Origin of the sequence: Arabiibacter massiliensis, assembly GCF_902386925.1 — a bacterium.
GTDB lineage: Bacteria > Actinomycetota > Coriobacteriia > Coriobacteriales > Eggerthellaceae > Arabiibacter > Arabiibacter massiliensis.
Genome location: NZ_LR698996.1, coordinates 2,232,575 through 2,290,245, shown reverse-complemented (window position 1 = coordinate 2,290,245; position 57,671 = coordinate 2,232,575). Strand labels below are relative to the sequence as shown.

General features: G+C 66.1%; 41 protein-coding genes and 4 tRNA genes (1 of these 45 cut by a window edge). 39 read left to right on the top strand and 6 right to left on the bottom strand.

Features of this window, described 5'->3' with window-relative positions:
* Positions 1 to 375: 375 nt before the first annotated feature.
* A complete protein-coding gene (locus tag FX134_RS09745) occupies positions 376 to 1,365 on the top strand; it encodes an ATP-binding protein (protein WP_080801069.1) in 990 nt (329 codons plus the stop codon).
* Positions 1,366 to 1,451: 86 nt separating this feature from the next.
* Entirely contained in the window at positions 1,452 to 2,921 is a 1,470-nt protein-coding gene (dnaA, locus tag FX134_RS09740) for a chromosomal replication initiator protein DnaA (RefSeq protein WP_080801066.1), read from the top strand.
* A gap of 12 nt (positions 2,922 to 2,933) precedes the next feature.
* Here the strand turns inward: dnaA and FX134_RS09735 are convergent, their stop codons facing one another.
* Positions 2,934 to 3,248 (bottom strand): hypothetical protein, encoded by a 315-nt coding sequence (locus tag FX134_RS09735; protein WP_143412173.1) that lies wholly within the window; start codon positions 3,246 to 3,248, stop codon positions 2,934 to 2,936.
* Between the two features lie 69 nt (positions 3,249 to 3,317).
* Here FX134_RS09735 and dnaN point away from each other — a divergent pair, with 69 nt between their 5' ends.
* From dnaN to FX134_RS09710, 5 genes are all read left to right on the top strand, one after another.
* Entirely contained in the window at positions 3,318 to 4,418 is a 1,101-nt protein-coding gene (dnaN, locus tag FX134_RS09730; RefSeq protein WP_080801063.1) for a DNA polymerase III subunit beta, read from the top strand.
* 24 nt (positions 4,419 to 4,442) lie between these two features.
* On the top strand, positions 4,443 to 5,594 hold the full coding sequence (gene recF, locus FX134_RS09725; RefSeq protein WP_080801061.1) for a DNA replication/repair protein RecF: 1,152 nt from the start codon (positions 4,443 to 4,445) through the stop codon (positions 5,592 to 5,594).
* A gap of 251 nt (positions 5,595 to 5,845) precedes the next feature.
* On the top strand, positions 5,846 to 7,789 hold the full coding sequence (gene gyrB, locus FX134_RS09720) for a DNA topoisomerase (ATP-hydrolyzing) subunit B (protein ID WP_080801058.1): 1,944 nt from the start codon (positions 5,846 to 5,848) through the stop codon (positions 7,787 to 7,789).
* Positions 7,790 to 7,962: 173 nt separating this feature from the next.
* Positions 7,963 to 10,542: a DNA gyrase subunit A gene (gene gyrA, locus FX134_RS09715; RefSeq protein ID WP_456061865.1), complete on the top strand. Its 2,580-nt coding sequence runs from the start codon at positions 7,963 to 7,965 to the stop codon at positions 10,540 to 10,542.
* A 351-nt stretch (positions 10,543 to 10,893) separates the two neighbouring features.
* Positions 10,894 to 12,465 carry an MATE family efflux transporter gene (locus FX134_RS09710; protein ID WP_080801051.1) on the top strand — a complete coding sequence of 524 codons (1,572 nt, stop codon included), beginning with the start codon at positions 10,894 to 10,896 and terminating at the stop codon, positions 12,463 to 12,465.
* 4 nt (positions 12,466 to 12,469) lie between these two features.
* Here the strand turns inward: FX134_RS09710 and FX134_RS09705 are convergent, their stop codons facing one another.
* Positions 12,470 to 12,982, bottom strand: coding sequence for a bifunctional nuclease family protein (locus tag FX134_RS09705; protein ID WP_080801047.1), 513 nt, complete (start codon positions 12,980 to 12,982; stop codon positions 12,470 to 12,472).
* Positions 12,983 to 13,124: 142 nt separating this feature from the next.
* Complete coding sequence (locus tag FX134_RS09700; protein ID WP_080801044.1) at positions 13,125 to 14,003, bottom strand: LysR family transcriptional regulator; 879 nt, start codon at positions 14,001 to 14,003, stop codon at positions 13,125 to 13,127.
* A gap of 198 nt (positions 14,004 to 14,201) precedes the next feature.
* Between FX134_RS09700 and FX134_RS09695 the strand changes: the two genes are divergently transcribed.
* From FX134_RS09695 to FX134_RS09630, 14 genes are all read left to right on the top strand, one after another.
* Positions 14,202 to 14,278: transfer RNA gene (locus FX134_RS09695), tRNA-Ile, on the top strand.
* A gap of 87 nt (positions 14,279 to 14,365) precedes the next feature.
* Positions 14,366 to 14,441, top strand: a tRNA-Ala gene (locus FX134_RS09690).
* Between the two features lie 421 nt (positions 14,442 to 14,862).
* Positions 14,863 to 16,338, top strand: coding sequence for a LuxR family transcriptional regulator (locus FX134_RS09685; protein ID WP_080801041.1), 1,476 nt, complete (start codon positions 14,863 to 14,865; stop codon positions 16,336 to 16,338).
* A gap of 181 nt (positions 16,339 to 16,519) precedes the next feature.
* Positions 16,520 to 16,960: a hypothetical protein gene (locus tag FX134_RS09680; protein ID WP_172623446.1), complete on the top strand. Its 441-nt coding sequence runs from the start codon at positions 16,520 to 16,522 to the stop codon at positions 16,958 to 16,960.
* A gap of 60 nt (positions 16,961 to 17,020) precedes the next feature.
* Positions 17,021 to 18,595: an FAD-dependent oxidoreductase gene (locus tag FX134_RS09675; RefSeq protein WP_080801034.1), complete on the top strand. Its 1,575-nt coding sequence runs from the start codon at positions 17,021 to 17,023 to the stop codon at positions 18,593 to 18,595.
* A 273-nt stretch (positions 18,596 to 18,868) separates the two neighbouring features.
* Complete coding sequence (locus tag FX134_RS09670; protein ID WP_080801031.1) at positions 18,869 to 19,444, top strand: J domain-containing protein; 576 nt, start codon at positions 18,869 to 18,871, stop codon at positions 19,442 to 19,444.
* A gap of 60 nt (positions 19,445 to 19,504) precedes the next feature.
* Entirely contained in the window at positions 19,505 to 21,316 is a 1,812-nt protein-coding gene (typA, locus tag FX134_RS09665; protein ID WP_080801029.1) for a translational GTPase TypA, read from the top strand.
* A 269-nt stretch (positions 21,317 to 21,585) separates the two neighbouring features.
* The gene (locus FX134_RS09660; protein WP_080801027.1) at positions 21,586 to 22,824 is read left to right on the top strand and encodes a peptidylprolyl isomerase; all 1,239 of its coding nucleotides are present in this window, start codon (positions 21,586 to 21,588) and stop codon (positions 22,822 to 22,824) included.
* Between the two features lie 82 nt (positions 22,825 to 22,906).
* Positions 22,907 to 23,761 (top strand): ABC transporter ATP-binding protein, encoded by an 855-nt coding sequence (locus FX134_RS09655; protein WP_080801025.1) that lies wholly within the window; start codon positions 22,907 to 22,909, stop codon positions 23,759 to 23,761.
* Between the two features lie 42 nt (positions 23,762 to 23,803).
* A tRNA-Ser gene (locus tag FX134_RS09650) sits at positions 23,804 to 23,894 on the top strand.
* 36 nt (positions 23,895 to 23,930) lie between these two features.
* Positions 23,931 to 24,023: transfer RNA gene (locus FX134_RS09645), tRNA-Ser, on the top strand.
* 912 nt (positions 24,024 to 24,935) lie between these two features.
* Positions 24,936 to 26,039, top strand: coding sequence for a class II glutamine amidotransferase (locus FX134_RS09640; protein WP_080801023.1), 1,104 nt, complete (start codon positions 24,936 to 24,938; stop codon positions 26,037 to 26,039).
* A 3-nt stretch (positions 26,040 to 26,042) separates the two neighbouring features.
* On the top strand, positions 26,043 to 27,548 hold the full coding sequence (locus FX134_RS09635; RefSeq protein ID WP_080801021.1) for a glutamate synthase-related protein: 1,506 nt from the start codon (positions 26,043 to 26,045) through the stop codon (positions 27,546 to 27,548).
* A 10-nt stretch (positions 27,549 to 27,558) separates the two neighbouring features.
* Positions 27,559 to 28,287, top strand: coding sequence for a GltB/FmdC/FwdC-like GXGXG domain-containing protein (locus FX134_RS09630; protein ID WP_232050898.1), 729 nt, complete (start codon positions 27,559 to 27,561; stop codon positions 28,285 to 28,287).
* A gap of 159 nt (positions 28,288 to 28,446) precedes the next feature.
* Here the strand turns inward: FX134_RS09630 and FX134_RS09625 are convergent, their stop codons facing one another.
* On the bottom strand, positions 28,447 to 30,021 hold the full coding sequence (locus FX134_RS09625) for a CTP synthase (protein WP_080801016.1): 1,575 nt from the start codon (positions 30,019 to 30,021) through the stop codon (positions 28,447 to 28,449).
* Between the two features lie 437 nt (positions 30,022 to 30,458).
* Between FX134_RS09625 and FX134_RS09620 the strand changes: the two genes are divergently transcribed.
* Complete coding sequence (locus tag FX134_RS09620) at positions 30,459 to 32,549, top strand: glutamine synthetase III family protein (RefSeq protein WP_080801014.1); 2,091 nt, start codon at positions 30,459 to 30,461, stop codon at positions 32,547 to 32,549.
* Positions 32,550 to 32,651: 102 nt separating this feature from the next.
* Here the strand turns inward: FX134_RS09620 and FX134_RS09615 are convergent, their stop codons facing one another.
* On the bottom strand, positions 32,652 to 33,812 hold the full coding sequence (locus FX134_RS09615) for an LL-diaminopimelate aminotransferase (protein WP_080801011.1): 1,161 nt from the start codon (positions 33,810 to 33,812) through the stop codon (positions 32,652 to 32,654).
* Positions 33,813 to 33,834: 22 nt separating this feature from the next.
* Positions 33,835 to 34,719, bottom strand: coding sequence for a diaminopimelate epimerase (dapF, locus tag FX134_RS09610; protein WP_080801008.1), 885 nt, complete (start codon positions 34,717 to 34,719; stop codon positions 33,835 to 33,837).
* Positions 34,720 to 34,969: 250 nt separating this feature from the next.
* On the opposite strand from dapF, the gene FX134_RS09605 reads away from it, so the two are divergent.
* The 17 genes from FX134_RS09605 to FX134_RS09525 form a co-directional block, all read left to right on the top strand.
* Entirely contained in the window at positions 34,970 to 35,440 is a 471-nt protein-coding gene (locus FX134_RS09605; protein ID WP_080801004.1) for a MarR family winged helix-turn-helix transcriptional regulator, read from the top strand.
* A gap of 189 nt (positions 35,441 to 35,629) precedes the next feature.
* Positions 35,630 to 36,151, top strand: coding sequence for a hypothetical protein (locus FX134_RS09600; protein WP_080801001.1), 522 nt, complete (start codon positions 35,630 to 35,632; stop codon positions 36,149 to 36,151).
* Between the two features lie 595 nt (positions 36,152 to 36,746).
* On the top strand, positions 36,747 to 37,040 hold the full coding sequence (gene rpsF / locus FX134_RS09595; RefSeq protein ID WP_080800998.1) for a 30S ribosomal protein S6: 294 nt from the start codon (positions 36,747 to 36,749) through the stop codon (positions 37,038 to 37,040).
* 57 nt (positions 37,041 to 37,097) lie between these two features.
* Positions 37,098 to 37,559 (top strand): single-stranded DNA-binding protein, encoded by a 462-nt coding sequence (locus FX134_RS09590; protein ID WP_080800996.1) that lies wholly within the window; start codon positions 37,098 to 37,100, stop codon positions 37,557 to 37,559.
* 22 nt (positions 37,560 to 37,581) lie between these two features.
* Positions 37,582 to 37,842, top strand: a complete 261-nt coding sequence (gene rpsR / locus FX134_RS09585; protein WP_080800993.1) for a 30S ribosomal protein S18 — start codon at positions 37,582 to 37,584, stop codon at positions 37,840 to 37,842.
* 15 nt (positions 37,843 to 37,857) lie between these two features.
* Positions 37,858 to 38,400: a 50S ribosomal protein L9 gene (rplI, locus tag FX134_RS09580; protein ID WP_080800990.1), complete on the top strand. Its 543-nt coding sequence runs from the start codon at positions 37,858 to 37,860 to the stop codon at positions 38,398 to 38,400.
* A gap of 169 nt (positions 38,401 to 38,569) precedes the next feature.
* Entirely contained in the window at positions 38,570 to 39,985 is a 1,416-nt protein-coding gene (dnaB, locus tag FX134_RS09575; protein WP_080800987.1) for a replicative DNA helicase, read from the top strand.
* 36 nt (positions 39,986 to 40,021) lie between these two features.
* Entirely contained in the window at positions 40,022 to 41,308 is a 1,287-nt protein-coding gene (locus tag FX134_RS09570; protein ID WP_080800983.1) for a metallophosphoesterase family protein, read from the top strand.
* Complete coding sequence (locus tag FX134_RS09565; RefSeq protein WP_080800981.1) at positions 41,305 to 43,488, top strand: ATP-binding protein; 2,184 nt, start codon at positions 41,305 to 41,307, stop codon at positions 43,486 to 43,488. Before FX134_RS09570 ends, FX134_RS09565 begins: the two co-directional genes overlap by 4 nt.
* A 144-nt stretch (positions 43,489 to 43,632) precedes the next feature.
* Complete coding sequence (locus FX134_RS09560) at positions 43,633 to 44,949, top strand: adenylosuccinate synthase (protein WP_080800979.1); 1,317 nt, start codon at positions 43,633 to 43,635, stop codon at positions 44,947 to 44,949.
* A gap of 112 nt (positions 44,950 to 45,061) precedes the next feature.
* Positions 45,062 to 46,354 (top strand): phosphoribosylamine--glycine ligase, encoded by a 1,293-nt coding sequence (gene purD, locus FX134_RS09555; RefSeq protein ID WP_080800976.1) that lies wholly within the window; start codon positions 45,062 to 45,064, stop codon positions 46,352 to 46,354.
* The gene (locus FX134_RS09550) at positions 46,354 to 47,688 is read left to right on the top strand and encodes a coproporphyrinogen III oxidase family protein (RefSeq protein ID WP_080800972.1); all 1,335 of its coding nucleotides are present in this window, start codon (positions 46,354 to 46,356) and stop codon (positions 47,686 to 47,688) included. Before purD ends, FX134_RS09550 begins: the two co-directional genes overlap by 1 nt.
* Before the next feature lie 123 nt (positions 47,689 to 47,811).
* Positions 47,812 to 49,545, top strand: coding sequence for a type II secretion system protein (locus FX134_RS09545; RefSeq protein ID WP_080800969.1), 1,734 nt, complete (start codon positions 47,812 to 47,814; stop codon positions 49,543 to 49,545).
* A gap of 13 nt (positions 49,546 to 49,558) precedes the next feature.
* Positions 49,559 to 56,497 carry an autotransporter outer membrane beta-barrel domain-containing protein gene (locus tag FX134_RS09540; RefSeq protein ID WP_080800966.1) on the top strand — a complete coding sequence of 2,313 codons (6,939 nt, stop codon included), beginning with the start codon at positions 49,559 to 49,561 and terminating at the stop codon, positions 56,495 to 56,497.
* Positions 56,498 to 56,510: 13 nt separating this feature from the next.
* On the top strand, positions 56,511 to 57,155 hold the full coding sequence (locus tag FX134_RS09535) for a hypothetical protein (RefSeq protein WP_143412172.1): 645 nt from the start codon (positions 56,511 to 56,513) through the stop codon (positions 57,153 to 57,155).
* Positions 57,152 to 57,523 (top strand): hypothetical protein, encoded by a 372-nt coding sequence (locus FX134_RS09530; protein WP_080800961.1) that lies wholly within the window; start codon positions 57,152 to 57,154, stop codon positions 57,521 to 57,523. The genes FX134_RS09535 and FX134_RS09530 overlap by 4 nt, the downstream gene beginning before the upstream one ends.
* Before the next feature lies 1 nt (position 57,524).
* Positions 57,525 to 57,671, top strand: partial view of a PulJ/GspJ family protein gene (locus FX134_RS09525; RefSeq protein ID WP_080800959.1) — the start only. Its footprint extends 429 nt past the window's final position; the window shows 147 of its 576 coding nt (coding positions 1-147); it begins with the start codon at positions 57,525 to 57,527; its stop codon lies beyond the right edge, outside the window.

Below are 57,671 nucleotides of genomic sequence, written 5' to 3'. Positions count from 1 at the left end.
AACGTGACCTCGGCGCAAAACGTCAGCACCCCGCCATCGCGGGGACACCAAAACGACACCTCGGCTGAAAGGGCGCCGACAGGCCCCGAATCCCTTCCGAACGCCTCGACTATCAACATTCGGCCAGAGTTTTACACCAACGTCCGTACGCCCTTTCCTGCATCTTCCTGAAAGTTTTCCCCAATTTCTGAATAAATTGGGGAAAACGATGAAAACCCCCGGTCGCATGAAGGGAACGTTTTCAGTGAAACGGAAAGCACGATTCTGAAAACCTTGAATTCCCCAGGTGGATGGATTCAGGAAGGGAAAACCGCTACAATGCGCTTGAATATCTTTGAAAAACGCTGAATACCGATTCTGAAAAACGGAATACCATTGGACAACCAGATCGAACAAGCAGACCATTCGAGCGAATCCGCTGATGGAGGCACGGGAGGCGACGCCTACGCCCTCGTGAACGCCGTCGCGCGCATCGCTCTCTACGACGACCTCCGCAGCGCGCCGCGCGTCACGGAGATCCAGCCCGCGCCCACCGCCGAGTTCATCGAGAGCCTCGCCTCCAAAGTGTACGAGCAGGCGCGCTCCTCGGGGGGCACCGTCCCCTACACCGTCATACGCGAGGTGTCGGAGAACTTCATCCACGCGCGGTTCGCCGAGGTGATCGTGTCCATCCTGGACAACGGCAATACCATCCGCTTCGCCGACCAGGGCCCGGGCATCCCCCAGAAGGAGAAAGCCCAGCTCCCCGGCTTCACCTCGGCCATCGAGCCGATGAAGCGCTACATACGCGGCGTGGGCTCGGGCCTTCCCATCGTGAAGGAGTACCTCGACTTCTCGCACGGCACCATCACGATAGAGGATAATCTGGGAACGGGATCGGTGGTCACGATCAGCCTGATCCCGGGCGCCGCCGGCGGGCGGGCGGCCGCGCCGCAGGAGGAGCCCCCGCAACCGCAGGCGCCGCAGATGCAGCCGTACCCGCAGCCCTACCAGCCTCAGCCGCTTCCCCAGGCGGGGGCCTACCAACCGGCGCAGCCGATGCCCCAGGGCTACCCGTACCCCGCGCCGCCCCAGCCCGCGCCGTACCCGGGGGCCTACCCGCAGCCCGCCTACCCTCAGCCGGCGCAGCCCCCCGCGATCGCCCCGCTCGTGCCGCCGCTCACCAAACGGGAGCGCGAATTCCTCCCGATCTTCCTCAGCGAGGGGGCCCTCGGGGTGACCGACCTGGTGAACATCACGGGGTCTCCCCAGTCGAGCACCCATTCCGCGCTGACGAAGCTCGAGCAGGCGGGGCTCATCGAGAAGACGGTCGGTCAGAAGCGCATCCTGACCCAACTCGGATATCAGGTGGCAAACTCGCTTTGATGGTTGTACAATCGAGGCCCGACGGACGGCTCGCGCGAGAAGGCGGCATGCGGCGGCTCGCGCTCGCCCGGTAAAGGAAACGGCATATGGACAGCGAAACGCTCGAGCAGACCTGGAGCAACGTGTGCGCCCAGGTCAAAAGCTACAACAACATAGACCCCACCCAGATCAGCGCGTTCTTCTCGCGCCTGCATCCTCAGGCCATGAGCGAGGGCTTCCTCATGCTCACAGCCGACAACGACTTCATTAAGACGTGGATCGAGCGCAATTACGTGGAGTTCATCAAGCGCGCGCTGCTCGACTTGTACCAGGTGCCGTTCACCGTCGTCGTCGAGGTGGACATCACCGCCGCGTCCGCTCCCGCGAAGCCCGCGGCCGTCCCGGCGCCCGCGCCCCAGCCGCCCCAGCCTCCCAGCCCCACGATCATCGCGCCCGAACCCCCTGATCAGCCCGGACCGAAGGGCGAGCCCGAGGAGTCCGCGCCCTTCGCGGGAGCGGACGGCGTCGGCTCCACGTACACGTTCGAGAACTTCGTCATCGGCGACTCCAACCGCATGGCCTACTCCATGGCCGTGGCCGTGGCCGAGATGCCGGGCAAGGCCCACCTAAACCCGCTGTTCCTCTACGGCAAGTCGGGCCTGGGCAAGACGCACCTGATGCGCGCCATCCAGAACTACGTCACCGAGACCATGCCCGCCCTCTCGGTGGTCTACGTGGACTCCGCCGAGCTGCTCTCGGACTACATGGACGCCAGCGCCGCCCACGACAAGGAGAAATCGAGCTACAAGAACTTCAAGACGCGCTACGAGGACGCCGACGTGCTCCTCATCGACGACGTCCAGTACCTGCAGGGCAAGAAGCAGACGCTCGACATCGTGTTCCAGATATTCAACAGGCTCACGGAGCAGGGGCGCCAGGTGGTGCTCTCCGCCGACCGCGCGCCCAAGAACATCGACATCGACGAGCGCTATATGAGCCGCTTCAACTCGGGCGCCACCTTCGACATCCAGCCGCCCGAGGTGGAGACGAAGCTCGGCATCGTGAAGAGCTTCGTGGACGAGTACCGCGAGGCCGAGGGCTCTCCGGGGTTCAGCATCCCCGACGACATCCAGATGTACATCGCGGAGAGCTCGAGCTCCAATATCCGCGAGCTGAAGAGCGCCGTCACGAAGGTGATCTACCAGATGACGTTCTTCAAGCAGCCGAACCTGAGCCTCGACGACGTGCGCGCGCTTCTGGAGAACCACTTCTCCGGCGGCCCGTCGAAGCGCCTGACCATCGCCGACATCCAAAAGGAGGTCGAGACGTTCTACAAGGTGAGCCACGCCGACCTCGTGGGCAAGAAGCGCAACCGCAACATCATCTACGCGCGCCAGATAGCCATCTACCTGTGCCGGCAGATGCTCGACCTACCGTTCAACGACATCGGCAAGAAGTTCAACCGCGACCACTCCACCGTCATGTACTCGGTCACCAACGTCGAGGAGAAGATGAAGGAGAACCGCGAGCTGCGCGAGGAGCTCGAGACCCTACGTCAGATCATCCGCGAGATCTGACCCGCCGCGGCCCTAACTCGCGTTCGGCGGAAACATGACTGAAAGATGACTGACAACATGCCGAAAAGCGCCCCTCGGCTCGGGAAAGATAATGAAAGCGATAATAGGTGTTGAGGGAGGAAGCTTGCCCTGCACCGTGGAAATGGGAATGTTTTCGTAGTATGAACTGGCAGGACGTCGGTTTTCCACAATTCCACCGACCTTATTATCATTATTATTAAAACCTTTATATATTAAAGAGGGACCGAAAACCGAAGAACGAAGCGCCGGAGACGGCGGCTCAAGTGTTTCACGTGAAACATCCTCCTCGCCGCCGATATGCTCCATGCGAAACATCTTATAATGACTGCGCGAAGGGAAGCCCCGCAGCACTGTCGAGCTAGGGAAGGGATCGCCTTGAAATTCAGCATCAACCAATCGGAACTGTCCAACGCGCTCGGCGTGGTGCTCAAGGGCATCGCGACGCGCTCGACGCTGCCCATCCTGTCCGGCATCTACCTCGACGCCCGCGCCGACTCACTCACGCTCCAAGCCACCGACCTCGAGCTGTCCATCCAGTACACTGTGGCCGCCCTCGTCGAAGAGGAGGGCAAGGCGGTCGTCCCGGGCAAGCTGTTCTCGGAGATCGTGAAGAACCTGCCCGACGCCGCCGTGCATATGGAAGCGGAGGACGATTCGGCGGTCATCACGTGCGACACCTCGTCCTTCTCCATCAAGACGCTCGACGCGGAGGATTTCCCGGGATTCCCGCACGTCGATGTGCAGCAGGAGATAGCCATCCCGTTCTCGCAGTTCGCCTCCATGGTGAAGCGCGTGGCGCGCGTCGTGTCGAAGGACGAGAGCCGCGCCATCCTCACCGGCGTGCTCATCACGCTCGAGGGATCGCACCTCAAGATGGTAGCCACGGATTCGTACCGCCTGGCCATCACAGAGGCGGAGCTTCCCGGATCGTCCGCCGAGGACTTCCAGGCGGTCATCGCCGGGTCGTTTCTGCAAGAGATATCCTCGCTGCCCCGCTCCGAGGACCCGCTGCGCATCGCGCTCGCCGAGAACCAGATCGTCGTCTCGTACCACGACACGGTGTTCATCAACCGACGCATCGAGGGCAACTTCCCGAACTACCGCCAGCTGCTGCCCGACTCCTACGTCACCCGCGTGAGCATCGAGGTGCCCCACCTCGTGGCGGGCGTGAAGCGCACCTCGCTGCTCGACCAGACGAGTTCTCCGGTGAAGTTCGACGTCAACATGGCGTCGCAGACCGTCCAGCTCTCCGCCATGGCGCAGGACGTGGGATCGGTCCAGGAGACGCTGCCGTGCGAGGGGGAGGGCGAGGACGTGCAGATCGCGTTCAACTGCTCCTACGTGCTCGACGGGCTGTCGTCGGTGGGGACGGACAAGGTGTATCTTGAGGTGCAGTCGCCCCTCAAGCCGGGCATCTTCAGGGCGGACGCGGGCGAGGACTACCTCTACCTCATCATGCCCGTGCGCATCGCGTAGGAAAGGCGCGGCGGAAGCACGGCGGTGGACCTGTCGATAACCCATATCTCGTTCGCGGACTTCCGCAGCTACGAGCGCTTCGATCTGGCCGGCATCGGCCCGCTCACGGTGCTCGTGGGACCCAACGCGACAGGCAAGACGAACATCGTGGAAGGGGTGCAGCTGCTCACGGCCCAGTCGTCGTTCCGCAACCCGTCGCCTGCCGACCTCGTGCGCTCGGGCGCGGCCGGCGCGCGCATCGCGGCCGACGTGGCCGACGGCAACCGCGAGCTTGAGCTGGAGATGCGCGTGGCCGACGGCAAGCGGGCGTTCCTGTTGAACGGCAAGCCCAAGCGCACCGCCGACCTCAAGGGTATCCTGCCCTCGGTGACGTTCACGCCCGACGACCTCGAGCTGGCCAAGGGCCCGCAGGCGGTGCGGCGCAGCGCGCTCGATGCGCTCGGCTCGCAGCTCTCGGCGAACCACTACCTCATCCGGCGCGATTACGAGAAGGTGATCCGCCACAAGAACCGCCTGCTCAAGGACGAGGCGCCGCCCGCCCTGGTGGCGGCGCTCGATGAGACGCTCGTCACCTGCGGCGCGCAGCTCGCCTGCTACCGCGCGGCGCTCTTCGAGAAGCTGGCGGCGTCGATGGCGTCCTACTACGCCGAGATCGTCGGCGGCCGCGAGCGCCTGCGCGCATGCTACGTGCCGTCGTGGGAGCAGAGCGACCCGGGCGTGCCGGCCACGTTCGCCTTCGGGCGCGACGAGGCCCGCGCGTCCCTGGCCGCCGCCCTGGCAGCCCGCGGCGCCGAGGAGCGCGCCCGGCGCCGGGCGCTCGTGGGCCCGCATGCCGACCGCATCGAGTTCTTCATCGGTGGCCGCAACGTGTCCACGTTCGCCAGCCAGGGCCAGCGCCGCTCGGCGGTGCTGGCATTCAAGCTGGCCGAGGCCGCGCTCATCCAGGACATCCTGCACCAGCGGCCCGTGCTGCTGCTCGACGACGTCATGAGCGAGCTCGACGCCGAGCGCCGCCGCTCGCTCGTGGCGTTCGTCTCCGGAGACATCCAGACGTTCATCACCACGGCCAACCTCGACTACTTCGACGAGGACCTCCTGGCAGCCGCCCGCGTGGTGCGCCTACCGCTCGAAGAGGGTTCCGACGGGTCCTCGAACGCCGATATTTCAGCGTTGTGAGCGCTGTTATGCGAAAAAGGACGGCCTTATTCGCGATCGCGCCTCAAAAGCCTTCTCAAAGCCTTTAAACGCTGTGTTTTTTCTCTCTATCAAAGCCTGATTATGATAGAATTTGACAGTTGGCGCGCCGAGGGCGCGCGCGGATGCTCGCGCGCGGGGCGCCGGCTGGCGCGGGCCGTCCCGAGAGGCTGGGAAGCGGGCGGACGCCGCGTCGATCACTTACGAAACGCACTGAAAAAGGAGCAAAGTCAGTGGCAAACAAACCTGACCATTACGACGGTTCCGACATCCAGGTCCTCGAGGGCCTGGAGGCGGTCCGCAAGCGCCCGGGCATGTACATCGGCTCGACGGGCCCGCGCGGCCTGCACCACCTGGTGTACGAGGTCGTCGACAACTCCGTCGACGAGGCGCTGGCCGGCTACTGCGACGAGATCGGGGTGTGGATCCATCCCGACAACTCGATCACGGTGGAGGACAACGGGCGCGGCATCCCCGTGGACAAGCACCCCAAGGAGAAGATCCCCACGGTGGAGGTGGTGCTCACCATCCTGCACGCCGGCGGCAAGTTCGGCGGCGAGGGCTATAAGGTGTCCGGCGGCCTGCACGGCGTGGGCGTGTCCGTGGTGAACGCGCTGTCCCGGCGCGTGGAGGTGAACGTCAAGCGCGACGGCAGGGAGTACGCCATCGCCTTCGACCACGGCAAGACCTGCGAGAAGCTGCACGAGGTGGGTTCCGCGTGCCGCACGGGCACCAAGACCACGTTCTGGCCCGACGCGGAGATCTTCACGGAGACCACGGTGTTCGACTACGACACGCTGGCCAGCCGCTTCCGCGAGATGGCGTTCCTCAACCGCGGCCTCAAGATCGTGCTGCGCGACGAGCGCGTCACCGACGCCGAGGGCAACCCGCGCACCGAGGTGTTCCAGTACGCCGGCGGCATCGTCGACTTCGTGAAGTATCTGAACGAAGGCAAGGAGACGCTCAACAAGCCCATCTACTTCGAGGCTGAGAACGCCGACGGCACGGTGGAGGTGGCCATGCAGTGGTCCACGTCCTACTCCACGAATTCGGTCATGGCCTTCGCGAACAACATCAACACGCACGAAGGCGGCACGCACCTCGACGGCTTCAAGCAGGCCGTCACACGCTCCATCAACGAGTACGCGCGCGCCAAGGGCATCCTCAAGGAGAAGGATAACAACCTCTCCGGCGACGACACCCGCGAGGGCTGCGCGGCCATCATCTCGGTGAAGCTGCACGACCCGCAGTTCGAGGGCCAGACGAAGACGAAGCTCGGCAACACCGAGATCCGCCCGCTCGTGCAGAACGCCGTGACGCAGGGCCTGTCCGAGTACCTCGAGGAGAACCCGACGCCGGCGAAGCGCATCATCGGCAAGGCCACCCAGGCGCTCAAGGCCCGCGAGGCCGCCCGCAAGGCCCGCGAGATGACGCGGCGTAAAAACGTGCTCGATTCGTTCGCGCTGCCGGGCAAGCTGGCCGACTGCTCCAGCAAGGAGCCGTCGAACTCCGAGATCTTCATCGTAGAGGGCGATTCCGCAGGCGGCTCGGCCAAGCAGGCCCGCGACCGCAAGACGCAGGCCATCCTGCCTTTGCGCGGCAAGATCCTGAACGTGGAGCGCGCCGGTTTGCACCGCTCGCTTTCCAGCGACACCATCAGCTCGCTCATCACGGCCATCGGCACGAACATCGGCGACGACTTCGACGCCGACCAGGCGCGCTACCACCGCATCATCATCATGACCGACGCCGACGTGGACGGCGCGCACATCCGCTGCCTCCTGCTCACGTTCTTCTACCGCTACATGCCCGAGCTCATCAACCGCGGCTACATCTACATCGCGCAGCCGCCCATCTTCGGCCTGAAGAAGAAGAACTCGCGCAGCCCCAAGATAGAGCGCTACATCTACGACGAGAACGCGCTGTCCTCCACGCTCGCGGAGTACGACGACCCCAACAAGTTCGACGTGCAGCGCTACAAGGGCCTCGGCGAGATGGACCCCGACCAGCTGTGGGAGACCACGATGGAGCCGGCGACGCGCACGCTTCTGCAGGTGAACATCGACGACGCCGCCGAGGCTGAGCGCGTCGTGTCCGAGCTGATGGGCGACTTGGTGGAGCCCCGCAAGGAGTTCATCCAGAAGCACGCCCGCGACGTCCGCTTCCTGGACATTTAAGGAGAATCTCAGTGGCAGACAACAACGATTCTTTCGACGAGTTCCTGAACCGCGCCGAGGAGGATTACGACGCGGAGGGCGCGGGTGAGGAGGCGGCGGCCGATAATGAGGCCTCCGACGCCCCCGCGCGGCCCTCGGGCATCGGCATGAGCGAGGAGGACAAGGCCCGCTCGATGATCGACACCTCGGCGTTCGGCAACCCGCACGGCTCTATCGTGGAGGGTGCCAACGGCGGCGAGGGAACCATCGTGCGCAGCGCCTACCTGGGCAAGGAGATGCAGACGTCGTTCCTCGAATATTCGATGAGCGTCATCGTGTCGCGCGCCCTGCCCGACGTGCGCGACGGCCTGAAGCCGGTGCACCGCCGCATCCTCTACGCCATGAACGAGAGCGGCTACACGCCCAACCGCCCGCACATGAAGTCGGCCCGTACCGTCGGCGACGTCATCGGCAAGTACCACCCGCACGGCGACTCGGCCGTGTACGACACGATGGTGCGCCTGGCCCAGCCCTTCTCCATGCGCGTGCCGCTGGTGGACGGCCACGGCAACTTCGGTTCCATCGACGGCGACTCCGCCGCCGCCATGCGCTATACCGAGTCCCGCCTGGACAAGGCCGCCATGGAGCTTCTGCGCGATCTGGATAAAGAGACGGTGGACTTCCAGCCCAACTACGACGAGAGCCTGGAAGAGCCCACGGTCCTGCCGGCGCGCTTCCCCAACCTGCTGGTGAACGGCTCAAACGGCATCGCCGTGGGAATGGCCACCAACATCCCGCCGCACAACCTGGGCGAGACGATCGACGCGACGTGCCTGATGCTGGACAACCCGGACATCACCACCGAGGAGCTCATGCGCGCGCTGCCCGGCCCCGATTTCCCCACCGGCGGCATCATCATGGGCAAGAAGGGAATCCTCGACGCGTACGAGACGGGCCGCGGCTCGCTCACCGTGCGCGCGAAGTGCAAGGTGCAGGAGGGCAAGAACGGCAAGAGCTCCATCGTGGTCACCGAGATCCCCTACCAGGTGAACCGCAACCGCCTGCTGGAGAAGCTCGGCGAGCTCGTGCGCGAGAAGAAGCTGCCCGAGGTGAGCAACATCCACGACGCGGCCGACCGCCACGGCATCGACATCATCATCGACCTCAAGAAGGACGCCATCCCGCAGGTGGTGCTCAACAAACTGTACAAGCACACGCAGCTGCAGGTGGGCTTCGGCGTCATCATGCTGGCCCTGGTGGACGGCGTGCCGCGCGTGCTGTCGCTCAAGGAGACGCTGCACTACTACATCATGCACCAGAAGGACGTCATCGTGCGCCGCACGCGCTACGAGCTGGCGAAGGCGGAGGAGCGCGCCCATATCCTCGAGGGATTGATCATCGCGCTCGACAACATCGACGAGGTCATCCACATCATCCGCTCGTCGCAGACCGACAAGGAGGCGGCCGACCGCCTGACCGAGCGCTTCGGCCTGTCGGACAAGCAGACCGCCGCCATCCTGGAGATGCGCCTGCGCCGCCTGACCGGCCTGGAGCATCAGAAGATCGAGGACGAGCTGGCCGAGCTGCGCGAGAAGATCGCCTACTACAAGCGCGTGCTCTCCGACGACAGCCTCGTGCACGAGATCATCAAGGAGGAGCTGCAGGAGGTCAAGAAGAAGTTCGGCACCCCCCGCAAGACGCTTCTGTCCGAGGCGGCGAAGGACCTCGACGTGGAGGACCTCATCGCCGAGGAGAACATGGTGGTCACGGTGACGAAGTCCGGCTATGTGAAGCGCCTGCCGGTGGCCACGTACCGCCAGCAGAAGCGCGGCGGCAAGGGCATGCAGGGGGTGAACCTCAAGGACAACGACTACGTGGAGCACCTGTTCGTGGCGTCCACGCACTCCTACATGCTGTTCTTCTCCACGAAGGGCAAGGTGTACCGCCTCAAGGTGTACGAGCTGCCCGAGGCCGGCCGCCACGCGCGCGGCACCGCCATCGTGAACCTGCTGCCGCTCGAGAAGGGCGAGATGATCTCGGCCGTCATCGCGACGAAGGACTTCCCGTCCGACGAGTACCTCATGTTCGCCACCGAGCACGGCATGGTGAAGAAGACCTCGATGGACCTCTACGACCGCACGCGCCGCGACGGGCTCATCGCCATCAGCCTGAAGGACAACGACCGCCTGATCAGCGTGCGCCGCGTGGCCAAGGGAGAGAAGGTGCTCATGGTGTCGAGCGCCGGCAAGGCCATCATGTGGGATGAGGGCGAGGTGCGCGCCATGGGCCGCGACACCATGGGCGTGCGCGGCATGAACGTGCCGCCGATCGCGAAGACGCTGGGCATGGAGATCGCCCAGCCCGACACCGACCTGTTCGTCATCACCGAGAAGGGCTACGGAAAGCGCACCTCCATCGCCGAGTACCCCGAGCACCATCGCGGCGGCCAGGGCGTGTACACCATCACGATGACCGAGAAGAAGGGCCTGCTGGCCGCCATGAAGATCGTCGGCGTGGACGACGAGATCATGATCATGTCCGAGGAGGGCGTGTGCGTGCGCACCCCGGTCTCCGGCATCTCCGAGCTCGGGCGCTCCACGCAGGGCGTGCGCGTGATGAACGTGGCCGACAACGACCGCGTGACCGCGGTGGCCGTGTCGAGCCGCGGCAAGAAGAAGAAAGTCGCCGTGAAGCCCGGCGAGGCCGAGGAGCTGGACGAGGAGTCGATCGACGACATGGAGGACGGCGCCGAGCCCGCCGGCGCCGAGGAATAGCGCCGCTCCGACAACCGACTGCCGAAGGGCCCGCAACGTTGCGGGCCCTTTTTACGCGCGCCTCTTGTCATCCTGAGCGGAGCGCCGCCAGGCGCGGAGTCGAAGGATCCCGCGCGGTGCCAACTGGAAGACTTCCGGCTAACGCCGCGGGGGATCCTTCGACTCCGCTCCCTCCGGTCGCTCGCTCAGGATGACAAAAGACGATGTTTCACGTGAAACATTCTTCGTTGACGTGGGGTTTTGTGCTCATGAATGCGAATCGCGTGGAGCCGCGCGCCCTCCGGGGACCCGCCGTTGACGTGCCGTATACTGCACGCCTTGCACCCGTTGACGGAAGGAGGGCCCGAGCCCATGTCATCGATCGCCGCCCTGGCCCAAGGCGCGTGGAGCCGCGCGCAGACCGCTCGAAACGAGCGCGCCGCCCGCACGCCCGCCGAGAAGACGGGCGCGGGCGACGTGTTCCTGCTCAGCATGCCGCTGTTCGTCGAGTTATTCATGCAAATTATGATCGGAAACGTCAACCAATTCATGCTCGCGCCGCTCGGCACGGCCCCGGCCGCCGCCGTGGGCAACGCGCTGCAGATCCTCAACATCGTGACCATCGCGCTCTCCGCCATGGGCACGGCGTCCACCGTGCTCGTCACGCGCGTGCTCGGCGGCTCGACGTCGCGCCGCCCGGTATCGGAGATCGCGACCGTGGCCCTCGTGGTGAACGCAGCGCTGGCCGCGGCCATGACCGCCGTGCTGTTCGCGTTCTGGCCGCAGTTCTTCGCACTGCTCAACATCGACCCGTCGCTCCACGGCATGGCGTCGTCGTTTCTGCTCATCGTGGGCTCGACCACGGTGTTCCAAGGGATGTTCTTCGCGTTCACGGCGCTTCTGCGCAGCTACGCGCGCGCCGGCGACGTGATGCGCGCGAGCCTTTCCATGAACGCGGTCAACATCGCCCTCAGCGCGGTCCTCATCGGCGGCATGGGGCCGATCCCCGCCTTCGGCGTCGAGGGGGCCGCCGCGGCAAACGTGGTCGCGCGCGTCGTGGGGCTCTTCGTCGCCCGCCTCCTCGTGCGCCGCAACACCGACGTGCGCATGAGCGCGGCCTACCTGAGGCCGTTTCCCTGGCCCACCCTCAAGCGCATGCTGGGCGTGGGCATCCCCTCGTCGGGTGAGCAGATGAACTACGACCTCGCGCAGATCGTCATCCTCTCGTTCATCAACGTGCTCGGCACCACGGTGGTGGCGGTGAAGGTGTACTGCTCGATGATCGCGGGCATCGCCTACCTCTACTCCATCGCACTGTCGCAGGCCACGCAGATCGTGCTCGGCTACCTGTTCGGCGCGGGCAAGTTCGATGCGGTGGCGCGGCGTGTGTGGGCGGCTGACCTCATCGCCATTATGCTCACCACCTGTGTGTCGCTCGCGCTGTTCCTGAACGCGAGCACGGTGATAGGCCTGTTCACCGCCGACCCGCTCGTGCACGAGCTGGGGCGGCAGGTCATGCTCGTCGAGGTGTTCCTCGGCATCGGCCGCGCGCTCAACATCGTGATGGTGAAGGCCCTCATCGCCGTGGGCGACGTGCGCACGCCGGTGGCGGTGAACGTGCTGTCGTCGTGGGTGTTCGCCGTGGGCGGCGGCTACCTGCTGGGCATAGGGCTCGGCTGGGGCATCGTGGGGATGTGGATCGCCATGTGCGTGGACGAGTGGCTGCGCGCGGGGTTCCTCGTGGCCACGTTCGCGCGCGGGGGATGGCGGCGGCGCGCCTCGGCCGCGCGGACGGAGGTCCTGGCGGCGCAGGCGCCCGAGAAGCCCAAGGAGCCGGCGGTGCAAAGCGTTCCCGCGCTGATAGCGCTCGCCTCGTCAGACGACGGCGCGCTCGCCGACGGCGTGGCCGAGGCGGCCCGCGAGGCGGCGGCGCTTCTATGGTGAGCCGTCAGGCCTCGAAGTCCTCCGGCGCGATCTCTTCGAGGAACTTGCGGAACTCGGAGAGCTCGTGCTCGGTCTCGATGCCTCCGGAGGGCTTCTTCAGCACGTAGGGGAACGACGCCCGCTCGAGCACCCCCTCGTCGATGTAGATGGGCGCCTTCTGCCGCACGGCGAGCGCCAGCGCGTCGCTCGGCCGAGCATCGAGGTCGATGAGGCGGTCGTGCTGGCGCAGGGAGAGCCGCGCGAAGAAGGTGGCCCCCTTCACGTCGCTGATCACCACATGGTCGACGCGCGCGTCGAGGTTAGTGAGCGCGTCGAGGAACAGATCGTGCGTCATGGGCCGCGAGAACCGCGCGCGTTCGAGCGCGATGCCCATCTGCGTGGCCTCGTTCACACCCACCCAGATGGGCACGATGCGGAACTTCCCCTCTTGCGGCGCCTCCTCCACGGGGCGCAGCACGATGATGGAGGGCGACGGAGGGGCCGAGAATATGAGCGTCTGTATGTTCACCGGTACCATCGTGCTCCTCTTTCGATCGGGCGGGCTCGGGCGACGCTCTGCGCCATGTGCCGATTATAGCGTTCCTGCGCCGTGCGCGGTCGCGCCGCCGTGCCGTTTCGGTGCCGAATAAGGCACGTGCGCCCTGCCAAGCGCGCGGCGATCACGTCCGGGGGTGCCCGAAGAGCAGCGCCTCGAGGTTGCGGTACGGCGCGCTTTTCGCCCCCTTCGCGGTGATGAGGCACAGAGGCACGGGCTTCATGTCCTTCTCGGCCAAAGGCTTCATGACGCTGAAGGGCATCATCTCGCCGAGCGGGGGTATGTTGACCATGAAGGTGATGGCGTGTTTGAAGTAGAACAGGAACGGCATCTCGGCAAGGTCGGGCTCGACCACGGTGCCGAGCACCCCTTCGCGGTTGTACATGACGAAGATGGAGTCGTTGAAATGGTCGAACATCTTCGACGAGAGCACGGGGAACTGGCGGATCTCCTCGAGGGTGACGGCGTCGTTCTGGGAGAGCGGATGGTTCTTCGAGATGCACACGCCGGCGGGCACGGTTCCCACGGCGAGGCAATCGTAGTCCGGATGGCGCAGGACGCCGATGGTGATGACGGCGTCGCACTCCCCCCGGTCGAGGGCCGCCAGGCCGTCCTCCCCCCGTCCCATGACGATCTCCGACTCGGTGTGCAGGTACTTGTCGAAGAACGCGGCCATCTTCGCGCGCGCCTTCGCGTTGTGGGAGAACGCCGGCGCGCAGAGGAAGAGCTTGAGCTTCGAGTCGTCGGGGGGCTCCGCGGTGATGTTCTGGAGCTCGGTGAAGGCCTCGCATACCGGCTTCGCCCGCGCATAGAACTGCTGGCCGAACGGCGTGAGGGAGATGCCCGTGGGGGTCCTGTCGAACAGCGGGGCCGGCAGCTCCTTCTCAAGGTCGGTCATGGCCTTCGACATGGCCTGTACCGAGATGCCGTGGTCGCGCGCGGCGGCCGACAGGCTTCCGCGATTCGCCGCGGAGACGAAATAATCAACTTGCTTGATGTTCACGCGGCCGGTTCCCTTCCCACTCGCTTGCGTTGGAGTTCGATTCGCTGCCGTTGCCTTATCAGGGTACCACGACGCGCCGCACCCGTCCCCGACGTTGGTGCGGCGGGCTCGCCGGCTTTGGAAACTCGACATAATTCTTTGAAAAAGTCCTTGACCGGGCGCTTGAATTTGAGATACAGTAGCCAAGCACTTTTTTTAGGGCCCGTAGCTCAGTTGGTTAGAGCGCACGCCTGATAAGCGTGAGGTCGCTGGTTCAAATCCATTCGGGCCCACCATTTTTTTGCAATAAACGCTCCACCGTGAGCCGAGTTTGCCGGTGGAGCGTTTATTAGTATGTACGGCCGGTTTTCGCCGGCTTGCCTGGGGCATTAGCTCAGCTGGGAGAGCGCGGGCTTTGCAAGCCTGAGGTCAGGGGTTCGATCCCCCTATGCTCCACCATAGCATTGCCATCCGAACCCCCGCCGATTGCCGGGGGTTCGCTTTTTCTGCGCGCCATCCCGCGCCATCGCAAAATGTTTCACGTGAAACATTCGCAGCGGTGGCTGCCCCCGGACGGCGCTGCACGCGAATCCGGCCTCCCGCGCACAAAATGCTTCGACGTGAAAGGATTCCAACGGAACGCGCATAGGCCGTCTTTAAGCGACCTGGGATAATGCGAGCGACCCGCCGCTCCAACCCGCCGGCGTGCTCCCTTTCGCGTTTTGAATCCTTTCACGTCGAGGATTTTCGTGTTGCGGGAGGCAAAAAATCGTGCAGCGAACGCGTAGCCGTCGGACCCCGTGCCATCCCGCGATGTTTCACGTGAAACAATCGCGGCGCCGCGCGTCACGCGAAGGGAAAATGCGGCTATAATCAGGGGATGAACGCGATACTCGATAGATTCGTTGGCAACATCTCGCCGGTGGCCCTGCTGGTATCGTCGTTCTTCTGGTCGTGGTTCGACATCGTCCCTTTCAGCCCGTCGCTCTTCACGAACGCGGGCGTGCCGTTCACCATCAGCCCGCTTGCCGTCTCGCTCATCACGAGCGCCCTCGTGCTCGCGTTCTTCGCGCTTCCCCGCGGGCCGCGTGCCCAGGCTATCGATGCGCGCGCCTTCGCGCTCTGCTCGCTCGTCTGCGGCACGGGCGGCTCGGTGCTCATCTACGTCGGAGCCCTCGGCTCCTCGGTTTCGCTGATGCTGGCGGGCGGGGTGCTCATCGGCGTGTACGAAGGCATGGGCGCCATGGTGGTCGGCGGCGTTGCCACCTGCCAGGGAACGACGAACGCGCTCATCCATCTGGCCGCCGCCCTGCCGCTCAACATCGTGGCCGTCCTGCTGGCGGTGTTCCTGCAGCCTGCCGCCTCCGTCGTGTTCGCGGCCGCCCTGCCGCTGCTCTCCTCCCTGTGCTACGCGGTGTTCACCGTGCGCGGGGACAACCTGGCCACGATGCGGTCCACCCTGCTCGTGAACGCCCCTCCGCTGGCGCGCGCGAAGGAGCCGCGCAAACGGGAGCCGTTCGGCAAGGACTCGCTCTTCCTCCTCATCGTATTCGTCGTGGCCTGCGCGTTCGGCCTCGTGAACGCGCAGGCGATGGAGACGGTTGCCGAAGGGTCGTTCTTCGCATACGCCTCGCTTGTCATACGCGCCGCGGCCAGCGCGGTCGTCTTCATCGGCTACCTGCGGTTCTCCTGGCGACCGTACTCGATCCTCGGCGTGTCGCTGCTGCTCATGGCCGTGGGGCTGGTGGTGGGCGGGCTTGTCGGGTCGCCCCTCGCAAGCTGGCTCTTCCTGGCGGGCTACCTGTGCTTCGACGTGCTCATCTGGGCGCTCGTCATCGTGCTGAACTACCGCTCCGGCATCCCCCTTCTGCGTACCGTCTGCATCGTCTACGCCATCGACCAGCTGGGCATATTCGTCGGCACTGCGGCGTCGATGTCGTCGCTCGACGCGCGGGCCCTCTCGTCGTTCAGCATCGTCCTGGGGTGCGCGCTGCTCGTGCTGATGGTGTGGTTCTCCAATCGGAAGAGCCCCGTGCGGGATAGCTTCAGCATGTACGAGATCGAGTTCGACGCGCGCAAGGCCGCGCCCGATGGGCCGGCCGCACCCGACGAGACGGCTCCCGTTCCCACTCTGCGCGAGGGGCGGCTGGCCGAGCTCACCGCGCGCTACTTCCTCTCCGCGCGCGAGGTGGAGATACTCTCGCTTCTCGTGTCCGGCCGCAACGGCCCCTACATCGCCGAGCTTCTGTGCGTGTCGGACAACACCGTCAAGACGCACATCCGCCACATCTACACCAAGCTCGACGTGCACAACCGCCAGGAGCTGCTCGACCTGGCATTCTCCTCCGAGGCCTGAGAACCGGCCCCGCGCCGCACCTGCCCTCATCACAAACGGGTGATTGCGGCAAAACGCCCGTAGGTGATGAAGCGCGGCCGCCTTCCATGCCTTTTACTGGAAACGTCGCCGCCCGGACGAGGGATCCGGGCGAAGGATGCGACGAAACCAAGGAGGAAGGACCGCTATGAAGACAGGGAACATGACTAGGCGCGCGACCATGGTCTGCGCCGCGATGCTCGCCGCAGTGCTGTCGGCAGGCACGCTCGCCGGGTGCAGCGCGGGCGACGGCGGGTCGAAGGGCGGCGCTCCGGCCGCCGACGAGGCGACCATGACCGCGAAGACGCTCGTGAAGACCGCCACCAACGAGATGACGCTCGTCGACTGGGACGTGAGCGCCGCCGACAGCCCGCTCACCGTGTCGGGCGACGACGCCCGGTTCGCCGAGTACATCGACGACTTGAAGGAGCTCACCGGCTTCAACATCGAGAGCCTCACGATGCAGGTCCGCATCACCGAGGTGGCCGGCGCGGAGATCGCCGCGACGCATGAGAACGTCAAGGACAACACCTACACCATCGAGAGCCTCGATGCGGTCGTGGACGGCAAGAACATCACCTACAAGGACGGCGATTTCAAGTAAGCCCGCGCACCTGCGCTCCCGCACGTTTTCATTCATCGATTCCGAAAGCGAGATAGAGACATGACTGAACTTTCCCGAAGGAACTTCCTACTGGGCGCGGGCACGGCCGCCGCGGCCCTTGCGATGGGCGCCACCGCGACGAAGGCGTTCGCGGCCGACGCGAAAGACGACGAGAACGCCGACTGGGCGAGCCAGGTGACCGAGGAGATCTCCTGCGACATCCTCGTCATCGGCGGCGGGTTCTCCGGCACGGCCGCCGCAGTGCAGGCCGGCGAGAACGGCGACAAGGTGCTGCTCATCGAGGGCCAGTCGGCGCTCGGCGGCAACGGCACCGGCGTCGAGTGCACGAACGCGTACGGCCTGCATCCCAACTCGCACGAGGCGACGCTCGGCGAGATGGTGCGCTACGAGGCCGACGCGCAGTCCTACACGGTGAACCAGATGTTCATCCGCGACATGATCAGCCACGCGGCCGAGAACGTGCAGTGGCTCATCGACAACGGCGTGCAGTACGAGGCTATCGAGGACCTCGACCCCGCGTACCTCGAGATGTACAAGCAGGGCCGCTACCGCGCCCAGTTTAGCTTCGACTACGTGTACAAGGGCGGCGCGGCCGGCATCGGCTACTTCCCGTACATGAAGAAGAAGCTGGCCGAGTACGGCGTGAACCTGCGCCTCAACACGCGCGCCCGCGACCTCGTGCTGGACGAGAACGGCAACGTGGCCGGCGCGTACGCCACCGACACGTACGGCGACACCATCAAGATCAATGCGAAGGCCGTCATCGTCAGCACGGGCGGCTTCGGCGAGGACGCCGCGCGCATGGGCAAGCTGGGCGTCGACCTCAAGGACATCCGCATCATCGGCACGCCGGGCCACTACGGCGACGGCGTGACCATGATGATCAAGGCCGGCGGCATCGAGCACGGCGCGCCCGCGTTCGGCTGCACCAACATCATCGGCTCGGCCGGCCCCTGGGGCCCCATCTGGGACAAGCTGTGCTGGGGCGGCCCGTGCCTGTGGGTGGACATCAACGGCGAGCGCTTCTCCGACGAGGCGTGCTCCACGTACACGCATAACTTCGAGCTGCAGAACGTGCCCGTGCGCCTGGCCGGCGGCACCTGCTGGTCCATCATGGACAAGGACGTGTACGAGTACATGCTCGACGGCGACGAGGAATGCGCGCAGCTGTGGGAGGAGATGCTCGAGAAGAAGGACGACGCGTACAAGGCCGATTCGCTGGAAGAGCTGGCCGACATCATGGAGGTCGACAAGGAGCTGTTCCTCGCCCAGGTCAAGCAGTACAACGCCAACGTCGAGGAAGGCATCGACCACGACTACGGCAAGGATCCCGAGTACCTCAAGCCCATCGCCACGCCGCCGTTCTACTGCGGGCTCATCCGCGGCGCGCTCGAGGGCCTGTACTCCGGCGGCGTGAAGACCGACCGCCAGTTCCGCGTGAAGAAGCCCGGCCGCGACCAGGCGTTCGAGAACCTGTTCGCCGTGGGCGCCGACGGAGGCATGCTGTACAACAACATGTACGGCATCGACATCAACGGCTCCATGACCTGCCACGGCGTGAACAGCGCCCGCACGGCCGCGAACACCGCGCACGACTACATCGCCGGCAAGTAGCCGACCGCCATCCTCCCTCCCAGCGGCCGAGCCCGGCACGACGAACCGCCACCCCCGGAGCGCCCTCCGAGGTGGCGGTTCGCATTCGCGCCCCCCGCGAGCGGCTGTTTCACGTGAAACATTCGGTTCAGCGTGCCGGAGCGTCATCCCGAGGCGCTTCGGCAATCGCGCGTGCTGCATTCATTCTGTGTCGCGCGGGCGCGGGGGGCGCGGCGTTCGGGGCGACGTGGTAGTATACGTTCTCGGCAAACGATCGACGACACACGGGGAGCTATGAACCGAACGGAAGCACTGCGCATCTTAGGGCTTGACGAGGACGCCTCGGCGGACGACATCAAGGCCGCGTACAAGGAGACGGCGCAAATCCTGCATCCCGACCGATTCGCGGCGAACAAGAAGCTGCAAGACCGCGCCACCGAGCAGTTCAAGAACCTCCAGGAAGCCTACGAGTACCTGACGAAGGGCAAGGGCGCGCGGCAGGCCGGCCGCTCCGGTGCCGCTTCGTCCGGCGGCTCCTCCCGCGCGTACTCCGCGACGAGCGAGATCGAGGCGCGCCTGGCCGGCATCGCCGCCGCGCGCACGCAGCTGGTGCGCCAGCGCGACGTGGTGTACGACGAGCGCCGCAACGGCATCGCGCTCGCGGGCATCGGCGGCCTCGTGGCCCTGATCACCGGGCGGCGCCCCTTCGGGCTGTTCGGCATCGTCGCCGCCATCGCGAGCGCCGCCGCCGTGTGGGGCATCGTGCAGGTCTTGTCGGCCCAGCGCACGCTCGCCACGCTCAACGAGCACATCGACGAGCTCAACGCCGAGCAGCGCCGCCTCGCCCAGGAGCTCGACGAAGAGGAATAAGCGCCCGCATTGCGCCGCACGGCGCGCAGCGGGCCTCACCGCTTAACAGAAAGAAGCAGAATGAAGCAAGAGAACATCCGCAACGTAGCCATCATCGCGCACGTCGACCACGGCAAGACCACCATCGTCGACCGCCTGCTGTACACCTCCGGCGTGTTCCGCGAGAACCAGCAGGTGGAGGAGCGCGTCCTCGACAGCAACGACCAGGAGCGCGAGCGCGGCATCACCATCCTGTCGAAGAACATCTCCGTCACCTACGACGGCGTGAAGATCAACGTCATCGACACCCCCGGCCACGCCGACTTCGGTGGCGAGGTGGAGCGCGTGCTCAACATGGCCGACGGCGCGCTGCTCATCGTCGACGCGTTCGAGGGGCCCATGCCCCAGACGCGCTTCGTGCTCAAGCACGCTCTCGAGCTGGGCCTGCGCATCGTGGTGGTCATCAACAAGATCGACCGTCCCGGATCGCGCCCCGAAGAGGTGGTCGACGAGGTGTTCGACCTCATGGTTGAGCTCGAGGCGTCCGACGAGCAGCTCGACTTCCCCATCATCTACGCGAGCGCCATGAACGGCTACGCCCGCCGCGACCCGAACGACGGCAACATGAACATGCTGCCGCTTCTCGAGACCATCATCGAGGAAGTGCCCGCGCCCGACTGCGAGCCTTCGGGCCCGGTGGCGCTGCAGATCTGCACGGTTGACCACTCCAGCTTCGTCGGCCGCATCGGCGTCGGCCGCCTGTTCTCCGGCACCATCCACAAGGGCGAGCAGGCGCTCGTCATCAAGAACGACGGCACGCGCTACAACACCGTCATCAAAGAAGTGTTCACGTTCGAGGACATGGGCAAGAAGAAGCAGCTCGAGGTGCACGCCGGCGATATCGTGGCCGTGGTGGGCGTGGACGACGCCGACATCGGCGACATGGTGACCAGCCGCGAGAACCCGGTGCGCATGGACCCCATCCAGGTGGAGGAGCCCACGATGGCCATCGTGTTCGAGGCGTCCACCAGCCCGCTCGTGGGCCGCGAGGGCGACATCGTGGGCGCCCGCCAGCTCAAGGAGCGCCTCATGCGCGAGAAGGAGAGCAACATCTCCATGCGCATCGAGGAGCTTGAGGACAAGTCGGGCGTGGAGGTGGCCGGCCGCGGCGTGCTGCACCTGTCCGTGCTCATGGAGACGATGCGCCGCGAGGGCTTCGAGTTCCAGGTGGGCCGCCCGCGCGTGCTCATCAAGAAGGACGAGTCCGGCCGCAAGCTCGAGCCCATCGAGGAGGCCACGGTGGACGTGCCGAGCGAGTACGCCGGCAAGGCCATCGAGGTGTTCGGCGGCGCCGGCGGCGAGATGTCCGACATGTTCCAGCGCGGCGACCAGACGCACCTCGTGTTCAAGATCCCCACGCGCGGCACCATGGGCCTGCGCACGCGCCTTCTGAACGCCACGCGCGGCGAGGCCACGATGTTCCACCACTTCAGCGAGTACGGCCTGTTCCGCGGCGACTTCGGCGGGCGCAAGAACGGCTCGATGATCAGCATGTCCACCGAGCGCAGCGTCGCCTACGCCCTCGATGCGCTGCAGGAGCGCGGCAAGCTGTTCGTCGGCCCCGGCGAGGACTGCTACGAGGGCATGATCGTGGGCCAGTCCGCCAAGGAAGGCGACATGGTGGTGAACATCGCCAAGACCAAGCAGCTGGGCAACCAGCGCTCGAGCGGCGCCGACAAGGCCATCCAGCTCACGCCGCCGCAGACGTTCACGCTCGAGGAGGCGCTCGAGTACATCGAGGACGACGAGCTGGTGGAGGTCACGCCGAAGAGCATCCGCCTGCGCAAGCGCATCCTGTCGGCCACGGAGCGCAAGAAGGCCGCCAAGAAGTAGCCGCGCCGCGCGATCATCCGACGTGTTAAAGGGCCCCTGTCGCGCAGACGCGCCGCAGGGGCCTTCCTTGTGTGCGTTTTATGCGCGGCGAACTGCGTCCATAGGGGTTTTTCCTGATCGCGGAGTGCGCTCTGTGAATCGAACGTGGGCTTATTGTGCATCGCTGTTATCCCATTTCGCGTGTGTGCGAAAATACGGCGCAGTATCTATCTCATGCGGCGTTCGGCGAGCTGCTGGCGGCGAACGGGCATGGCTGAGGGAAGGGTCCTATGAATAAATCTCACATCATGAAGGCCGTATGCTCCGTAGGCTTGTCCGCCGCCTGCGTCTGGGGTCTCGCCGCTTGCACGAGCGGCAGCGAGGCGTCCGGCGAGAGCGGGGCCGTCGCCGCCACGGTCGACGGCGTGGCCATCCCCGAGGACGAGGTCACGAGCTACATCGAGAACCTCCGCGGCCAGATGGGCGTGACGGATGCCGACTCGTGGGGCAACTGGCTCGCGCAGAACAGCTACACGCCCGAGTCGGTGCGCGAGGAGATCGTGAACTCCTTCGTCCAGCGCGAGCTCATCCGCACGGGCGCCGACGAGCGCGGCATCACGGTGGACGCCGCCGAGGTCGACGGCTATGTGAACCAGATGAAGCAGAACTACGACAGCGACGAGAAGTGGCAGGCCGCCCTCGAGCAGGCCGGCATGACGGAGGACGAGTACCGCTCCGAGATCGAGCTGCAGGTGAAGGCCAAGAAGCTGCAGGAGTCCTTCGCCTCCGACGAGGAGCCGGCCGAGTCCGACCTGCTGCAGTACGCCCAGATGTACGCCACCACCTACGACGGAGCGAAGCGTTCCTCGCACATCCTGTTCGACTCGGCCGACGAGGCCACCGCACAGGAGGTGCTCGACAAGCTGAACGCCGGAGAGCTGGACTTCGCCGCGGCGGCCAAGGAATACTCCAAGGACACCGGCACCGCCGAGAACGGCGGGGACGTGGGCTGGGACAAGACCTCCAGCCTGGTGACCGAGTACACCGATGGTCTGGCCCCGCTTGAGAAGGACCAGATGAGCGGCCTGGTGACCAGCAGCTACGGCATCCACATCATCAAGTGCACCGACGTGTTCACGGCCCCCGAGGAAGTGACCAGCCTCGACCAGATCCCGTCCGAGTGGACCGAGTCCATCAAGTCCGCGCTCAAGTCGCAGAAGCAGAGCGAGGCCTACCAGCAGTGGCTCGAGGAGTACAAGGAAGGCGCCGATGTGGTGATCAACCCCATGCCGGAGGGTCTGTCCTACGCGGTGGACATGTCGAAGTACCAGACAGCAGCCGACGGCACCGATGACGCTGCGGCGGGGGCGACCGACGGGGCGACCGACGACGCTGTCGATGCCGCCGCCAACGGCGCGACCGACGGGGCCGACGCTGCCGCCGAGGGCTCCGGTGCCGCAGATCAGCCCGCTGAGAACGCCGATGCTGCCGATACGGCGCGCACCGAGCAGCCGGCCGAGGCGGCGTAACAGCCCGGATCCGTCCGACAAGCACGACGAACCACGCGGGGAGCCTTCGACGGGTTCCCCGCTTTCATGTTGGGAGGAAGCGATGGAGAAGGCGCCGCTCGTCGAGCTGCGCGACGCGGTGGTCAGGCGCGCGGGAAGGCCGATCCTGTCGGTGGATTCCCTCGCGCTGGCGGAGGGCGAGCGCGTCGCCGTCCTCGGCCCCAACGGGTCGGGCAAGTCGACGCTCGTCAAGCTCATCACGCGCGAGGTGCTCCCGCTTCACCGCGATGAGGCGCCGGTGCGCTTCAGGGGGCGCGCCCGCGCGACGCTTTCCGAGGTGAAGGCCGCCCTCGGCGTGGTGTCCTCGTCGATGCAGGACCAGATAGCCGTGCACCTGCCCGCCGTCGACGTGGTGGCGGGCGGCCTGTACGGCTTGCTCGGGCTGCCCCCGCGCGCGGCCGGCGCGGATGAGGCGCGCGAGCGGGCGCTTCGCACGATGTCCCTGCTCGGCGTGCGCGATCTGGCCGATCGCGACATCCTGACGCTCTCCACGGGGCAGGCGCGCCGCGTCCTCATCGCGCGGGCGCTCGTGCATGATCCGCAGACGCTCGTGTTCGACGAGCCCTGCACGGGCCTCGACCCCGAGGGGCAGTACCACGTGCGCGCCAGCATGCGCCTGCTCGCGCGCGAGGGCAAGGGCATCGTGCTGGTCACCCACTATCCGGAGGACATCGTCCCCGAGATCGACCGCGTCGTGCTGCTCAAGGACGGCGCGGTGTTCGCCGACGGCGCGAAGGGCGGCCTTCTGGCCGACGAGACGATGAGCGCGCTGTTCGAGGTGCCCCTGCGCGTCCGGCGCGACGTGTCGGCCCCGCCGCCCGGCGGCGATTTCGACGATGCTCATGAAGAGGAATATTTCTCGCTTGTGAGCGCTTATGAGCTGTTGTATACTACGTAGCTGCTGCATGGTCGAGCGCGGCCATGAGCCTGTCGGAAATGCGGAGAGATGACCGAGAGGCCGAAGGTGCACGATTGGAAATCGTGTGTGCTCCAAAAGAGTACCTAGGGTTCGAATCCCTATCTCTCCGCCACTTTTTTATTTCAGGCTCGCAGCGATCACCCCATGCGGAGGGGTGGCAGAGCGGTTGAATGCGGCGGTCTCGAAAACCGTTTCACCGGTAACCCCGGTGACCAGGGTTCGAATCCCTGCCCCTCCGCCAGATAAACCGAACGCCCGAGGCCCCCAAGCCCGGGCGTTTTCCTTGTCGGCCGCCCCCGATGTTTCACGTGAAACACTTATCGTAATAGCTTACGACAATCGTACAAGTGTTCTGACTTCCCCTTTGACGCACAATCGAGCACCTCGGGGAGGGATGCACGCGAATAGGGGCTGCCCGACACGAAAATCCTCGACGTGAAAGGGTTTCGGCGATCCGCGCGTGCGTGGGAGTTCCGCGACCTGGGAAAACGCCGAGAGCCCTTCGCTTCCGGGAGCCCGCGGCCTCCCTTTTCCGCCTCCGAGCCTTTCACGTCGAGGTTTTTTGTGTCGAGAGGGCTCGATTCGCGCGCAGGAGGAAGTGCTCACCGGAATGTGCGTCAAAGGGGAAGTCAGAACGAAACACGGAAGTTGAAGGGGCGTCCCGCCGGTTTCGTTCTCCAAGTCGTTCAAAAGGTACGTCCTGCCATGCGTCGTGCCTCCCGTCCGCACAGTGCCGTTCTTGATCGTGCTTTTCGGAATTTCATTCTCTTGACAGGTTTTCGCGGTCAAACCGTCGCTGTCACGATCAGCCTCCGCAACAAGTGGAGGCGTCAGAACGGTACGGTCGGGCGCCTCCCGATGTTTCACGTGAAACATTTGTACGATTGTCGCAAGCTATTACGATAAATGTTTCGCGTGAAACATCGGCCGCATGCCCTTCTCCATATGAAACTTGATTGAAACAGGGGCTCTACACGGCGGAAACATTGGGCGCGTACCCTAAAGGCAGCGCAGAGACGAAGGGCCGGCACTCCCGGAGAAAGGCGCGGTGCTTTCGGCGGACCTCCATTGCCCGCGCCTTTCTCCGGGGATCGCAGCCCTCGCCTCGCGCGGAAACCGACGAGACGACCAGACGAGAGACGAGGGCCCCTCGATGAGGCAAAAGGCGGCACTACGCGAGGGCGACGTGCGCATACCCTCCGGATGCGCCATCGCCGGCATCATGGACAGACGCGGCGCGCGCCACGACGGAAGAGACATCCTAAAATCCATCGCGCTCATGCACGACCGCAGCAACGGCCTGGGCGGCGGGTTCGCGGCCTACGGCATCTACCCCGAGTTCGCCGAGCTGCACGCGTTCCATATCATGTACGAGAGCAAGGACGCGCGCGACCGCACGGAGGCGTACCTCGACGAGCACTTCGTGAGCGAGAAGCAGGAGCGCATCCCCACCGAGCCGGTGAAGGGCATCCAGGATCCGCCGGACATCTGGCGCTATTTCCTCGCGCCGCATCCGGTGAAGCTCGCCCTGAGCGGCCTCGACGAAGCCGAGTACACCATGCAGCACGTGTTCCGCATCAACGCGGACATCCCCGGCGCGTTCGTGGCGTCGTCCGGCAAGAACATGGGCGCGTTCAAGGGCGTCGGCTATCCCGAGGACATCGGCGCGTTCTACCGCATCGAGGACTATCGGGCGTGGCTGTGGACGGCGCATGGGCGCTTCCCCACCAACACGCCCGGCTGGTGGGGCGGGGCGCACCCGTTCACGCTGCTCAACTGGTCCATCGTGCACAACGGCGAGATATCCAGCTACGATGCGAACCGCCGCTACGTCGAGCAGTTCGGCTACGAATGCGCGCTCAAGACCGACACCGAGGTCATCACCTACCTGTTCGACCTGCTCGTGCGCCGCCACGGCTTCTCGCAGCAGATGGCCGCGCACATCATGTGCGCGAGCGCATGGGACGAGATCGATAAGATGGAGCCGGACAGGGCCGCGTTCGAGACGGCGCTGCGCTGCGTGTATTCGAGCGCGCTGGTGAACGGCCCGATGTCGGTGATCCTCGGATCGGACGAGGGGCTGCTCGCGCTCAACGACCGCCTGAAGCTGCGCGCCCTCATGGCCGGCGAGAAGGGCAGCATGGTGTATCTGGCCTCGGAGCAGGCCGCCATCGAGGTCGTGTGCCCCGACGTGGAGAACGTGCGCTCCATCGAAGGCGGCGAGCCTTTCGTCGTCCAGCTTGAGAAGGAGGCGTGAGGCATGCTCGATTACCTGCTTCCCCGCTACAAGGTGCTGCGCGATGCCGACCTGTGCGTCCAGTGCGGCGTGTGCGAACGCTCATGCGCCAACGAGGTGCACAAGGCGGATGAAGGGCTCGGCCGCGTCACCGCCAACCACCGCGCGTGCGTGAACTGCCAGCGCTGCGTGGTCATGTGCCCTGTCGGCGCGCTGGCCATCACGCACTGGCCCCAGGTGGGCAACGGCTCGACCAACTGGACGCTCGGCGCCATGCAGGACATCGCCAAGCAGGCGCAGACCGGCGCCGTGCTGCTGTCCTCGATGGGCAATCCGCAGCCCTACCCCCTCTACTGGGACCATCTGCTGCTGAACGCGAGCCAGGTGACGAACCCCTCCATCGACCCTTTGCGCGAGCCCATGGAGACGCGCGTGTTCCTGGGCAGCCGGCCCGACGTGCTCAAGGTGGACGAGCGCGCCCTCACGGTGAAGACGAAGATGCCGCCGCAGATCAAGCTCGACGTGCCCCTCATGTTCTCGGCCATGAGCTTCGGCTCCATCTCGCTGGGCGCGCAGAAGGCGCTCGCCATGGCGGCCGAGGAGCTGGGCACCTACTTCAACACCGGCGAAGGCGGCCTGCACAAGGACCTCGAGCGCTACGGGAAGCATGCCATTGTGCAGGTGGCCAGCGGCCGCTTCGGCGTGGACGCGCATTACCTGAACGCCGGCGCCATGATCGAGATCAAGATAGGCCAGGGCGCCAAGCCCGGCATTGGCGGGCACCTGCCGGGCGAGAAGATCAACGAGGAGGTGTCGCAGACCCGCATGATCCCGCGCGGTACCGACGCCATCTCGCCCGCGCCGCATCATGACATCTACTCCATCGAGGACCTGCGCCAGCTCGTGTTCTCTCTCAAGGAGGCCACGCGCTACACCAAGCCCGTGGCCGTGAAGATCGCCGCCGTCCACAACGCTGCCGCAATCGCCAGCGGCATGGCCCGGGCCGGCGCGGACGTCATCGTGGTCGACGGCTTCCGCGGCGGCACGGGCGCGGCGCCCACGCGCATCCGCGACAACGTGGGCATCCCCATCGAGCTCGCGCTGGCCTCCGTAGACAAGCGCCTGCGCGACGAGGGCATCCGCTCGAAGGTGAGCCTGGTTGCCGCCGGATCCATCCGCAACTCGGCGGACGTGGTGCGCGCGGTGGCGCTCGGGGCCGACGCCGTGTACTGCGCGAGCGCCGCGCTCATCGCGATGGGGTGCCACCAGTGCCAGGACTGCGCGAGCGGCCGCTGCAACTGGGGCATCGCCACGCAGCGCCCCGAGCTGGTCAAGCGCCTCAATCCCGAGATAGCCGCCGAGCGCGTGGTGAACCTCGTGCGAGCGTGGAACCATGAGATCCAGGAGATGATGGGCGGCATGGGCATCAACGCCATCGACAGCCTGCGGGGCAACCGCCTCATGCTGCGCGGCATCGGGCTCACCGACAAGGAGCTCGAGGTGCTCGGCGTGAAGCACGCGGGAGAGTGAGGGGGAGGTGATGGAAAAGACGGCTTCCGTGACGCTCGGCACCGAGCATTTCACCGAGGCGAATGAAACGGTGCGGGAGGCGCTTGAACGGGCCGACACGGTGGAGGTTCGCGAGGCGTTCGCCCAACGCTACCTGGGCTGCGCGATGCCGGCGGGCAAGACGCTCAAGATCCACGGCGTTCCCGGCAACGACATGGCGTGCTACCTGGACGGCGGCCGCATCGAGGTGTTCGGCAACGCGCAGGACCAGGTGGGCAACACCATGAATGACGGCTGCATCGTGGTGCATGGGCGCTGCGGCGACGCGGCGGGCTACGGCATGCGCGGCGGGCAGATCTTCGTGCGCGACGGCTGCGGCTGGCGCGTGGGCATCCATATGAAGCAGTTCGAGGACAAGCGCCCCGCCATCGTCATCGGCGGCGACGCGGGCAGCTTCCTCGGGGAGTACCTGGCGGGCGGCGTCATCGTGCTTTTGGGCAAGCCGGGGAAGCATCTGGCCATCGGCATGCACGGCGGCGTCATCTACTTGAGGAACCGCATCGCCGACGAGGACGTGGCCCCGGGGCTCGTGCAGGAGCCGGCAGACGAGGCCGACCGCGCCGTGCTGCGCCGACTGCTTCGCCGTTACAACGACTTCTTCGCCGGCGACCTGGGCTCCGGCATCGACGAGAGCGGCGAGGGCTTCTTCCGCCTGCGCCCCGCCAGCTCCCGCCCCTACGCCAGCATGTACGCCAACTGAAGCGCCCCCCTTGTCATCCTGAGCGGAGCGAACGCAGTGAGCGCAGTCGAAGGATCCCGTGCGGCGCCAGCGGGAAGCGTCCCGGTTGGCACCGCGAGGGATCCTTCGACTCGCTTCGCTCGCTCAGGATGACAAGGGGGCTTTTGTCACGCCCCCTTGTCATCCCCGTCTGGCGATGGCGGCGGCGAGGGTGGGGCGGCTTTTGAACTCGGGGTGGCCTTGGCTGGCTACGAACCAGGGATGCCCCGCCAGCTCCACCATCTCGACGAGCCGGCCGTCGGGAGACACGCCCGACACCGTGAGTCCGGCGTCCTGCAGCGCGTCGCGGAACGCGTTGTTCACCTCGTAGCGATGGCGATGCCGCTCGTAGATCACCTCTTCGTCGTAGGCCTCGAAGGCCCGCGTGCCCGGCAGCACACGGCAGGGGTACGCGCCCAGGCGCATGGTACCGCCCTTGTCCTCCACGTCCTCCTGCTCGGGCATGAGGTCGATCACGGGAAAGGCGGCCTCGGCGTCGAACTCGGCCGACGTGGCGCCCGGCATGCCGGCCACGTGTCGGGCGAACTCGCACACGGCGGCCTGGAGCCCCAGGCAGATGCCCAAAAACGGCACGCCCGTCTCGCGCGCGAAGCGCACGGCGGCTATCTTGCCCTCGAAGGCGCGCTCGCCGAACCCGCCCGGCACGAGGATGCCGTCGGCGTCGGCCAGCACCTCGGCCACGTTCCCGTCGTCGATCTCCTCGCCGTCCACCAGGCGCACATCCACATGGCGGCCGTGCGCCACGCCCGCGTGACCGAGCGCCTCCACCACGGACAGGTACGCGTCGGGCAGGCTCACATACTTGCCCACCACGGCGATGCGCACCTCGCCCGCGCAGGCGTTCGCGGCCGCGACGAACGAGCTCAGCGGCGCGAGGTCGGCCTCGCACTCCTCGAGCCCCAGGCGAGCGAGGGCCAGCTCATCGAAGCGCTGGTCGTGCAGCATGAGCGGCACCTCGTAGATGGAGGGCGCATCCACGCAGGCCAGCACCTCTTCGGGACGCACGTCGCAGAACAGCGCGATCTTCTCGCGCACGGGGTCGGTTATCTCGTGGTCGCTGCGGCACACGATGAAGTCCGGCTGCACGCCGAGCGACCTCAGCTCCTTCACCGAGTGCTGCGTGGGCTTCGTCTTCACCTCGTGGGCGGCGGCGATGTAGGGCACCAGCGTCACGTGCACGAACAGCACGTCGCCGGCGGGCCGCTCCTTCTTGAACTGCCGCGCGGCCTCGATGAACGGCAGCGACTCGATGTCGCCGATGGTGCCGCCGATCTCGGAGATGACGATGTCGGCGCCCGACTGCTCGGCGATGCGGCGCAAGCGCTCCTTGATGGCCTCGGTGACGTGCGGGATCACCTGCACCGTGCCGCCGAGGAAGTCGCCGCGCCGCTCGCGCGCGATGAGCGAGCGGTAGATGGAACCCTGCGTGAAGTTGGACTCGCGCGAGAGGTTCTCGTCGATGAAGCGCTCGTAATGCCCGAGGTCCAGGTCGCCCTCATGGCCGTCCTCGGTCACGAACACCTCGCCGTGCTGGAACGGGCTCATGGTGCCGGGATCCACGTTGAGATAGGGATCCATCTTCTGCATGGTCACGCGATAGCCGCGCGCTTTCAGCAGGTGGCCGAGCGAGGCCGCGGTAATGCCCTTGCCAAGCGACGAAACGACGCCGCCGGTCACGAAAATGTGCTTTGCCATGGATCTCCTCACGTTCAAAGGCGTCCTCCAAACGTCTTTCGATTGTATGCGACGCCGCCGCCCGCCGCCCGCTGCGCCGCATGATTTCACCTGCTTGAAACACAAGCGCACCCGGAGCCCCCTGCGAGGGGCTGGCGCTCAGGCCAAGTGGCAAGAATTTGCGGCTGTGGCACGGATCGGGCGGGTTTGAAGCGGCGCGGACGACCAGCCACCGACGTTTCCCCAGGTCGCGAATTTCGCGAACGCGTCGCGCGTGCCACAGCCGCAAATTCTTTCCACAACAGGGAAGCGCTAATGCCGACGCGGGGTCCTTCCTTGTAACACGAGTTTTCCAGCTGGAAAACTCCTCGAAACACAGCGTGGGTAGCGTTGGCAGGGAGGTCAAAAGACGACCGGCGAAAAAGAGGCCGGCGCTGACGAGTAAGGAGCGCGCAACCATGGCGAAGGTTTCGGAGATCTACGGCTCGATGGTGTTCAACGAGCACACGATGCAGGAGCGGCTCCCGTCCGCGACGTACAAGAGCCTGCTCAAGACCATCAAGGAAGGCAAGCAGCTCGATATCGAGGTGGCCAACGTCGTGGCGCACGCCATGAAGGAATGGGCCATCGAGAAGGGCGCCACGCACTACACGCACTGGTTCCAGCCTTTGAGCGGCATCACGTCGGAGAAGCACGACAGCTTCCTCGACCCCTGCGGCGACGGCCGCGCCATCATGAGCTTCTCCGGGAAAGAGCTGATCCAGGGCGAGCCCGACGCCTCAAGCTTCCCCTCCGGCGGCCTGCGTGCCACCTTCGAGGCCCGCGGCTACACGGCCTGGGACCCCACGAGCTACGCGTTCATCAAGGACGAGGTGCTGTGCATCCCCACCGCCTTCTGCTCCTACACCGGCGAGGCGCTCGATAAGAAGACGCCGCTTCTGCGCTCCATGAGCGCCATCGACGAGCAGGCCAAGCGCGTACTCGCGCTCTTCGGCGAGACGGCCCCCCGCGTGGTCACCACCGTCGGCTCCGAGCAGGAGTACTTCCTCATCTCGGAGAAGGACTACGCCAAGCACCAGGACCTCATCATGACCGGCCGCACGCTGTTCGGCTACCCGCCGTGCAAGGGCCAGGAGCTCGAGGAGCACTACTTCGGCGCCATCCGCCCGTCGGTGAACGAGTTCATGAAGGAGCTCGACGACGAGTTGTGGAAGATCGGCGTGTCCGCCAAGACCAAGCACAACGAGGTGGCCCCCGCGCAGCACGAGCTGGCGCCCATCTTCACCAACAGCAACCGCGCCATCGACGAGAACCTGCTCACGATGGAGAAGATGCGCCTGCTGGCCAGCCATTACGGCCTGGTGTGCCTCCAGCATGAGAAGCCCTTCGAGGGCATCAACGGCTCGGGCAAGCATAACAACTGGTCCATCTCGGCCGGCAAGACGAACCTGCTCGACCCGGGCGAGACCCCCATGGACAACCTGCGCTTCCTCGTGTTCCTTACGGGCGTCATCCAGGCGGTGGACGATTACCAGGAGCTGCTGCGCATGTCCGTGGCCTCGGCCGGCAACGACCACCGCTTGGGCGCGAACGAGGCGCCGCCGGCCATCATCTCCATCTTCCTGGGCGATGAGCTGGGCGCCATCGTGGACGCCCTCGTCGACGGCCACGAGTACACCTCGGCCGACAAGGTGGCCATGGACCTGGGCGTGGCCGTGCTGCCCAACTTCCTCAAGGACAACACCGACCGCAACCGCACGAGCCCGTTCGCGTTCACGGGCAACAAGTTCGAGTTCCGCATGCCGGGCTCGGCGGTGAACCTGTCCGACTGCAACATGATCCTCAACACCGCCATGGCGAAGAGCTTGAAGGAGTTCGCCGACGCCATGGAGGGCAAGGAGGGCCCCGAGTTCGAAGCGGCCGCCATCGCGTACATCAAGGACGTCCTGGCCAAGCACCAGCGCATCATCTTCAACGGCAACGGCTACTCCGAGGAGTGGCCCGTGGAGGCCGAGCTCCGCGGGCTTGCGAACCATCGCACCACCGCCGACGCGCTGCCGTGCTACGTGGCCCCCGAGAGCATCGCGCTGTTCGAGGAGTTCGGCGTGCTCACCGAGCCGGAGGTGCGCAGCCGCTACGAGGTGAAGCTGGAGAAGTACAACAAGCTGATCAACATCGAGGCGCGCACGATGAAGCGCATGGTGCGCCGCGCCTACCTGCCCGCCATCAACGCCTACGCGGCCGAGGTGGCCGGCAATATCGGCATCGTCAAGGCCGCCTGCGCCGCAGCCGACGTGGATCAGCAGGAGGCGCTGCTGGAGAAGCTGCTGGCCGGCGTCAAGGAGATCGATGCGCACCTGCAGGCGCTCGACGAGGCGCATCACGCCAACGTCGTGATCGAAGACGAGCAGCAGCGCGCCGACGACAACGCGCACCACGTCCTGCCCCTCATGGACGAGCTCCGCGCCGCTGTCGACGCCATGGAGATCATCGTCGACCGCGACCACTGGCCCGTCCCCACCTACAACGACATGCTCTTCTACGTGTAAGCGTGACAAAGGGACGGGGCGGTAATTGTCACTGACCCCGTCCCTCATGTTTTGCTGATGTTTCACGTGAAACATTCGCGCCAGATGTCATCTGGCGTCACCTTACGCCATGGCCTCCTTGATGCGGCGGGCGGCTTCCAGCAGGCGGTCGTCGGGGGTGGTGAGCGAGATGCGCACGTAGCCCTCGCCGTCAGGGCCGTAGCCGCTGCCCGGCGTCACGATGACGTGCGCCTGCTCCAAGAGCTTCGTGGCGAACGATGCGCTCGTCTCGCCGGCGGGTACCTTCGCCCACACGTAGATGGTGGCCTTGGGAGCGTTGCACTCCAGGCCGATGGCGCGCAGGGCCTCCACCACCACGTCGCGTCGGTGCTGGTAGAGCGCGCACAGGTCGGCCACGCACTGCTGCGAGCCGGAAAGCGCCGCGATGGCGGCGTCCTGGATGGCGGTGAACTGGCCGGAGTCCAGGTTGTTCTTCACCGTGCCGAGAGCCCCCACCGCCGTGGGATTGCCGCACGCGAAGGCGATGCGCCAGCCGGTCATGTTGTAGGACTTCGATAGGCTGAAGAACTCGATGCAGCACTCCTTGGCGCGCGGCCGCTCCAGGATGGAGGGCGCGCGGTAGCCGTCGAAGCAGATGTCGCAGTAGGCGTTGTCGTGCGCGAGCAGAAGGTCGTGCTCCAGGCAGAACGCGATGGCGGCGTCGAAGTACTCCTCGGTGGCGCAGGCGCCGGTGGGGTTGTTCGGGTAGCCCAAAAACATGATCTTCGCCTTCGCCAGCACGTCGGCGGGCACCTGCGAGAAGTCGGCGAGGAAGCCGTCCTCCTCGCGCATGGGCATGAAGTAGGTGTTCGCGCTCTGCATCATGGCGCCGCCGGAGTACACCGGGTAGCCGATGGACGGCGCCAGCACCCAGTCGCCCGGGTCGACGAACGCCGTGTGCAGGTGCGCGATGCCCTCCTTGCTGCCGATGAGCGCGAGCACCTCGGCAGCGGGGTCCACCTCCACGCCGAAGCGGTTGCGCATCCAGTCGGCGCACGCTGCGCGGTACGCGGACGAGCCGGCGTAGTCGGGGTACTGGTGGTTCGCGGGGTTGCGGATGGCCTTCGCCATGGCGTCCACGATGTGCGGCGGCGTGGGCGTGTCCGGGTCGCCGATGCCCAGCGAGATGACGTCGATGCCCTGCGCCTTGAGTGCGTCGCGCTTGGCATCTATCTGGGCGAACAGGTACGGGGGCATATGGTTCAGGAATGCTGCGGTTCTCATAGGTTCTTCTTCCTCTCGATCGTCACACGTTCACGGTGCCCGCGAAGCTTTCGGCGGCGGGTCCCGTCATCATCACATGGCCGTCGTCGCCCCAGGCCACATGCAGCGTTCCGCCGCGCAGCAGCACGTCGCTCTCGCAGCCGGCCCGGCCGGTGAGGCAGGCGGCCACGGCCGTCGCGCACGCGCCCGTGCCGCAGGCCAGCGTCTCACCGCAGCCGCGCTCGTACACGCGCATCGAGATGCCGCGCGGACCCACGACGGCGAACTCCACGTTGGTCTTCTCGGGGAAGGCGGGGTGCGCCTCGAAGAACGCGCCCACCTCGTCCACGTCGAACGCGTCGAGATCCACCTCCTCGAGGAAGCACACCGCGTGCGGGTTGCCCATGGAAACGCAGGTGAACGCGAAGGGCCCCCACGACGACTCAAGCTCGAGCGAGCCCACGTACGGCTCGCCGAACGGCGCCGCCGCATCGGACGGGGCGCTCACCGGCACCCGCGCGGGCTCGAGCACGGGGCGTCCCATATCCACGGTGGCGCAGGCCATCTTCCCCTCGCCGTCCACCGTAAACGAGAGGGGGCGCGGGCCGGCGAGCGTGTCGGCCACCAGCCTGCCGTCCTCGGCCGCAACGTACCCGCGATCCACCAGGAACTTCGCGAAGCAGCGCACGCCGTTGCCGCACATCTGCGCGAGCGTGCCATCGGCATTGATGTAGTGCATGTAGGCCGCGCACTCGGGACGCGTGGACGGCTGCACCACGATCACGCCGTCGGCACCCACCCCGAAGTGGCGATCGCAGAGGCGTTTCACCTGGTGGGGATCAAGCTCGATAGCCCTGGCTAGGCCGTCGAGCATGACGAAGTCGTTCCCCAGGCCGTGCATCTTGACGAACTCGAGCCTCTGGCGCATGCGCGCTCCTTCCGATCCGTTGCGTTCCGGCCTATGGTAGCCCTCCCCGCCGCCGATCGACGACGATTTAACAGACCTTTTACCTCCCGAGCCCGACTTCCTATTCTATACTTATTCATGAATAATCTAAATGATGCATATTATCAGGTGAAATAATTATTCAATGAAGATTTTTGGATAATAACGCGCCGCAATGGCGATGGGCGTATAGTGGCTCGCGTACGAAGAGAGAAACGAGAGAAGGAAGACCATGAACGAAGCAGTCCAGACGCTGGCCCAGCTGAAGAAGGCCAGCAAGCTCACCCGCCTCGCCTTCCACAAGAACGGTCCGAAGAGCTTCAAGCGGGGCCAAGGCGCGCTGCTCAACGCGCTCATGCGTGAAGACGGCGTCACCCAGCGCGAGCTGGTGAAGGTGCTCGGCCTCGACCGCAGCGAGCTCAAGGGTATCGTGAAGAAGGCCGAGCGCAACGGCTACGTCACCATCGAGGACGTCGATGCGAAGCGCACCTACGCGGTCAAGCTCACCGACGAGGGCCGCGCCGTGGCCGAGAAGCGCATCGCCGCGAACGACAAGACGGCCGAGGACATCGTGTCTTGCCTCACCGAAGAGGAGACGGCCCAGCTCAACGCGCTCACCGAGAAGCTCATCCTGTCGTGCAAGGACAAGGGCGTCAACGGCAAGAAGAAGGGTCGCAAAGCCCACGGCTGCTGCTGCCGCTAAGCGCCGCCCTCGCGCCGGCGCGCCTCGGGCCCCGTTTTCTTCACGCGAAGCGAACGGGGCCCTTTCATTTTTGAAGATACACCGAATTACCCGGGCGTCCCGTCCGCCGGCGGCGGGCCAAGCCCTACACTGGTCGGCAACGAAAAAGCGCCCGCGAACCGGCGGGCGGTCTGTTGAAAGGACGAGGCTATGGCCGATCGCATGGTGGAGAGCTCCGACGTGCAGGTTCCGGAGATCCCCGAGATCCTGGAGAAGGTGCTCCTGTTCTCGCTCGACGAGGCCAAGGAGAAGATGGAGCAGGGCGCCGAAGTGGTGCCGTTCACGGCCCTCGTGGTGAAGGACAACCTGTTCATCGAGAACCATCCCGGCGAATCCGCCGAGGAGTGCTTCAACTTCGCCCGCCACACGGTGGAGAACGCGCGCGGCGCCGAGGCGTACGCCCTGTGCTACGACGGCTACGTCGAGGTGGACGACGGCGTGCGCGACGCGCTCATCGCCGAGGGCGGCGTGCCCGGCGAGGACGAGGGCTACGCCGTGGGCTATCTGTACGAGGCCGACGGCGACACCGTCACGTTCGAGGAGGAGCCGGCCTACATCGGCGAGGCCCCCAACTTCATGGTCGAGCTGCAGGATGCCGACTCGTACTCCGACGAGGACATCGAGGAGAAGTACCTCGAGGAGGACGAGGACGGCGAAGAGGCCGCCGAGTAGCCTCCTCATCCCGAGCGTCCCCTTGCGCCGTCGCCTTTCCGGGCGGCGGCGTTTTTTGTGCGCCGATGATGCCCGGAGCGGTTTTCCACCATCGCGTTCCCGGTTGACCTCCGCAATCGCGCGCCTGTGACCTGGGGCGCTGGAAATCCGCTTGATTCCTGCTTGATCCGTGCTTGATCCACGCTGGAAATGCGCTGGATCCGCGTCGCATCCGCGCTGGAAACGCGCAAGATCGGGACGCCGCCGCGCTGGGCGCACGCCATATCCGTGTAAGATCCGCTTGCTATGATGGTGAAGCGATGTTCGGCACGAAAGCTGGGCAGAGGCGCCAACCGACGCGCCCGGCCGGAGGACCCGCGTTCCTGCGCAACCAACAGCGAGGAGCGGAGAGCCGCCGGCGGGCCGTCGGGAGAGAACTCGGGCTCGCGCCGCAGGCTGCTTGCGGCGCGAGTATGGCGAAACGGTGGAAAAGGGCGAGCGGAAAGGTTGTGCTGTCCGCTCGCGCGCCCTTTTGCTAGAATAGTCAGGCTAATCCTGTCCCGGGTACTCTGCCTTCACCAGCCCCGGGGCCGTAAAGTCCAAAGGAGGTGAGCTGATGAAGGCTTATGAACTGCTGTTTTTTGTCGCTCCGTCTATCGACGAAGAAACCCGCACCGCTGTCATGAAGCGTATCGAAACCACGATCGCCGACGCCAAGGGCACGGTTGACAACGTCGACAACTGGGGCAAGCGTAAACTCGCTTACGAGATCAACGGATTGACCGATGGTGACTACACTCTCATCGATTTCCACGCCGATCCCGCTGACGTCGCCGAACTCGATCGTATCCTGCGTATTACCGACGCCGTGGTGCGCCACATGATCGTCAAGCGCACGGATCGCGACTAAGGAGACGTTTTGGACCCGGGCGCACGCTCGGGGCCGGCATGAGAAGAGGTAGAACACATGAGCATCAACAGAGTTATCATCAGCGGAAACCTTACGCGAGATTCCGAACTGCGCTCCACTGCGAGCGGGTTGCCGGTGCTCGGCTTCGGCGTGGCGGTCAACGACCGCCGCAAGAACCAGCAGACCGGCGAATGGGAGGATTACCCGAACTTCATCGACTGCACCATGTTCGGCGCGCGCGCCGAGAGCCTTTCCCGCTACCTCAGCAAGGGCACGAAAGTGTCCATCGAGGGCAAGCTCCGCTGGAGCCAGTGGGAGCGCGAGGGCCAGAAGCGCAGCAAGATCGAGGTGATCGTCGACGAGTTGGAGTTCATGTCGAGCCGTAACAACGATTCTTCGTCGTACGGCGGCGGCATGGGCGGCGGATACTCCGCTCCTGCTCCGGCTCCGGCCCCTGTGGTTGCCGCGCCGGTTGTTGATGCCTCTTCTTCGGTCTATGACGAAGATATCCCGTTTTAGCGACACGAAAGAGGTTTAAGAAATGTCCGATTACGCGAAGCAGCCGCGTCGCAAGTACTGCCAGTTCTGCAAGGAGGACGTGCAGTACATCGACTACAAAGATACCCAGATGCTGCGCAAGTACGTGACCGACCGCGGGAAGATCAAGCCCCGTCGCGTGACGGGTGCCTGCACCCAGCACCAGCGCGACATCGCGAACGCCGTGAAGCGCGCTCGCGAGATGGCCTTGATGCCCTACGCGGTTCCCGCCATCAGCGGCCGCGGCGACCGTCGCAGCCGCTAGGCGCAAGGAGGAACCATGAAAGTCATCCTGCTCCAAGAATTGAAGGGCAAGGGCGGCGAGGGCGACGTCGTGGACGTTGCTTCCGGCTTTGCCAACAACTACCTGCTCCCGCAGAAGCGCGCCATCCTGGCTACGAAGGGCAACCTGAAGCAGCTCGAGCAGCGCAAGCACAACATCGCCAAGCGCGAGGAGAACCGCGTTGCCGACGCCAACAAGGTGAAGGCCGCTCTCGAGGGCGCTGCCATCAAGGTGATCGCCCAGGTGGGCGACGAGGGCCAGCTGTTCGGCTCCGTCACCGCGCAGATGATCGCCGACGCCATCAAGGAGTCGACGGACATCGACGTCGACAAGCGCCGCATCGAGCTCGGCCACGCCATCAAGACGGCGGGCGAGCACGAGGTCGCCATCTCGCTTTACCGCGAGATCAAGACCACGGTGAAGGTGATCGTCGGCGGCAAGGAAGAGCCCGTCGCCGAGGAGCCCGAGGTCGAGGCTGAGATCGAGGAGGCCGTGGAAGCGGTCGAGGAGATCGAAGCCGCCGAAGAGGCCGCCGAGTAACCATCGTTTTGGTTGCAAGCCCCCGCGCCGTCCGGCCGGGGGCTTTTTTACATGGTAGGGTTGATGACATTATCCCCGTCCTGCGTCATCAACCCTGTCCCTTTGTCTCACCCGCCGCCCTCTCTTTGCAGTATCATAGGGAGCTGCACATCGAGAGGAAGAGAAGAGCATGCCCGCACCCATGGCCCCCTACAACGCAGACTTCGCGCCCGAGGAAGGCTCGGTCGCCGACCGGCGCAAGCTCGAGCCGCAGAACATCGAGGCGGAGAAGTCGGTGCTCGCCGCGTGCATGCTCACGCAGGAGGCCATCGAGGAGGTGGCCGCCAAGCTCGTCCCCGAGAACTTCTACCGCGCCTCCCACCAGCGCATCTTCGAGTCGATGCTCGACCTGTACGGCCGCCACATCCCCATCGACCACATCTCGCTCGCCGACAACCTGAAAGCCGCCGGCCAGCTGGAGGCCGTGGGCGGCAAGGCGTACCTGCTCGAGCTCGCGGACAACACCTTCGCGCTCACCAACTGGCAGAACCACGTGGACATCGTCAAGCGAACGTCCATCCTGCGCGACCTCATCCGCGCGTCGTCCTCCATCTCGGCGCTCGCCTACGACGCGCCCGACGACCTGAGCGTCGTGGTGGAGGAGGCCGAGAAGACGCTGTTCAACGTCACGGAGCAGCGCGTGTCCACGGCGTTCCAGAAGATGGACACGCTCGTGATGAACGCCTACGAGGAGATCCAGAAGATCGCCGCCCAGGAGAACAAGATCGTGGGCGTGGCCTCGGGCTTCAAGGACGTCGACGACCTGTTCCACGGCTTCCGCGGCGGGGATCTGGTCATCCTGGCGGCCCGCCCCGGCGTGGGCAAGACGTCGTTCGCCCTCAACCTGGCCACGAACGCCGCCAAGCTGGGCGCCACCGTGGCGTTCCTGTCGCTCGAGATGAGCGCGTCGCAGCTGGTGATGCGCATCCTCGCCTCCGAAGCGCGCGTCAGCCTGGCCAACGTGCGCTCCGGCAAGGTGCAGAACTCCGACTGGGCCGCGCTCATCGACGCGTCCGAGACGCTGTCGAAGCTGGACATGCACATCGACGACACGCCGGCGCTCTCCATCCTCGAGCTGCGCGCCAAGGCCCGCCGCGAGCTGCGCAACGCGAAGAACGGCCTGATCATCGTGGACTACCTGCAGCTCATGCAGCCGCCTAAGGCCCGCTCCGACGGCAACCGCGCCGTGGAGGTGGGCGAGATCTCGCGAGGCCTCAAGGTGCTCGCGAAGGAGATGGACATGCCGGTGATCGCGCTCTCGCAGCTCTCGCGCGCGGTGGAGATGCGCGGCAAGAAGCGCCCGATGCTCTCCGACCTGCGCGAATCGGGCTCCATCGAGCAGGACGCCGACATCGTAGCCTTCATCGACCGCAGCATGGACGAGATCGAGGCCGAAAGCGACGACCGCCCGGACCTGGGCAAGGCGCAGCTCATCGTGGCGAAGCACCGCAACGGCCCCACGCGCGACATCGACCTCGCGTTTTTGGCCGACTACACGCTCTTCATGGATTTGGCCGATGATTCGCGCGTGCCGGACTATATGTAAAGCCCCTGTTGAGCGTTTTCGCGCTACACTGGGAGCATGGCCAAACGCCTGACATTCATCCACGCCGCCGACCTCCATCTCGGCGCGCCCTTCCGCGGCCTGCGCGCGCTGTCCGACGCGTGGGCGAACCGGCTGCTGTCCGCCATCGGCGAGGCCTACGACCGCGTGATCGACGCGGCGCTCGCCCGCGAGGTGGACTTCGTGGTGATCGCCGGCGACATCTTCGACTCCGCGCGCCCCTCCTACGGCGACTACCAGCACTTCTTCCGCGGGCTCGAGCGCTTGGAGGCGGCGGGCATCCCCGCCTACCTGGTCACCGGCAACCACGACCCGTACACCTCCTGGCAGCATGACTTCTTCTCGCTGCCGCCCAACGCGCGCATGCTGCCGGGCAACCGCCCCGGCTTCGCGCTGTACGAGCGCGACGGCGAGCCGCTGTGCCTGGTGGGCGGCCGCGGCTACTACAACCAGACCTGGCCCGCCGACGAGTGCATCGCCGAAGGGGTCACGCGCGCGGCGGCGGTGTCCGCGCTCACGCAGGACCACCCCCATGCCGACGAGGCGCCCTTCGGCGTGGGCGTGCTGCACACCGGCCTCAACCTCGATCCCGTGAAGGCGCCGGTCGACCCGGCCGTCCTCCTGCGCGCGGGCATGGACTACTGGGCGCTCGGGCACATCCACATGAAGTACGCCTACCCATCCATGGAGGATCCCCAGCTCGTGTTCTCGGGCTGCATCCAGGGGCGCGACATCAAGGAGACGGGCGAGCGCGGCGCGCTGCTGGTGACCCTCGCCGAGGGCGAGCCCAACGAGGTGGAGTTCATCCCCACGGCCAGCGTCGTGTGGCAGCGCATGCGCGTGGACGTGTCCGACTGCGGCAATCTGCCCGACGTCTCGGACAAGATCATGCGCGAGCTGTTCCGCGTGAACGGCAAGGCCCAGTGCGAGGAGATGGTGGTGCGCATCGCGCTCGAGGGGGCCACGCCGCTCCACCCCCTGCTCGAGCGGCCCGACGTGGTGTTCGAGCTGCGCCGCCATGTGAACGACTCGTACTCCGAGTTCTTCTGCGACGCCCTCGTCGACGCCACGGTCATGCCGCGCGACAAGGAGGCGCTGCGCGCGGAAGGCCTGTTCCCGGCAGTGCTGCTGCAGGTGGCCGAAGCGCAGCGCGGCGACGCGGACGAGCAGGTGGGCTTTTTGCAGGACGAGTTCCTCACGCGGGGCGTGCCGCTGCCGAGCGGCTGCTCGCGCATCGTGGGCCAGCTGGCCGAGGAGGCGGAGAACCTCGTGCTCGACCTGCTCTCCCAGGGGGACGACCGATGAGCAGACCGTTCCTCGAGCATATCAAGATCCAGAGCTTCGGCGCGTTCTCCAACCTGGCCGTCGGGCCGTTCGGGCCGGGCCTCAACGTGGTGTACGGCCGCAACGAGGCCGGCAAGACCACGCTCGCGTCGTTCGTGGGCGGCGTGTTGTTCGGCTGGGAGGACGCCCGCAGCGCGCGCAACACGTACCGGCCGGCCAACGCCGAGCGCGCGGGGTCGCTGTTCTTCGCCGCAGACGACGAGGAGGGCGGCCGCCGCGAGGAGGAGCTCTCGCGCGCCCGCAACAGCGAGGGGCTCGCGGGCGACGCCGCGCTCGTGGCCGACATCGACAAAGAGACGTTCCAGACCATGTTCTCGCTCACCAGCGACGAGCTTCGCAGCCTGCGCAACACCACCGACGTCACGGCGAAGCTGCTCACCGCCGGGTCGGGCACGGGGGCCTCGCCCGCGCGAGCGCTCGCGCAGGTGCAGGAGCAGCTGGCCGCCTACACCTCGCGCGCCGCAGGGGCGGAGCGCTCGCTCGTGCGCCTCGTGGCCGAGCAGGACGAACTGCGCGCGCAGGTGGCGCGGGCCGCCGACGAGGCGGAGCGGTACAAGCGGGAGGACAAGGAGTTCCGCGACCTGATCCCGCAGCGCGAGGAGCTCCTGGCGCGCCTCGACGACCTCAACGGCTCCATCGAGACGCTCACAGCCCAGCGCTCGAACGCCGAGAAGCTCGACCGCGAGATCGACGAGCTCGAGGAACAGATCGAGGCCCTGCGCGCCGAGGAGGAAGCGCTCGCGGCCGAGCACCGCCTGCACGCCGGCGACGCCCCCTCGCTCATGCTGCTGAACGCCTCCGAGGACCGCGCGCTGCGCGACCAGATAGAGTCGCTCGCCGTCGACGAGGCGAAATGCGAGCACGCCGTCGACCTCGCCCAGGACAACTTCGCCACGTCGAAGGCGGCCTACGAGGCGCTGCTCGAGACGGAGGACGAGCACGCGGCCCTCGAGCGCTCGCGGCGCCAGCGCAGCGTGCAGGTGGGGCTGTCCATCGCGCTGCCGCTCGTGTTCGTGCTGGCGGGCGTGCCCCTGCTCGTCCACGGGCGGGACATCAAGAGCCTGTCGTTCACCGCGCTCGGCGTGGGCCTGCTGGTGTTCGCGGTGATGCTCGCGCTCGCCGCGCTCGTCATGCTGTTCCGCCCCGACAAGGCGGCCGACGCGAAGGAGGCGCGCAAGCAGGACGCGCACTGGGTGATGCTGCAGGACAAGAAGAAGCTGGAGGCGTGCGTCGAGGGCCGCGACGCCTTCCGCGAGCGCGCCCGCGTGCAGCTGGACGGGGCGGGGCTCGCCGAGGCGCAGGGGTCGCTGCGCCGCTCGCGGGCGCTGCTCGACGAGGCGAAGGACGCGCGCACCGAGGCCAGCCTGTTCCAGCAGCGCCAGCAGGCGCTCGCCTCGCGCCGCTCCGCGCTCGAGGAGCGCCTCTCCTCGGCCTGCCGCCAGCGCCGCCGCCTGTTCGAGCGCATCGATTTGCGCAGCGAGCGCACCGTGGAGGCCATCGAGGCCGTCATCGACCAGAAGGCCCAGCAGCGCGCCGGCCTGCTGGAGGCGAGCGAGGGACTCAACCGCCGCTACGGCGAGCTGAAGCACGAGCTGTCGCGCGCCGTGCTGGCCCGCGACTTCGACGAGCTGAAGCTGCGCTACGAGCAGGTGCGCACTCGCCTGGACGAGAGCGCCCGCGACTACGCGCGCCTGCTGCTGGCCCGCCGCATGCTGGAGGCGGCCATCGGGGCGTGGGAGTCCAAGAGCCAGCCCGAGGTGTACTGCCAGGCCAGCCGCCTGATCGCGCTCATGACGGAGGGAAGGTGGACGAAGGTGGCCATGTCGCCGGACGGTCGTTTGCAGGTGACCGACGCGGTGAAGACCACCCGCGAGCCGGCGCATCTGTCGCTGGGCACGTGCCAGCAGCTCTACCTGGCGCTGCGCATCGCGCTTCTGATGACCGCGGAGAACGTGGGGCGCGCCGTGCCCATCCTGGCCGATGACATCCTGGTGAACTTCGACTCCGTCCGCCGCGCCGGCGCCGCCCGCGCCCTGGCCGAGCTGGCCCAGGTGCGCCAGGTCATCCTCTTCACCTGCCACGAGGAGGTCGTAGAAGCCCTCCGCGAAGCCGCCCCCGCCCTCACCGAGATCAACCTGTGAAGCGTCACGCCCCCTTCCACAAAAGGTTTCACGTGGAACATTCGGGGAGGGGCGGGCGCGGGGCGGAACTATACTATAATGCAGGAGTTGTTATGAGACGGGCCCCGCTCGCACGAGTTTCGGGGCGTTGAAAGGACACGCAACATGCCCAGCACGGTACTCGTCGGCGCCCAGTGGGGGGACGAAGGCAAAGGCAAGATCACCGATCTCATCGCGCGCGAATTCGATTTCGTCGTGCGCTACCAGGGCGGCAACAACGCCGGCCACACGGTCATCCACGGCGACAAGAAGCTGGCGCTGCACCTCATGCCCTCCGGCGTGATGTACGACAACGCGGTGCCCGTCATCGGCAACGGCGTGGTCATCGACCCCGGCGTCCTCATCAAGGAGATGGCCATGCTCGAGGCCGAGGGCATCTCCTGCAAGAACCTCAAGATCAGCTGCGACGCCCACATCATCATGCCCTACCACAAGGACTTCGACGGCGCGGACGAGAAGCGCCTCGGCGAGAACAAGATCGGCACCACCAAGCGCGGCATCGGCCCGTGCTACCAGGACAAGGTGGCCCGTAAGGGCATCCGCGTGCAGGATCTGCTCGACGAGAAGATCTTCCGCCTCAAGCTGGAGGCCGTGCTCGCGCAGAAGAACCCCGTCCTCAAGAAGATCTACGGCCTGCACACCTACACGGTGGAGGAGATCTGCGAGGAGTACCTGCCCTACGCGCGCATCCTCAAGCCCTACATGGCCGAAACGGCGCAGCTGCTGAACCAGGCCGTGCGCGAAGGCAAGTCCATCCTCTTCGAGGGCGCGCAGGGCACGCTGCTCGACATCGACCACGGCACCTACCCCTATGTGACCAGCTCATCGTGCTGCGCGGGCGGCGCGTGCACCGGCACGGGCGTGGGCCCGGTGGCCATCGATCGCGTGCTCGGCATCCAGAAGGCCTACATCACGCGCGTCGGCGGCGGCCCCTTCCCCACCGAGCAGCGCTTCCCGGAAGACGGCGGCGAGGGCGAGGAAGCCGAGGCCGGCGAGCTTCTGTGCAAGGTGGGCCACGAGTTCGGCGTGACCACGGGGCGCAAGCGCCGCTGCGGCTGGTTCGACGCCGTCATCGCGCGCTACGCCGCCGAGGTGAACGGCCTCACCGACGTGGCGCTCACGAAGCTCGACGTGCTCAGCGCGTTCGACACCATCAAGGTGTGCACGGCCTACGAGTGCGACGGCAAGGTGTACGACTACTTCCCCATGCAACAGAGCGTGCTCTTCCACGCCAAGCCCGTGTACGAGGAGCTGCCCGGCTGGAAGGACGTCGACATCACCGGCTGCCGTACGTTCGAGGAGCTGCCCGAGAACGCGCAGCGCTACGTGGAGTACCTGGAGAAGATCACCGGCGTGCCCGTGAGCATCATCGCCGTGGGCCCCGACCGCGACCAGACCATCCTGCGCGGCTGGAACCGCTAGCGCGGAGCCGTAGGCGGGAGCGGATGTTTCACGTGAAACATTTGTTCCCTTATCGCACGACATTACGACACATGTTTCACGTGAAACAACGCGGGTTTTGAAAGGAACGGCAATGAACATCCTGGTCTTGGGCGGCGGCGGCCGCGAGCACGCCATCGCGTGGGCGCTGGCGAAGTCGCCGCGCACCGACAATTTGTTCGTGGCGCCGGGCAACGGCGGCACGGCCGAGATCGCGCGCAACGTGAGCGGCCTCGACGTGGAGGACGGCCGCGCGGTGCTGGCGTTCGCGGAGGAGAACGACGTCGACCTCGTGGTCATCGGCCCGGAGGCCCCGCTCGTGGCGGGCGTGGCCGACGTGCTGCGCGAGGCGGGCGTGGCCGTGTTCGGCCCCGACGCGGAAGGCGCGCAGCTCGAGGGCAGCAAGACGTTCAGCAAGGAGTTCATGGACGCCCACGGCATCCCCACCGCGCGCTACGCGAGCTTCACCCAGCTCGAGCCGGCGCTCGCCTACGTGCGCGAGCTGGGCGCGCCCATCGTGGTGAAGGCCGACGGCCTGGCCGCGGGCAAGGGCGTCGTCGTGGCCGAGACGGAGGCCGACGCCGAGGAGGCGCTGCGCGACTGCTTCGACGGCGCGTTCGGCGAGGCGGGCTCCACCGTGGTGGTGGAGGAGTGCCTCACCGGCCCCGAGTGCTCGCTGCTCGCGTTCGTGAGCGGAGGCGCGGCCCACTGCATGGCCACCGCGCAGGACCACAAGCGCGCCTTCGACGGCGACCGCGGCCCTAACACGGGCGGCATGGGCGTGTACTCGCCGGTGCCCATCGTCACCCCGGACGAGCTGTCCGCGATGTACGAGATCATGGAGCGCGCCGCCGCGGCCACTGACGACGACTTCGCGCACGACTACCGCGGCGTGCTGTACGGCGGCTTCATGCTGACGCCCGAGGGCCCGAAGATGCTCGAGTTCAACGCGCGCTTCGGCGATCCCGAAACGCAGGTGGTGCTGCCGCGCCTCGAGTCCGACCTCGTGGACATCATGATGGCCGTGGCCGAGGGCCGTCCCGACGACATCACGCTGCGCTGGTCCGAGCACTGGGCCGTGTGCGTGGTGCTGGCGAGCGAAGGCTACCCCGGCGCCTACGAGAAGGGCAAGGTGATCCTCGGCATCGACGAGGCCGAGGAGATCGAGGGCGTCACGGTGTTCCATGCCGGCACGACCAGGAACATCGACGACGAGCTGGTCACCGCCGGCGGGCGCGTGCTCAACGTGGTGGCGCTCGGCGAGTCGTTCGACGAGGCGCGCGAGAAAGCCTACGAGGCGTGCGACCTCATCAACTTCGAGGGCAAGCAGTACCGCTCCGACATCGGCAAGCGCGCCGCCGCCGGCCGCAGCGCGTGGGGAGAATAATGCTGTCAGAACGTATGCTCACGGCGGTCGTCCGCCAATGCACGAACAACTACCTGCGCCTGAAGCCCACCGATGAGGCGCGCGTCCCCGCGCCCACGCCCGGCCAGCGCTACATGCTCTACATGCACGTGCCGTTCTGCGAGCGGCTGTGCCCGTACTGCTCGTTCAACCGCTTCCCGTTCGCGGAGGAGCGCGCGCGGCCCTACTTCGCCAACATGCGCAAGGAAATGTACATGCTGAAGGACCTGGGCTACGACTTCGACAGCCTGTACGTGGGCGGCGGCACGCCCACCATCATGATCGACGAGCTGTGCGACACCATCGACCTTGCCAAGGAGGAGTTCTCCATCAAGGAGGTGTCGAGCGAGACGAACCCGAACCACCTCATCCCCGCCTACCTGGACAAGCTGCAGGGCCGCGTGGACCGCCTCTCCGTGGGCGTGCAGAGCTTCGACGACGATTTGCTCAAGCAGATGGACCGCTACGACAAGTACGGCAGCGGCCGGGAGACGCTCGAGCGCATCGGCGAGGCCAGCCCGTACTTCACCTCGCTCAACGTGGACATGATCTTCAACTTCCCGGCGCAGACCGAGGAGGTGCTGTTCTCGGACATCGAGCGCGTGGTGGAAAGCGGCACGAGCCAGACCACGTTCTACCCGCTCATGGCCTCGCCCAGCGTGGCGCGTTCGCTCGCCCGCACCGTCGGGCGCGTGGACTACTCGCGCGAGCGGCGCTTCTACGAGATCATCTCCCAGGTGCTCGCCGGCGGCGACGACCCCCTCTTCGAGTTCGGCAGCGCCTGGACGTTCAACAAAATCAGTGACGCGCGGAGCGCTGTGAAGAGCGGATCCGCCGACTCCTCTCGCGCCATGATCGACGAGTACGTGGTGGACTACGAGGAGTACCCGGCCATCGGCTCGGGCGGCATCACGTACCTCGGCAACAGCCTGTACGTGAACACGTTCTCGGTGAACGACTACAACAAGGCCATCGAGAACGACCGCATGTCGCTCATGGGCAAGACCACGTTCAGCAAGCGCGACCGCATGCGCTACCGCTTCATGATGCAGCTGTTCGGCCTGCGCCTGGACAAGCGCGCGTGGGAGCGCGACTTCGGCTGCACGGTGGAGGCGGGCCTTCCCGTGGAGATGGCCTTCATGAAGGCCTCGGGCGCGTTCGACCGCGACACGCCCGACGAGCTCACGCTCACGCCGAAGGGCCGCTACCTCATGGTGGTGATGATGCGCCAGTTCTTCATCGGCGTGAACAACCTGCGCGACCAAGCCCGCGCCGCTCTCGTCGGCGAAGAACGCGAACTCATCTTCGGCGAATAGCGGCACTGCCCCCCCCCCCTCAACGTGACATTACCCCCGTCCCTTTGTCACTCGGAGAATGGTAAGATAGTGGTTCAGGCTGAATGAGGCTCGGACGGGCAGAAACGAGGTCAAACGAGGGCCATGGCCGCGCGAGGAAAGCATACCGAGGGATTCACCATGGCCGAGCTGCTGACCGTGGTGGCCATCCTCGCCATTCTCATGGGCCTCACGGGCATCGCCGTGTTCAACTACGTGCGTGACCTCACGCTCACCGAGTACGACAACGCCGCGAAATCCATCTACGTGGCCGCACAGAACGGCATCGCCGACTTGCAGGCGTCCGGCGAGTGGATGGAGGGCAAGCAGACGTACACCACCGCGCCCGCGCAGAAGCCCACCGCCCCGCGCACCGACGACGGCCGCAAGACGGAGAACGACGACGACCTCTACTATTATGTGAGCGCCCAGTTCGCGCAACAGAACGGCATCCTGCCCGCCGGCAGCATCGAGGCCGAGGTGTGGGGCGGCGACTACATCGTCGAGTACCGCTACGACACGGCCACGGTGTACGGCGTGTTCTACACCGAGGGCGGGCAGACCGAGCTCAACACCTTCTACGAAGGCGGCGGCAACGTGCGCGATCGCACAACCCGCCGCAACCACGACCCCATCGTCGGCTACTACGGCGGCGCGGCCGCGGCCAACCTCGACAGCGTGGCGCTCGAGGCGCCCGTCGTATCGGCCGGCCGCAGCCCGAAGCTCGGCGTGACCGACCCCAACCTGCTCTCGGACAAGCTCAAGGCGGACAAGCTCGTCACGCTCGTCACCATCGAGAAGGCGCTGGCGGAAGGCGAGAAGCCGGCCGATTCCGGGCAGCAGATCAAGCTCATGCTGCAACGGGGCACGGCCGACAGCGTAGTGGCGCACATCGTCGAGAACGGCGTCGTCGGGCCGGAGGTGGGCTTCGTCGAGCTGAGCGGCGAGTCGGGCAAGAAGGCCACCTACTCCATCGACCTCGTGCAGCTCAAGGCCGACAAGACGGCGGCGTCCTACCTCTCCGGCATCGCGGTGGGCGACGAGTACCGCGTGACCGCGCGCACCACCACGAGCGAGAAGCTCTGCCGCCCCGTCTACGGCTACGGCGACGGCATCTGGCCGGGCGCGAGCGAGAACGTGGTGTTCACCTCCAACATCATCGCCGACTACGAGACCGAGGCCGACCTCTACGTCTACCGCGACGAGGTGAACAGGCAGGGCCAGGGCATCGTATTCACCCTCGAGAACTGGTACAACAACCTTACGTTGGCGAACGAGAACCTGTACTACCGCATCGCGGCCGATGCGCACATCGTCATCAACGGCGTCAAGCACAACGGCCAGGAGGTGGAGCCGGACAGCGGCGCCTACGCCTACCCCTTCGACGAGAAGGACAACAACATCCCCCATTACGTGACGTTCAGCATCCCGAGCATCGCAGAGGTGCCCGACGGAACCGTCATGGACATCAACGTGAACGTCTACCGCGAGAACGAGCATTTCGACGTGCCGGGCAAGGCGAGCAAGACGCTGACCATCCACGTGCACGTGATGAACCAGCGGCCGTTCGGCTACCACGTGAAAGACCACGGCAGCTACGCCGAGGTGGTGGTGACGGCGGGCACTGCGGGAACGGGCAAGGTGACCATCGCCGCGAACGCCGTCGACGTCGTCTCGGACGAGAGCAGCCCCCTGTACGACGACCGCTCGAACGCCGGCCGGCGCGTGGTGCTGGACTCGATCCCCGCCGGCGGCAGCGCGTCCATCAAGTATTTCAAGACCGACACGGACATCACGCTCGACGAGGGCAGCTTCACCGTCACCGGGCCGGGAAAGTAAGGAGGTCGAAGCCGTGAACCGTCAAACCATCCGAAACCGCGCGCTCGACCTGCGCCACGCCGCCCTGGCGGGCCTGCTCGCGCTGCTGGCGGCGCTGGCCGTGTGCGCCGTGCCCGCGACGAGCGCCCACGCCGACGATCCCGTCGAGATCTGGACGGCGGAGCAGCTGCGCGCCATCCCCGGCAACTCGAGCGCCTCCTACATCCTCATGGCCGATATCGATCTGGGCATCAACCAGGAGTGGACGCCCATCGGCGCGCCGTCGAGCTTCAACGACAGCGCCGCAACGGGCTTCCAGGGCACGTTCGACGGCAACGGCCACACCATCAGCGGCGTGTACATCACATCGTTCTCGGAGAACGCCAAAAAGGACATCCTGTACGCGGGCCTCTTCGGCTGCACGAACGGCGCCACCATCAAGAACCTCACGCTGGACGGTCCGTTCGTCACGGGCACGTACAGCAAGGGGTCGGGCGAGCGCGACCTCATGGTGGGCGCGCTCGTCGGGCTCGCCGTGAACACGAACATCAGCAGCTGCACTGTGGTGAACGCGACGGTGGCGGACAAGTTCAACGGCGAGCGGACGGACACGAAGAACTACGCCATAGGCGGCATGGTCGGCGATTACTACACGAGCGGCAAGGCTTCGAAGACCCTTTCCAACTGCAGCATGGCGGGCACCGTGAACACGGCGGCGAAATTCCCCGACTTCAAGGTGATAAACGGCACGCCCATCCAGGCGTTCACGGGCGGCATCGTGGGCCGCGTGCGCGAGCGAGGCGTGGGCACGGCAAGCGTGGCCAACTGCATGTTCGACGGCAAGGTGTCGGGGCCGGGGTTCGTGGGGCCATTCGTCGGAGGCGCGCGCAGCCAGGCCGATGAGACGGAGGCCGCCGACATCTCGCTGCTCGCCGCGAATCGCTCGATCGGCTGCTGCTACGCGGGCTCCATCACCGGCGTCGCCAGCCAGCCGAACAAAACCTACAACTGCGGTCCGGGAGTGTGGAACGGCGACGTGTACGCGCCGGCGCAGTACGTGGTGACCGACGCCAACCGCGCCGCCGCCCTTGAATTCCTCAACCAGAGTGCCGGGGACTATCCTTGGCGCATCTCCTCTCACGAAGGTCGCGAACTGCTCGTGCTCGACTACCGCAAGGTCGCTATCGACTCGCTCGCGCTCGAGGGCGGCATGGCCAAGCTCTCCGCGGCCATGATCGGCTTCGACTATGGCGCGGAGCTTTCCTGGTCGGTGGACGGCGAGGTCAAGGGCACGGGAACGACGTTCGAGACGCCCATCGCCTCGCAGCCTCAGACGGTGGAGGCGTTCGTGCAAGACGGCGATCGGCGCTTCTCCGATTCGCGCGACGTGGAGGCCGCGCATGCCGAGTTCTCCCTGGCGAAGGCGCGCGACGGCGCGGGCGACGTGCAGAGCCTGACCGTCAACCTGCGCAGCGCGTCGGACGGCTTCACCGCAAACGACTTCGCGTACACGTGGTACGGCGTGAAGGACGGCAAGGACACCGACCTCGGCGTGCAGGGCGCGACGCTCGGCAGGGACCGGTTCAACGGCTTCGAGAGCTTCAAGGCGGTTGTCGCCAGCAAGGCGTCCGGCGAGAAGTTCGACGAGCTCACGGCCACCACGAGCGGCCGTACCGTATACCTCAGCTTGAGCGCGGGCGACGACGGCAACGACGGCTACGAGCCCGACAAGCCGGTCAAGACGATGCAGCGCGCCTTCGAGCAGCTCAAGGACAACGCCCCGCGCGAGGGCAACGTCATCGTGGTCATGGACCAGTACGCGAGCACCGAGTTCGGCTACGACGACAAGACGTTCAACAAGGCGGCCACCATCACCTCCTACGATGCCGACTACGGCGTGGACTACCGCAGCGCGGAGAACGGCGGCGCGTTCCTCAGCTTCTACAACACGAGCACCGACGAGCACAAGGGCGCCGACAGCACCCGCATCAAGGGCAAGCTGCTGTTCGCGGACACCACGTTCAAGGACATCACGCTGAGCGCCTCGAACGGCGGAAACGCGGTATGGCGCATCGGCTACCTCTACTGCCAGGGCTACTCGCTCACCATGGATACCGGCGTGCGCATGGAGGGCTATCGGAACACGTCCGAGGCGATCAAATCGTACGGCCTTTTGAAGGGCACGAAGTCGCAGGACTTCAACATCGTCGGCGGCTATGCGAACTACAACGAGGACCCCTCCAAGGGCTACCCGCAAGATCGCGGTACCTGCGAGATAGTCATCAAGAGCGGCTCGTACGGGCGTGTCATCGCGGGCGGCCGCAACTACGATTGCCCCGAGAACGGCAACACCGGCGTCAACGGCATCTCGCACAACCAGTTCGCCACGGAGAAAGAGCCGTTCAACGTGTCCGTCACGGTGGACATCGCCGCAGGCCAGAGCATGGTGACCACCGGCGAGGCCACCTGCGACATCGGCCAGCTCACCGGCGGGCAGACCGACGGCACCATCTACAGCAACTCCGCCATCACGCTTAAAAGCGGCGTGGTGCCCCTCGTGTTCGGCTCGAGCATCGGCTACAACCGCAGCGTGAACTCCAACGGCACCGCATACCCCAACAACGATTTCGTGGGCCGAGTGCAGGTGAACATGGAGGGCGGCTCGGTGGCGCAGCTCTACGGCGGCTGCCTCGGCCGCACCGCCGACAACGCGAAGGAGAAGGTGGACGCGCGGTTCCTCTCGTCGCGGTTCACGCCGCAGGAGCTGTCCGACATCGAGATCAACGTCAGCGGCGGCTCCATCGGCACGATCCCCGGCATCGGCGATGACGGCACGCTCATCGGCGTGTTCGCGGCGGGTGCCGGCGGCGTCACCGGCGAGGGCGACCCCGAGGCGGGCACGGTGGAGAACGCCGTGGACATCGCGCTGAACATCTCCGGCGGCACTATATCCGGCAAGCTCTACGGCGGCGGCTACGGCCAGTCCTCCGCAGTGACCAACGCCTCGCTCGCGTGCCTCGAGGCGGGCAACCTGTACGGCTCGAGCACCGTGAACATCACCGGCGGCACCATCAGCGCCGATGTGTACGGCGGCGGCGCGGGCACGACGGCGTACCTGGCCGACAACCCGGACGCGAACGCGCTCGCCCAGATCGTCGGCGACGTGAGGCTCTCCATCAGCAACGCGGAGATCGACGGCACCGTGTACGGCGGCAGCCAGGGCGCGACGCAGCAGGGCTGCGACTGCACGTCCATGGCCAAGATCACCGGCAACGTGGAGCTTTCCCTCGGGGAAGGCGCGCACGTTGCCGGCGACGTGTTCGGCGGCAGCGCGCTCGGCACGGTGACCGGCAACGCGACCACCGTGCTCGCGGGCGCCGACGGATCCCCGTCGGTGGAGGGCTCGGTCTACGGCGGCGGCGAGGGCGCTCTGGTCGAAGACTACGCGCTCGAGCAGCAGTTGGCGGTGGGCGCGGTGGAGGGCTCGACGGCGCTTTCCCTCGCCGGGTCCACGGTTGCCGGAAACGTGTTCGGCGGCGGCAGCATGGGCGCCGTGCTGGGAAGCGCGTCCGTCGAGGTGCGCGGCTCCTCCGTAGCGGGCAGCGCGTACGCGGCGGGCGAGGGCTCCTACCTCGGCAAGGAAAACAAGGACGTCGCGCTCCAAAAGGCCATCGGCTGGGTGAAAGGCGACGCATCCCTCGTGCTGGCCGACGGCGCGAACGTCGCCGGAAACGTGTTCGGCGGCGGCAACCTGGGCGTGGTGGGCGACGGCTCCCTCGACAGCGGCACGGTGCCCTATGTCGTGGACGACCCGGCCGATGTCTCGGTGCTCGTGGAGAACGCCCAGGTGGGCGGCAGCATATTCGGCGGCGGCGCGGGCGACGTGAACACGGCGGGTCAGATGCCGCGCTTGCTGGGCGCGGTGTTCGGCACGGCGACGGTCACGGTGCATGAAGGCACAGTGGGTGCCGACGTGTTCGGCGGCGGCGATCAGAGCTACTCCTACGCGCCCCTCGACCAGGACGGCGTCCCCGAGCGCGCCGCCACCGTCATCGTGAACGGCGGCGATGCGCTCTACGTGCACACCGACGACGGCCGTGTGGCCGAGGGCCCGGGCGAGGGCGTGCGCGAGGTGGACGCGGCGCCCGGCGACGCATCCACGCAGCGCGCCGTCAACCTGGGCGGCTCCGTGTTCGGCGGCGGCAACATCGCCGACGCGCACACGGTGAGCGCGAACAACTACACCATGTACGGCACGGCCGAGGTGTTCATCAAGGGCTTCGGCATCAGCTTCACCAACGACGAGCGCGGCGGCGTATACGGCGACGGCAACCTGTCGCGCGTGTACGGCGAGCGCACCGTCACGCTCGTCCGGCTGTGGGAGCCGCTCGAGGACGGCAAGCTGGGCTCTAAGAGCTTCTTCTCGCTGCAGCGCGCGAACCGCGCCGTGGTGCACGACTGCTCCATCTACCTGATGGGTGCGAAGGACCTGGTCAACGAGAGCGACTCCACACTCTACTCGCTCAACCGCGTGGGCGCCCTCAACGTGTACGCGGGCAGCACCGTGCAGTTCGACACCGTGGTGAACGGCCTGGGCAGCCTGTACTCCGACGTGCTGCCCGAGCGCACGTTCACCAACTGGTGGAACGAGCTTGAGGTGACCGAGTACGGCGACAACCTGACCAACGACGAGAAGAACGACTGCCGCAAGTTCACGAGGGGCGAGCTCAAGTCCTGGTACGATGCCCTGGGCGGCGAGCACCATTGGACCAACACCCTGGTGGTGAACACCGGCAAGTGGCTGGACGTGAAGGACCCCTCGGACACGGTCGACGCGCGCTACGGCACCGTGACGGGCCTGTTCTCGCTGGTCAGCTCTACGGCGAGTGACGGCGGCTCGTTCGTGTACGGCCAGAGCACACCCGAGGACAGCACCGGCGCTTTCGTCTCGCTCAACGAGTCCGGGGACCCATACCGCCCGCCGTACCTCGAGATATATACGAAGCGCACGGCCGATGTGGACGGGAAGGAGTGCCGCATCTGGTTCATCAAGGGCTCCTCGTACGTCTACCAACGCGAGCTGCGCGCGTACACCACGGGCGACACGGTGTCCATCCGCACGCAGCTGCCGGTGGCGCGCCCGGGCGACGGTAAGATGAACATCTGGGTAGGCAGGGAGGGCATCTACATCGACGAGAGGCTTGCCGACATGCGGAAGAGCGAGGGCGCGCAGGGCAAGTACGCCGTGGGCATGACGATCGGCAGCTCCGAGGTGCTCCCGTTCTACGACGGCCCGAGCGGCTGGGAATACAACTACAGCAACGACGTGCGGTACGAGGAAACCGCGCTCCTGCCGGCCACCATCACCCTCGACATCGCCGAGCTCGCCGCCGACGACGAGCTGGCCACGCAAAGCGGCCTGGTGGTGTTCTCGCTGGAGGCCGACGACGGCACGCGGTATTCCTTCGAGATAGAGATCGTGCTCGAGCGTGCCTACGCGGTGGCGAACGAGACGGCGCACTACGGCCGCGTGTACGAGAACATCGCCGTGGAGAACATGACGCCCATCACACCCACCAGCTCATACACCACCCAGTTCACCACCACCTACAGCCCCGGCGCGTACCGCAGCAGGGTGGCGGCAGAGCTGAGCGCCAACACGTCTGCGGCCATCCACGGCGAGGCGAACGAGGGCGGCGTGTTCCCCAAGGGCACCAAGATCACGATGGTGAACATCACGAACCCCACGTCGCCGACGTTCTACTATTACGAATGCGACAAGGCGCTCACCACCATCCCGCTCACGGAGTTCGCCTCCATGGCCGACGAGGACATGCATTACAAGAACCCGACGGGTAACACGGTGATCGTCGAGAACTTGCTGTTCGTGGTGGACTACGCGCAGGCCAACGGCGGCGACGGGCGCAGCGTGGGCACTACGCACATCGCGCTCAACCACCGCTACGGCTCGGGCCAGGTGAAAAACGACATCCTGCGCTACCCCTACGTGGACGACAACGGCAACCAGGTGGAGCGCTACAACAACCTGTGGAACGGCTACGAGGTGGCCGGGATCACGGACGGAGCGTATCTGGGCTCGCAGCTGCTGAACCCGGACAATGGGGCCTCGTCGTCGCCCGTGAAGGTGGGCCACACGGACAACTTCATGTACGACACCTACACCACCAAGCTCGTCCTGGATAAGAACACCACCTGCGTGAGCACGCTCTTCGACGAGAGCGAGGTCATGCTGCAGGTGAGCTTGTATGGGAAGAGCAACTGGGCATGGCTCAATTATCAGAACAAAACCTTCCCCTTGGGAACGAAGCTCGTGGTGAAGCGCCCCGATGGCACGGCGGTGAGCGAGCGCTACTTCAACGAGAAGACCACTTGGGGATCGGACGGCTATCTCATGGTCAATCTCGGCAATCGGCTCGAGCGCGAGTACACCGTTGAGCTTCAGGTGGCACGCTACGTCGACGGCGGAAAGCTGGACTCGGTGTTCAGCTGGCTCTGGCCGTCTCACTCAGGCGGCGAGTACAGGCTCGACGCGCAGCTCTACGTGAGCGCCGACGGCTTGTACCGCTCCACGGGAGATCGCTACGCCCACCACGAGGCCGAGTTCTCCGCTGCACGCAGCTACGACGTGGATCCGCCTGAGTACGAGCTTGAGTCCAAGTTCAAAGACAGCCTCGAGTACAAAGACGGCCAGGTGCAGGGCATGATCACGCTCAAGGGCGACAAGAAGAACAACATCAACTCCGACGCCGAGATGCGGGTGCTGCGCCGCCCCGCCGGCAGCGAGTACGCGGCGGTGGACATCACCACCCTCGGCGGGACGGTGACGCGCGAGTCCCAAGGCAACAGCGGCCACACCAAGTTCACCGTGACCGACCACCCGGCCTCCGGCACCTACGAGTACGAGATCCGCCTGGGCAACACGGTGTACTACCAGACGGTTGCGGTACCATAGGGCCATGAAGCGCATGCCCGACATATCGCCTGCGGCCAGCTCCCGCCCCGCGCTCTGCGACGAGCGCGGGGCGTCCATCCTGCTCGCGCTGTTCTACTTCCTCGTGTGCGCGGTGGTGGGCGCCGTCGTGCTCACGGCCGCCACGGTCACCACCGGCCAGCTGGTCGCGCTCGAGCGAAGCCAGCAGGCGTACTACTCCGTGACGTCGGCGGCCGAGCTTCTGCGCGACAGCATCGTGGATGGCACATGCTCGTCCTCGGGCGCGGAGCCCAACCGCGAATGGACGTGCGCCCTTCGGCACCCGGCCGGCCAGAAGGACAAGGCGGCGCTCGAGCAGTGGTTGGCAACCATGACGCGGCAGGCCACGGGCGGCGCGGCCCCCACGTCCACGTTCTCCGTGTCGTTCGGCGCCGATTCCGACCCGGTGCGTCAGAGCGTGCTCAAGGTGCAGGTGACGGCCACCATGAAGGCAGACTACTCGCTGCATTTCACGCTGCGGCCCGAGGAGTACACCGAGCCCGTCGGCGAATACCGCGTCACGCTCGACATCCCCGCCGCGCTGCTCTACGGCGTGGACGAGAAGACGCCCGAGCGCGTCACCTGGGAGCGCGCCATCATCGGCAAGCCCCTCCAAGCCGAAGGGGGTGCGGGCGCATGATACGGGAACGGCTGAAATCCGAAGCGGGCGAGACCATCTCCGAGGTGCTGGTGGGCGTGCTCATCGTAGGGCTTGCCACGGTGCTGTTCGCCGCGATGATCGGCGTGGCCACGAACACGAGCCTGACAAGCGTCGACCGCACCACGTCCACCTACGGGCAGCTCTCAGCCGTGGACGGGACGGCCCCCTCAGGCGGCGCGACCGTCTCCATCGCGCCCGTCATGGGAACCGGCGCCAGCGTGACCGGGCCTACCGCCACGTTCGACGTGCTCATGACCACCTCAACGCCCAGCGCTGCCGATGGAACCGCCTACACGTTCACCCGCTACCTGCTGCCCGACTTCGCGAACGCGTCGGGAGGTGCCTAGCATGGAGCACGCCTCTCTCAGCAGCCGCGCCCGCGCGCGCCTCGGCGCGTCCGACGGCTTCACCCTCGGCGAGGTGCTGGCCACCGTCGTGCTGGTGGGCCTGCTCACGCTGGCCATCGCCGCAGGCATCGGCGTGGCCGTGAACGCC

Coding starts and splice junctions, on each gene's coding strand:
- dnaA (WP_080801066.1), top strand. CDS start 1,452: ATGGACAGCGAAACGCTCGAGCAGACCTGGAGCAACGTGTGCGCCCAG.
- FX134_RS09735 (WP_143412173.1), bottom strand. CDS start 3,248: ATGGAGCATATCGGCGGCGAGGAGGATGTTTCACGTGAAACACTTGAG.
- gyrA (WP_456061865.1), top strand. CDS start 7,963: ATGATCGACACCTCGGCGTTCGGCAACCCGCACGGCTCTATCGTGGAG.
- FX134_RS09710 (WP_080801051.1), top strand. CDS start 10,894: ATGTCATCGATCGCCGCCCTGGCCCAAGGCGCGTGGAGCCGCGCGCAG.
- FX134_RS09705 (WP_080801047.1), bottom strand. CDS start 12,982: ATGGTACCGGTGAACATACAGACGCTCATATTCTCGGCCCCTCCGTCG.
- FX134_RS09685 (WP_080801041.1), top strand. CDS start 14,863: ATGAACGCGATACTCGATAGATTCGTTGGCAACATCTCGCCGGTGGCC.
- FX134_RS09680 (WP_172623446.1), top strand. CDS start 16,520: ATGACTAGGCGCGCGACCATGGTCTGCGCCGCGATGCTCGCCGCAGTG.
- FX134_RS09675 (WP_080801034.1), top strand. CDS start 17,021: ATGACTGAACTTTCCCGAAGGAACTTCCTACTGGGCGCGGGCACGGCC.
- FX134_RS09670 (WP_080801031.1), top strand. CDS start 18,869: ATGAACCGAACGGAAGCACTGCGCATCTTAGGGCTTGACGAGGACGCC.
- typA (WP_080801029.1), top strand. CDS start 19,505: ATGAAGCAAGAGAACATCCGCAACGTAGCCATCATCGCGCACGTCGAC.
- FX134_RS09660 (WP_080801027.1), top strand. CDS start 21,586: ATGAATAAATCTCACATCATGAAGGCCGTATGCTCCGTAGGCTTGTCC.
- FX134_RS09655 (WP_080801025.1), top strand. CDS start 22,907: ATGGAGAAGGCGCCGCTCGTCGAGCTGCGCGACGCGGTGGTCAGGCGC.
- FX134_RS09640 (WP_080801023.1), top strand. CDS start 24,936: ATGAGGCAAAAGGCGGCACTACGCGAGGGCGACGTGCGCATACCCTCC.
- FX134_RS09635 (WP_080801021.1), top strand. CDS start 26,043: ATGCTCGATTACCTGCTTCCCCGCTACAAGGTGCTGCGCGATGCCGAC.
- FX134_RS09630 (WP_232050898.1), top strand. CDS start 27,559: ATGGAAAAGACGGCTTCCGTGACGCTCGGCACCGAGCATTTCACCGAG.
- FX134_RS09625 (WP_080801016.1), bottom strand. CDS start 30,021: ATGGCAAAGCACATTTTCGTGACCGGCGGCGTCGTTTCGTCGCTTGGC.
- FX134_RS09620 (WP_080801014.1), top strand. CDS start 30,459: ATGGCGAAGGTTTCGGAGATCTACGGCTCGATGGTGTTCAACGAGCAC.
- FX134_RS09615 (WP_080801011.1), bottom strand. CDS start 33,812: ATGAGAACCGCAGCATTCCTGAACCATATGCCCCCGTACCTGTTCGCC.
- dapF (WP_080801008.1), bottom strand. CDS start 34,719: ATGCGCCAGAGGCTCGAGTTCGTCAAGATGCACGGCCTGGGGAACGAC.
- FX134_RS09605 (WP_080801004.1), top strand. CDS start 34,970: ATGAACGAAGCAGTCCAGACGCTGGCCCAGCTGAAGAAGGCCAGCAAG.
- FX134_RS09600 (WP_080801001.1), top strand. CDS start 35,630: ATGGCCGATCGCATGGTGGAGAGCTCCGACGTGCAGGTTCCGGAGATC.
- rpsF (WP_080800998.1), top strand. CDS start 36,747: ATGAAGGCTTATGAACTGCTGTTTTTTGTCGCTCCGTCTATCGACGAA.
- FX134_RS09590 (WP_080800996.1), top strand. CDS start 37,098: ATGAGCATCAACAGAGTTATCATCAGCGGAAACCTTACGCGAGATTCC.
- rpsR (WP_080800993.1), top strand. CDS start 37,582: ATGTCCGATTACGCGAAGCAGCCGCGTCGCAAGTACTGCCAGTTCTGC.
- rplI (WP_080800990.1), top strand. CDS start 37,858: ATGAAAGTCATCCTGCTCCAAGAATTGAAGGGCAAGGGCGGCGAGGGC.
- dnaB (WP_080800987.1), top strand. CDS start 38,570: ATGCCCGCACCCATGGCCCCCTACAACGCAGACTTCGCGCCCGAGGAA.
- FX134_RS09570 (WP_080800983.1), top strand. CDS start 40,022: ATGGCCAAACGCCTGACATTCATCCACGCCGCCGACCTCCATCTCGGC.
- FX134_RS09565 (WP_080800981.1), top strand. CDS start 41,305: ATGAGCAGACCGTTCCTCGAGCATATCAAGATCCAGAGCTTCGGCGCG.
- FX134_RS09560 (WP_080800979.1), top strand. CDS start 43,633: ATGCCCAGCACGGTACTCGTCGGCGCCCAGTGGGGGGACGAAGGCAAA.
- purD (WP_080800976.1), top strand. CDS start 45,062: ATGAACATCCTGGTCTTGGGCGGCGGCGGCCGCGAGCACGCCATCGCG.
- FX134_RS09550 (WP_080800972.1), top strand. CDS start 46,354: ATGCTGTCAGAACGTATGCTCACGGCGGTCGTCCGCCAATGCACGAAC.
- FX134_RS09545 (WP_080800969.1), top strand. CDS start 47,812: ATGGCCGCGCGAGGAAAGCATACCGAGGGATTCACCATGGCCGAGCTG.
- FX134_RS09535 (WP_143412172.1), top strand. CDS start 56,511: ATGCCCGACATATCGCCTGCGGCCAGCTCCCGCCCCGCGCTCTGCGAC.
- FX134_RS09530 (WP_080800961.1), top strand. CDS start 57,152: ATGATACGGGAACGGCTGAAATCCGAAGCGGGCGAGACCATCTCCGAG.